Genomic DNA, 57671 nt, shown 5'->3' on the forward strand with positions numbered 1-57671 from the left:
GGTTAGGGGTGGGAGTGGGGAGTTGCACCTACTGTCCAGAGAAGACCGCAGGCGCAGCGTGACGCTTCTAATCGTTTTCAGAATCCTCAGCTTCAACCTTTCGCGGCGGCTTGGGCCGAGGCGGCGTGCTGGTGTGAATCAACATCGTGGCCTTTTCCATTTCGCCAGCCAACAGGTCCGGCACCGCCTTGAGCGCACGGGCAATGCTGTCCTCGATCGCCGTGCGATGTTCCTGTGAAGGCTTTTTCAGAACCCAGTTGATGACTTCGGACTTCACGCCCGGGTGGCCCACGCCGATGCGCAGGCGCCAGTAGTCGCCGGTGCCAAGCTGGGCATGGATGTCGCGCAGTCCATTATGGCCGGCGTGGCTGCCGCCGAACTTGAGCTTGGCCTGGCCGGGCACGATGTCGAGTTCGTCGTGGGCCACCAGGATTTCTTCAGGGGCGATCTTGAAAAAACGCGCCAGGGCGGCCACCGACTTGCCTGAGAGGTTCATGAAGGTCAGGGGTTCGAGCACCCAGACGGTTTGACCCTTGATGGTGGTGCGGGCGACGCGGCCGTGGTAGTTTTTGTCCAGTGCCAATGTCAGCTTGAGCTCGCGCGCCAGCGCTTCGGTCCACCAGAAACCGGCGTTGTGGCGGGTTGCCTCGTATTCAGGGCCGGGGTTTCCCAAGCCTACAAAAAGTTTGATCATGCTTTGTGATGAGAGGAGAAAAGCGGTCTGCAGGTGGGAGCCTGCCACCGGATTATGGGTGCAGTGAGACCATCCCCAAAGAAAAACGGCCCTTGGCCTCCGTGGAGGACAAGGGCCGCTGGCCTTTTCAGGCCGATGCCACTGGCTGCGAATTACTTCTTGGCAGCGGGTTTGGCAGCATCGGCTTTGGCGCCGGCCTTGGCTTCCTTGGCGGCAGCAGCCTTGGCTGCCTTGGGATCCACAGGTACCGCAGCGGCAGCTGCAGCGGCTGCATCGGCCTCGGCTTCTTCCGAGACAGCCGACACGGATACCAGCACTGGATTGTCCTGGCCGCCCTTGGCCACAAACTTCACGCCCTTGGGCAGGGTGATGTCCTTGACGTGCAGCGAGGTACCTTTTTTCAGGCCGGTCAAATCAACGGCGATGAACTCAGGCAGGTCTTTCGGCAGGCAGGAGATGCTCAGCTCGGTCAGCACATGGTTGACCAGGCAGTTTTCAGCCTTGACCGCTGGGGATTCCTCTTCGCCGCTGTAGTGCAGAGGCACCTTCATGGTCAGGCGGGTCTTCGCGTCAACGCGCTGGAAGTCGATGTGCAGGACCAGCTGCTTGAAAGGATGCATCTGCAGATCGCGCAGCAAAACCTTCTGGGTCTTGCCACCCAGTTCCATCTCGAGGACGGAAGCGTGGAAAGCTTCTTTCTTGATGGCGTGCCACAGTGCGTTGTGATCGAGCTCGATCAACGACGGTTCACCGGTGCCACCGTAAACGATACCGGGCGTACGGCCCGTGATGCGGAGACGGCGGCTCGCACCCGTGCCCTGCTTGGCGCGCTCAAAAGCGACGAATTTCATAATATTCTCCAAAAGAGGTGGGCCGCGACCAGCTCACCCCGACATGGAAAGTCCCATAAATCCCGTCTTTGGGCGCATGGCGGCGTTGCGCGGTGCTCGGAATCCTCATGCACTGAAGTGCATTCCGGTGTCCTGCGCTCCGGGCGCCTTGCCCTGCATCCCAATAACGGAATTTCTGAAATTTTCCTAAAAAAGCTGCAACGGCGTTGTGCCGCGGCAGCCACCTTTCGCCTCGGATCAGAACAAATTGTCCTGGTCCGAGAACAAACTCATGACCGACTCACCGTTGGCGATGCGCTGGATTGTTTCGGCAATCAGCGGAGCCACGGAGAGCTGGCGAATTTTCTTGCAGTCCTGGGCCGCCTGGCTCAGGGGAATGGTGTTGGTAATCACCACCTCGTCCAGGGCCTCGCCCTGGGCGATGCGTTCGATGGCTGGACCCGAAAAAATCGGGTGCGTGCAATACGCATAAACCTTTTTGGCGCCGCGCTCTTTCAGCACTTCAGCGGCTTTGACCAGGGTGCCGGCCGTGTCGATCATGTCGTCCATGATCACGCAGTTGCGGCCGTCGATGTCGCCAATCACATGCATGACTTCCGACACATTGGCCTTGGGCCGGCGCTTGTCGATGATGGCCATGTCGCAGCCGAGCTGCTTGGCCAGCGCCCGGGCGCGCACCACGCCGCCAACGTCGGGCGAGACCACCATCAGGTCGTTGTAGTTCTTCTGCCGCAAGTCGCCCAACAGCACCGGCGAGGCATAGATGTTGTCGACCGGGATGTCGAAGAAGCCCTGGATCTGGTCGGCATGCAGGTCCATGGTCAGCACGCGCGAGACTCCGACGGCCTGCAGCATGTTGGCCACCACCTTGGCGCTGATCGGCACGCGTGCCGAGCGCGGGCGGCGGTCCTGGCGGGCGTAGCCGAAATAGGGAATCACAGCGGAAATGCGCTCGGCCGAGGCGCGTTTGAGCGCGTCGACCATGATCAGCAATTCCATGATGTTTTCGTTGGTCGGTGCGCAGGTTGACTGCACTACGAACACGTCGCGGGCGCGTACGTTTTGCTGGATTTCAACCGTTACTTCACCGTCCGAAAAGCGGCCCACATGGGCGGCTCCCAATGAAATACCCAAGTGCTGCGCAATTTCCGAGGCCATGCTCGGATTGGCATTGCCGGTGAAAAGCATGAAGTCGGAGTGGTGCGGTTGCATGTGTGGCCCAGCGGATGTCTAGAGGGAAACGTTGCCGAATGGATAAAAGCAATAAACGCACTGAAAACACGGACGCCCTGTGTCCGTTCCATGTCAATGCGGTTTCACGTTTCCTTGCCCGAACCCGGATTTTCCGGATTACACGGGCAGGGTCTCGAACCGGAGACACTCAACAGTCAGCGAGCACGGGCCCCTTAACGGGGCCTAAAAACACGGGCCCCACATGGGACCCGAAAATTTTGGCAGGGGTGGAAGGATTCGAACCTGCGAATGCCGGAATCAAAATCCGGTGCCTTAACCAGCTTGGCGACACCCCTACACAGGTAGATTGTCAAACCCGAAAAGTGTCAAAAATGACAATTTGCAGGTGACCGACAACCAACCCTTTAATCGTTGTTCTGGAAACAAATTCCTTGGCCGTTATTTTACCAACCGGCCAGAGGATGTGTATCCAGGTTGCTGCACTTGCGGACCTGCCAGTCGCCTGGGGCGACTGCGAGTTCCATCTCATGCGGCATATGCGCAAAAACTGCACTTCCCGAGCCAGTCATTCGGCCCTTCAAGTGCTGCCTGGAGAGCCAGTCGAGTGACTGGCCAACCTGCGGACACAAGGCTTGCGCGACTGGCTGCAAGTCGTTGTGGCCGAATCCGTAAACCGGGCCGTCAGTGTTTGCAGCAAAGCCTTGGATTGTAGCAGTTTCTGTGTCGCGTTTGAGCCCCGGCGCGCGGAAAATGGCCTCTGTGGGCACTCCCGCGGCCGGCTTGACCACCACAAAACGGGCCGAGGGGAGGGCCAAGGGGGTGATTTTTTCGCCTATGCCTTCTACCCAGGCATGGCCGCCACTGAGAAAAAACGGGACGTCGGCACCCAGACTGAGCGCCACGGCCTGCAGTTGATCGGGCGGCAACCGGACGCCCCACAGGCGTTGCAGCGCCAGAAGGCAGCTGGCGGCGTCAGAAGATCCTCCACCCATGCCAGCCTGCGACGGTATGCGTTTTTCCAGCCCGATGTGCACGCCCAATGTTGTGCCTGAAGCGCTTTGGAGGGCGCGCGCGGCGCGCACCACCAGGTCTTCGGCCGGCAGCGCTTCGCCGTCATGGGAGAGCAAGTCTGTGCGGGTGATCTGGCCGTCTGTGCGCAACTCGAAATGCAGGGTATCGCACCAGTCGATGAGCATGAACACCGACTGAAGCAGATGGTAGCCATCCGGCCGGCGCCCGTTGATGTGTAAAAACAGGTTGAGTTTGGCTGGCGCCGGAACGTCGTAAAGGGCCTTCAACGGCTTGCCCGTGGCAGCGCCTGACAGTCCGGCCAGCATCAGGGGGTGGCGAGCACGATGCGCAGGTCCGTGCGCGGTTGTGGGCTTGAACGGCTGGCCGAAATTCGCCCGTCGGCTTGCTGCGAGAGATCGGCGCTCCAGCCGTCGGCGGCCGTATTCTTGCCGCGAAGCCAGTCAAACAGGGCAGGCAACGGAACCGCCGCGCCGGTGGCTTTTTGAATCAACTCATCGACGCTCGCAAAACGCTGGATCTGGTTGCCCGAGTCGAGGATGGCTTCCTGAGGCGACCAGCGCAGGACGGCGAGGCTGTTGCCGAGCGGACTATTGAGCGTCAGTTCACCCTGCACGGGGCTACCCTTGAGTTCGAAGCCGGCAAAAAAAGACTGCGGCGGCTCACTTTGAACCTGCAGGCTGATACGGCCTGTCCAGAATGAAATAGCATCATCATTTTGCCGCTCAGCCCTTATCGGGGCTGCGCAACCAGCTATAAAAAATGTAGCAAAAAAAAGGCCTGCCAACAGGGTGACGCGTCCGCGCGCCGGGGCGAGGGGGAGTGTCATCGATGTCACAGCCGGACGCGAAGGCGCTTGAGGGTTTCGAGCAGGGTTTCGTTGTCCGCGTTGAGAAGCTTGCCTTCTTTCCAGATGACCATGGCCTTGTCGCGTTGACCCATGCTCCACAAGACTTCACCGAAATGGGCGGCGATTTCCGCGTCAGGTTTGGCCTTGTAGGCGGCTTCGAAGATCTTCAGGGCCTCGGCCTTGTTGCCCAGGCGAAATTCGACCCAACCAAGGCTGTCCCTGATGAATGGGTCTTCCGGTGCGTAGGTCAACGCCTTCTGAATCAACTCTTTGGCTTCAGGCAGGCGCACATTGCGATCGGCGAGCGAGTATCCCAGCGCGTTGTAAGCATGGTGATAGTCGGGTTTGCGCTGCACCACCTGGCGCAACATGCGCTCCATCTCCGGCAGCAGGTCGAGTTTTTCCGCGAGCATGGCCTGGTCATAGAGAAGCTCAGGTTCGTCCGGAAATTGCGTGACGGCTTGAGCGAGCAGGTCGTAGGCACTGCGATAGTCCTTTTGCTCGCGCAGCAGGTTGACTTCGGCCAGCAATTTGATGCGTTTGTCTTCCGGGTTGCGCTCAGGCAACTGGCGAATCAGCTGGCGGGCTTCAGTCAGCTTGCCCTGTTTGGCCAACAGGGAGGCGCGCCTGGTCTGGGCCTGAACCAGTTCCTGCGCGTCAGGTATCTTGTTGAGCCAGCTTTCTGCTGCGGCAAAATCCTTGCGCTTTTCGGCGACCTGCGCCAGAGAAAGGTAGGCCTGGGACAGGCCGCGGCTGGTTTGCGTCTGCTCCTCATCGCGTCCGGCCAGCTCAACATAGCGCAGCAAGGAGGTCTGTGCCATGGCCAGCTGATTGTCCTGAAGCTGGAGCGACCCCAGTACGAGCCAACCTTCGGGGTAGTCAGGTTTGTCCCGCGTGACCGCTTGCAGCTGGACGCTGGCTTCGGTGTAACGCTGGGCATCGAGCAGGGCGCGGGCGTACGCCATGCGGAATTCCGGCCGGGCCACGGCGTTGCCCTGCAGGTATTTCTGGGCCAGGCTTTCGGCGCGTGGCAATTTGGGGTCCATGAGTTCCAGCGCCAGCAAGGCAGGCGCTTCGGCGCGTGGGTCCAGCGCCTGCGCGCGCTCTATGGCCTCCAGCGCGCCGGGTAATTCCCCAGCTGCCACGCGCATGCGTCCGACCGCCGTCCAGGCGGCTGCACTGGTGGCCGGCGCCTTGAGGTCGTCGGCCAGCGCGGTTTCAAGCACGCCTGCCGCGAGTTTTTTGTCGCTGGCACGGGCAAAAAAGCGGGGGAGGTTGGTGATCACCATCAGTTGCTCGGCTACGGGAGTGAGCCGAACTTCGGTTCTGAGCGGTTCCGTGGTTTCAGTGATCTTGTTGAGGGCGACCAGAATCTGCAGTACGTACCGGTTGGCCTCGCGCGAGGTCGGCTGGGCCTGTCGCCATGCCCGTGCCGCCTGAAGCGCTGCGTCGCCCGAACGCGACTGAAGGGCGATATCTGCTGCCCGTTGGTAAAGCTGCGCATCGTTGGTCTGGCGGGCAGCGTTCAGCATCAGGGAAAAGCCGGTAGGGGCGTCGCCCTGACGTGCGGTGATCTCGCCGATCAGCACTTGGTAAAAAAGCTCGGCGTCCAGGTCGGATGAGGGCGGAGCGACCACTTGGGCAGCGGCTGGGGCTTGCGGAAGGGCTGCCGGTGGCAAGGCCGGTGCAGGCTGGGCCGTTTGCGCCAACGCTGCCGGCAGGCTCAGGCAGAGCGCTCCGAAAACACATAGGAATTGTTTCATCGGGCCATGATAATTCAAGCACATGTGCCCATGTGAGGCGCCTCGAAGATTGTTGCAAGCCCATGCCTGAATTGCCCGAAGTTGAAGTTACGCGCTTGAGTTTTGCCAGCCGCATTGCGGGAGCGACCATTCTGGCGCTTCAGATGGGGAAACCGTTGCGATGGCCCCTGGGGTGCGACACGGCGCGTTTGAATGGACACACCGTACTCGAGGTGCGCAGGCGCGGCAAATATCTGTTGCTCGACACCACCGGTGGCCTGCTTTTGATCCATCTCGGGATGTCCGGAAGCCTGGGGTTTGGCAACGGCTTGCCGCCACCGGGCAAACATGATCATTTTGAACTGCGAACCACGGCAGGTACATTGCGCCTGCATGACCCCCGGCGCTTCGGTGCCGTGGTCTATGCGCCGGCCGAGCAGGATGCGATTGCGCAAAAGCTGCTGGGGAGACTGGGCGTTGAGCCGCTGACAGACGCTTTTGACGCGATGGTTTTTTACCGTGCGCTGCAAACCCGTCAGACGGCGATCAAGCAGGTCTTGCTGGCGGGCGAATTGGTCGTCGGCGTTGGCAACATTTATGCGTCGGAAGCGCTGTTCATCGCCGGCATCCGGCCGACGGTACGGGCCGCCCGGTTAAGCAAGCCCCGCGCTGCCAGGCTGCATGCGGCGATTCGGACGGTGTTGTCGCAAGCGGTCAAAAAAGGCGGCAGTACCCTGAAAGACTTCTCCAACACCATGGGGGAGAGCGGTTATTTCCAGCTTGAGGCCATGGTTTACGATCGGGCCGGCTTGCCCTGCAAGGTGTGCGGAACGCCCGTTCGCACCCTCCGGCAAGGGCAGCGCTCCACTTTTTTCTGTGTCAACTGCCAGAAACCCTGAAGGTCTGGACGGCTCCGGGCTGACCGTTTCCGGTGGTCAATGCTATATTGATTGACCTATGTCCCCGGCGCACCATGTCCTTTAACGAACAATTTGACCAGCACGGCACGTGGAGGCGCGAGTTTGCCTTGCGGCTCAAACTTTTATCCGAATGGATGAAAGACCACGATCTGCTCAACGCCGCAGTGGAGGAGCGCCTGCTTCGCCTCGAATCGCAGGTGCGTTCGGACAAGGTCATGGTGGCCTTTGTTGCAGAGTTTTCCCGCGGCAAGTCGGAACTGATCAACGCCATCTTTTTTGCCGGCTACGGCCGACGCATCATGCCGGCCAGCGCGGGGCGCACCACCATGTGCCCGACCGAGCTGGGTTATGACGCCGACGTGCCGCCCTGCCTGCGTCTGTTGCCTATTGAAACCCGGCTCAAGCCCCAGGCCCTGATGGAATGGCGCATGGTCCCGGAAAAATGGACGCGGGTTGACCTCGACGTCAACGATCCGGTGCAACTTGCGAAAGCCCTGGAAAAAGTGGCCGAGGTCCGCCGTGTCACGCAGGAAGAAGCGCGAGCCCTGGGTTTCTGGCATGACGACGTGCCGGAAGACAATCCCCGGATAGATGCCGATGGCATGGTCGAGGTGCCCAAATGGCGCCACGCCCTGATCAATATCGCCCATCCGCTGCTCAAGCAGGGCTTGGTCATTCTTGATACGCCGGGCCTTAATGCGATTGGTGCCGAGCCTGAACTGACCGTCAGCCTGATCCCCCAGGCCCATGCGGTGGTGTTCATTCTGGCGGCCGACACGGGTGTCACCAAGTCCGACCTGGCGATCTGGCGGGAACACCTGATCACCGAGGGCGACGACAACGACGCCCGTCTCGTGGTGCTCAACAAGATCGATACCCTGTGGGATGCCTTGAGTTCTCCCGCGCAGATTCAGGCGCAGATTGATCGCCAGCGCGCCACTTCGGCAGAAATTCTCGGTTTGCCGATGGCGCAGGTTATTCCGGTTTCCGCTCAGAAAGGCCTGGTGGCCAAAGTCACCGGCGACGACGAGTTGCTGCGGGCCAGTTGCCTGCCTGGCCTGGAACTGGCTTTGGCGCAGGGCGTGATGGGGCAGCGGCAGAAAATCCTGCGGTCTGCGGTGGCTGCCGGCATTGTGGAGTTGCGTGCCGAAGCCGGACGCGTCATTCATATTCGCCGTCGCGATCTTGCCGAGCAGATGATTGAGCTGCGTGGCCTGCGCGGCAAGAACGATTCCGTGATCAAGCACATGCGCTCGCGCATTGAGCAGGAGCACAGCGAATTCAATACCAGCGGCGCCAAGATCCAGGCCGTGCGTTCCATTCATCTGAAGCTGCTGCGCGAAGTGTTTCATCTGCTCGGAACACCCACGCTCAAAACCGAGCTTGCCCAGCTGACCGAAACACTCAAGCAGCCTGGCATCAAGCTCGGGGTCAAAAAAGCCTATGGCCAGGCCTTCGCACGCCTGCGCGAAGGCCTTGAAAAAGCCCGCAGCACCAGCGCAGAAATCCAGAACATGCTGGGTGGATCATTCAAGCAGCTCAACTCCGAGTTCGGTTTCTCCCTGCAGGCGCCCAAAGAGCCCGACATGAGCCGTTTCATGGTGGATCTTGAGCAGATCGAGCGCAGCCACCTGCAATATTTGGGGGTGGCCAACATCCTCAAGTTGGCGCAGCCGGAGTTTTCGGAGCGCTTGGTGCGTGCCCTGGCCACGCGGCTGAGGGTGGTCTACGAGACGGCGCTTGGCGAAGTCGAGCTATGGAACAAATCAGCGGCCTCGCAGCTGGATGCGCAGCTCAAGGAGCGCCGTAAAAACTTCGGTCGCCGCATCGAGGCGATAGAACGCATCCAGCAGGCCGCCTCCGGCCTGGACGAACGCATCGGGGAAATAGATGCCCACGAGCGCGAGCTGGACCAGCTGGATGGCAAGCTTGATGAGCTGACGGCCCAGTTGGTCAACGCGCCAGCGAGCCCGCACGAGCCCGTCGCAGTCACTGCACCCATGCCTTTGCCCCAAGTCGCCTGAGCGGCCCATGGCCCGGGTTTCCACGTTGTCGGGTACCCGCGTGCCTGCCGGGCCGCGTGAGAATGCTGTAGTTGGCATCCCCAGCCTTGCCGGAGCGAGCTTTTCCAACCGTATCGTGCGCTGGCAGGAAAGCCATGGCCGCAACAGCCTGCCCTGGCAGAACACCCGCGATCCTTACCGCGTCTGGCTGTCTGAAATCATGCTTCAGCAGACCCAGGTGGCGACGGTGCTGGATTACTACACACGGTTTCTGCAGCGTTTCCCGGCAGTGGCAGACCTGGCCGCTGCGGAGCCCGACGAAGTGCTGGGGTTGTGGAGCGGCTTGGGCTACTACAGCCGGGCCCGCAACCTGCACCGCTGCGCGCAGGACGTGGTGCGTCTGCATGGGGGCGAGTTTCCGCGCACCGCCGCGTTGCTGCAGACCCTGCCCGGCATCGGTCCTTCAACAGCAGCAGCGATTGCATCTTTTTGCTTTTCCGAGCGGGTGGCGATTCTGGATGGCAATGTCAAACGGGTGCTGACACGGGTTACCGCGTTTGCGGGCGATCTGTCGTCGAGCGCGCAGGAGCGCGCGCTTTGGGAAGTCGCTACTTCGCTCTTGCCGCGCCGTAACCTGGCTGAGGCCATGCCGCGCTACACCCAGGGGGTGATGGACCTGGGCGCCACGATTTGCACGACACGCCAGCCGTCGTGTCTCCTGTGCCCGGTGCAGGGCATGTGCCGCGGCCTGGCCGGTGGCGCGCCGGAAATTTACCCCGTCAAGACTCGCAAGCTCAAGCGCAGTGCGCAGTCGCTGTCCTTGCTGTGGGCGGAAAAGGCTGACGGTTCGGTGTGGCTGGAGCGCCGGCCATCGCCCGGCATCTGGGGTGGCCTTTACTGCTTTCCTGTGTTCAGCAGTGAAGACGCGCTGCTGGACATGTTGCCCATGCCATGGCGGGCACGTTTGACGGCTGTCCAGCCCTTTGTGCACGTGCTGACCCACAAGGACTTGCGCTTGTCGCCCATGGTGTTGGCCTTGTCGGCCAGGGAGGCCAAATCGAAGGGCTTGCCAGGCGAGGGTGCCTGGTTTTCGCCTGCTGAATGGCAAGGCTTGGGGCTGCCGGCCCCGATCAGAAGGCTGCTGGAACAGCGTTTGGGCTGATTTTCAGCTTTTTATGATTGAAAAGTGCCGCTAGCCCTTTAAATACGGGCGTAAGCAGCTATTAAAACAATAGCGAATCGAATGACGAGCTGACCCCTGACGGGGGAGGGCTACAACGCGCCGTCAAGCTCCCGGTGGCGCTTGAGCGTGACCCAGTGCGGATTGAAAGCCCGAGCCAGCTGTTCAACCAGATAGACCGAGCGGTGCTGGCCGCCCGTGCAGCCGATGGCCACGGTTACATAGCTGCGGTGGTCACGAGCAAGTGCCTGCAGCCAATGGGCAATGAACTGTTCGATATGGCGGAACATGTCGCCAACTTCTGGATGGCTTTGCAGGTAGCTCACCACCGCTTCGTCCTTGCCCGTCAGGTTGCGCAACGCCGGCTCGTAGTGCGGGTTGGGCAGCATGCGCACGTCAAACACGTAGTCGGCATCGACCGGTACGCCGCGCTTGAAGGCGAAGGATTCGAACACCAGCGTCAGCTGGGTGGCGGGCGAGGAAATCAGGGCCTTCACATAACCCTGCAACTGGGATGCGCGAATCATGCTGGTATCGATGACATGGGCATGTTCGCGCATGTCGCCGAGCAGTTCGCGCTCTTCGTCAATGGCATCGACCAGCGCACGCTGCTGGTCGGAGTCGTCGCGCCGCGACAGCGGGTGCAGGCGGCGGGTTTCCGAGAAACGCCTCACCAGCGTGTCGTTGCTGGCGTCAAGGAAGATGGACTGCACGGCCACCCCTTGCTCCCGCATCTGCGCGAGCTGAAGCGGCACCAGTGGCAGCGAGGTGGCGCTGCGCACATCCATGGCAATGGCCACTTTGCTGGCGCCGTGCTGTTTTTCCAGAGCAACAAAAGGCAGCAGCAATTCCGGCGGGAGGTTGTCAACGCAGTAGTAGCCCGCGTCTTCCAGCGCATGCAGCGCAACAGACTTGCCCGAACCGGACATGCCGGTGATGAGCACCATGTCCAGGTCGGGCGCGGGATCGGCCGTTGCGCTCATTGCCCTAGCATTTCCTTGGCGTGGGCCAGTGTGGTGCCGGAAAGCTTCTCACCGCCCAGCATGCGGGCGACCTCGGCAACCCGTTGCTCGCTGTGAACCAGCTCGACCGTGCTGACGGTCTGGCCCTTGTCGGCCCGTTTGGCAACCATCAGGTGATGGTCAGCGCATGCGGCAACCTGGGGCAGGTGGGTGACCGCCATGACTTGCCTGTCTTTGCCGAGCTGCTTCATCAGGCGGCCTACGGTTTCGGCGACGGCGCCACCAACGCCCGAGTCCACCTCGTCAAAAATAAGCGTCTGCGCCTGCCCGAGCTGGCTGGTGGTGACGGCAATGGCCAGTGCAATGCGCGACAGCTCGCCACCCGAAGCCACCTTGCCGACAGGGCGCGGTGTGCTACCGCTGTGGCCGGCCACCAGAAACTCCGCCTGCTCCAGCCCGTGTTGTGCGGGCTGCTCAAGCTTGGCAAGTACCACTTCAAATTTGCCGCCTTGCATGCCCAAGCCCTGCATGGCCTGGGTGATGGCCTTGGCCAGCAGCGGCGCCGCCTTGGCGCGGGCTTTGGAGACGATTTTTGCTTCTTCCAGGTAGGCCGCTTTGGCGAGTTGTTCGGTTTTTTCCAGGCCCACCAGGTCGGCCGCGGCATCCAGCTTTTGCAGCTCGCTGCGCCATGAAGCGAGCAGCTCCGGCAGCTCGGCCGGCGTGCGTTTGTAGCGGCGCGCCAGGCTGACCCACAGCGAGAGGCGCTCATCCAGCTCGGCCAGCCGCTGCGGCTCAAGCTCGGCATGCCGGGCATAGCCGTGCAGCGAGTGCACCGCGTCTTCAATCTGCGCCAGCGCGCTGCTCAAAACCTCGGTCAGCCCTTTGAATTCGGGTTCAATGTGCTCCTGATTTTGTAGCGCGGTGAGCGCGCGGCCCAGCAGCGCGGCGGCGTTGTCGTCGGACTCCTGCAGCGCATCCACCGCGGTCTGCACCGCGTCACGCAGGGACTGCACGTTGGAGAGCCGGCTGTGTTGGGTATTGAGCTCGTCCCACTCGTGGTCGCCAGGAGCCAGCTTGTCCAGTTCGCCGATCTGCCAGACCAGGCGCTCACGTTCACGCTGCAGGCTGTCCTGCGCATCACGTGCGTCAAGCAAAGCCTTATGTGCGCTGCGCCAGGCTTGCCACGAGGGTGTCAGGGGCTGCTCCGGCACGCCGGCATAGGCGTCCAGCAACCCACGCACTGCATCGGGACGCGTCAGGCTTTGCCAGGCGTGCTGGCCGTGGATGTCCACCAACAAATCAGCAATTTCCCGCAGCTGTGTGGCGGTGGCCGGGCTGCCGTTGATCCAGGCTCGGCTTTTCCCTTGCGCATCAATGGTTCGGCGCAGCAGCAAATCGTCTTCAGAGGCAAAGCCAGCCTGGTCCAGCCAGCCAGCCAATTGGGCCGGCGCATCGAAGGTGACGCTGATCTCGCAACGTTGGGCGCCTTCGCGCACCACGCCGGCATCAGCACGGGCACCCAGTGCCAGTTGCAACGCATCAATCAGTATAGATTTACCGGCGCCGGTTTCACCGGTGAGCACGGTGAAACCACTTTCCAGGTCCAGCGCCAGCTCGCGCACGATGACAAAGTCGCGCAGGGCGATGCTTTTAAGACTCATGCCACACCTTCATTCCAGTGAAGTTTTTTCCTCAGGGTATCAAAGTAGCTCCAGCCTTTGGGATGCAAAAACCGCATCTGGTACTCCGAACGCCGCACCGTGATGCGGTCGCCGTGCAACAGGCTGGCCAGCGACTGCATGTCGAAATTGGCGCTGGCATCGCGGCCTGAGACAATTTCCACGGTGATCTCACCGGTGTCAGGCAGCACGATGGGCCGGTTCGACAGCGTGTGGGGAGCAATAGGCACCATCACCCAACCCGAAATGGAAGGATGCAAGAGCGGCCCGCCCGCCGACAGCGCATAGGCGGTGGATCCTGTGGGTGTGGCGATGATCAGGCCGTCGGCGCGCTGGTTGGCCACAAAGCGGCCATCAACTTCCACCCGGAGTTCGACCATGCCCGCCGATGCGCCGCGGTTGACCACCACGTCGTTCATGGCGGTGGCGCTGAAGACGCAGCGGCCGTCGCGCACCACTTCGGCCTGAATCATCCAGCGCCGGTCTTCCTCGTATTCACCACGCAGCATGGGCCCGAGAGCCGTCTGGAAATCCTCGAAAGCGATGTCGGTGATGAAGCCCAGGCGCCCCTGGTTGACGCCCACCAGCGGCACACCGAACTGGGCCAGCTGCCGGCCAATGCCCAGCATGGTCCCGTCACCCCCGACCACCAGCGCCAGGTCGCAATGCGCACCGACGGCGGCCACGTCAAGCACCGGGTATTGCGTCAGGCCGGTGTTGCTGGCGGTGTCTCTTTCGAGCGCGACCTCGCAACCCTGCGTATGCAAAAACTGCGCAATTTCCTCCAGCGCCGAGCGGGATCCCTGCGCGTGGTACTTCCCGATCAGGGCGACGTGACGAAATTGCGACTTCATCGTCAAATTACATCACAACATCCGTGACAAGCTTCGTAGAATGGCTTCATGCTTGATGAACGCGCCCGACTGTTGTTAAAAGCGCTTGTAGAGCGCTACATCGCCGACGGTCAGCCGGTCGGCTCGCGCACCCTGTCCAAAGCATCCGGGTTGGACCTGTCTCCTGCGACCATACGCAACGTCATGAGCGACCTGGAAGACCTGGGCCTGATCGTCAGTCCGCACACGTCGGCCGGGCGCATACCCACCGCCCGGGGTTACCGCCTGTTCGTCGACACCATGCTGACCATGCAGAAAGACCAGTATTCGGCCTTGGGTGCCATGGGTGCCCCGCGTCTGGCGCCGGACCAGCCGCAGAAGGTTTTCAGCAACGCAGCCAATATCCTGTCAAACCTGTCGCAGTTTGTCGGCGTTGTCATGGCCCCGCGCCGCACGTCGGTGTTTCGCCACATTGAATTCCTGCGACTGTCCGAGAAACGCATCCTCGTCATCATTGTTTCGCCCGACGGCGACGTGCAGAACCGGGTCATCTTCACCGAGACCGACTACACCCAGAGCCAGCTCATTGAGGCAGCGAATTTTCTCAATTCGCACTATGCGGGCATGGCGATAGAGGAAGTGCGGGAGCGCTTGCAAAACGAAGTCGAAGCACTGCGCGGGGAGATTGCCAGTCTGATGCAGGCGGCGGTGCAGGTGAGTTCGGAAGCGATTGAAGCGCGTGACGAGGTGGTGATTTCCGGCGAACGTAATCTCCTGACGGTGAGCGACTTTTCCAGTGACATGGGTAATCTGCGCAAACTGTTCGACCTGTTCGAGCAGAAAGCCCAGCTCATGCGCCTGCTTGACGTGTCCAGCCGCGCCGAAGGCGTGCGCATCTATATCGGCGGTGAAAGCCAGGTGGTGCCCTACCAGGAACTGTCCATCGTGACCGCGCCCTACGAGGTGGATGGCAAAGTGGTGGGCACCCTCGGCGTGATCGGCCCCATGCGCATGCCCTACGAAAAGATGATCCAGATCGTCGACATCACCGCCAAGATGGTCAGCAGCGCGCTCAGCCACAGCAAGTAGCGACGCCTTACAATCTGCGCTGGCGACGTGGGGCGTTAGCTCAGTTGGTTAGAGCAGAGGACTCATAATCCTTTGGTCCACAGTTCAAGTCTGTGACGCCCTACCACCTTGTACGTGCGCCCCAGACCCAGCGTTGGGTCTGGGGCGTTTCTACGATGGTTCATCACGTTTTTGTAGATACGCTGACCGCAGGCGGACCTTCAGAGTAAATACGCATCTGGGCTTCTCATACTGTTCTTGAACTCTGACACCAGCCAAGACGATTGCATGCAAACTGAGCTCTTAAGAGGTTTTAGCGGTCGAAGGCCTCGGCAGATGGTGTACTGATCGTGAATTCGAGGGTGATTGGACGAAAAATACATTTCGGAGGGATTGCGTGAAAAATAAGTTTTTCTTCAAGATGACAGGCGGTTTTCTGTCAGTCATTCTGATGTGTTCAGCGCCATCAGATAGCTCGGGGCAATCTGCTCGTATCCGTCCCACCGTCGAACTTACATCACCTGATTCGACAAGCAATTTTTTATCGAATTGTAAAATCCGTAAAGACGAACTCGAACGATGGATCGGGAGTTGCGACTATGGCGTTAATCCCTATAAAGCGCCTCCCAAGACCTTCATTCAAACTTCGCCTTTCACCATTGATTTCAACTGGGTTCTCAAAGACGACTCAGGTCGGATACTCAAAGATGGTGAGGGGAATGTCACTAAAGACCTATTTGCCACAGGCTATTCGACTGTGGTCGAGCGTGGGATAGGGCGTGTCCGTGGTGAGCTTCGTCCTGCTATCGACTCGTACGGAAATGTGGCATTCAACACAAAATCCGTGACAGCAGATTTGGTACTCAGAGATCCCCTTGACGCCAGGAAGCCAAGAGTCGTTCTTGCCAGTCAAGAAATCGCACTAAGCATAAATTGGCCGGATAGAGATACCTATAACAGGGAAATCGAAGTTAAAACTCGTGAGCCATCCACAGTCCTGAAGCACGCTGTGGAGTTGATCGATTCAGATCGGCGTGAGCAAGTTGATGCTGCAAAAAGTCTTTTAGAGCGATTGCTTTTGAAAGACCCTAAATTTGCCGCAGCATACTTGGAGTTGGCCCGCATCGCGATGAAAACGAACTGGGGACCTGAAGGCTTCCGCCAAGCAGAGAGACTAATTTCTTCCACGCTGCAACTTCAACCGGGCAGCTTGAATGCGCTGGTGCTTCAAGGATACGTTTATTCCCATCAGGGACGGTTTAAAGAAGCGGAGACTGCCTTTCGTGAGGCGAATAAGCCGGAGTTAAAAAATCTCTGGCTTTGGTCAAATTGGGGAGAGATGTTGGTTAAGCAAGGAAAAGTTGATGCTGCTATTCCTATGTACAGGAAAGCAATTGAACACCCACCCACGAATGACACTTATGACCGAGCTCGCATTGACGCGTATGACAATCTGCTTTCGATATTAGGGTCGCGCAAAGATATCGATGGAATGGAAGGGCTTCATAAGCGTAGAGCAAAGGAGTACGGGGTTAATACTTGTTATGGTGCCGACTATGCTCTTTTTAGGCTCATGTTTAGAGGTGAAACGGCAGATGCTATTTCTTTAGCTGAAGAGTCGATCCAAGCTGGATGTAACGAGAAAGTAGCGAACAGAGTACTTGCGTATGCTTTTTACACCGCTTGGGGACTAAGCAAAGGCAAAGAGCGAAATGATCTCCTGAATCGTGCCCAAGTTTATTTACCAGCGGACGCTGGTGTTCTGTATGGTTTGTCGACAAGCGAGCACACTTTGGCGGCCGTGAAAAAGCTGATTGGTATTGGCGAGCCGGTGGATCAACTTGATAACCGCAACATGAATGCATTGGCTTACGCGCTTGATGGTCGTGACCACAATGCGGCGACCAGACTAATGCGGCTCGGAGCCAAGCCTGAAACGACGGTCGGCAATCAAGGCATCCCGGTAGCACTTATTCCCTTACTTTCAAAAGACTATGAGGGTATTCGATTGCTGAGAAAGCTCGGTGTTGATTATTCGAGAATCCAGTTCCAGGGCGCCACTGCTGTTGAAATTGCCAGAAGAATTGGGGATCCAAAACTTGTAGAAGCTCTTAATATTAAGGAGTCACGGGTTTGATTGTTCGGCGCACAAGCGCAATGGCCTAGCTGACTGCCAAAGTCGCGCTTTCACGATCAGTCCCCCGTCTGCCGCCGCAAAGTAAAAAGCAGGTCCACAGTTCAAGTCTGTGACGCCCTACCACCCACCAAAATAGGCTATAATTTAAGGCTTAGCGGCTGTAGCTCAGTTGGATAGAGTACTTGGCTACGAACCAAGGGGTCGTGGGTTCAATTCCTGCCAGCCGCACCAAACGTCAAGCCCTGGAACTGCAAGGTTCCAGGGCTTTTTCGTTACGATGTCCCGATCTGGAACACGTTGGACTGCCCCAAGCTCCCATGAGCAAAGCCTTCACCAAAGAAACCGACGCTGACGACGATGAAGACCTCGCGCTTCCACCGTTGCCTGCGGGCGGCAAAAACTACATCACGCCTGCAGGATATGCCCGGCTTAAATCCGAGTTGCTGGACTTGATCGACAACGAGCGGCCCAAGGTGGTGGAAGTGGTTCACTGGGCTGCCAGCAATGGTGACCGCTCCGAAAACGGCGACTACCACTACGGAAAAAAGCGCCTGCGTGAAATTGATCGGCGAATCCGTTTTTTGACCAAGCGTCTTGAAATTGCCGAAATTTCAGACCCTGCCGTACACCATGGGAACGACCAGGTTTTTTTTGGCGCGACGGTGACCTACGCCGATGAAAGTGGCGCGGCCCAGACCGTGACCATTCTTGGCATCGATGAAGCCGACAGTGGGTTGAACCAGGTAAGCTGGATTTCGCCGATCGCCCGCGCCTTGCTTAAAGCCAGGGTGGGGGATGAGGTGAAACTTGCAACGCCCGGCGGTCTCAAGGACATTGAGATCATGGAGGTCAGTTACCCGCCTCCGGCAAGCGCCTAAACGCCTGGCTTGGCGCGCTGCACCCGCAAGACCGGCGTGGTGCGCTTGACGCTGCGCATGACGGCTGCCAGATGGATGCGGTCACGCACCAGCACATCGAAGCGCAAATCAGTGGCATCCTGCGCCGGGTCCTGCCCCATGTCCACATGCGTGATGTCTGCCTCTGCACTTGCCAGGGCAGAAGCAACTTTGGCCAGCACACCTTTGGCGTTGGACACGGTGACCAGCAAGCCAGCTTCAAAGGTTCGCGTGGGTTCGTCCGACCAGTCGACCGCAATAAACCGCTCACTGTCGCGTTGCTGCAGTTTTTTGGCAACGGTACAGTCTTCGGCGTGTACCACCAGGCCTTCGCCGCGGCCCAGGTAGCCGACGATGCTGTCGCCGGGAATGGGGCGGCAGCAGGTCGCGAACTTCACCGAGGCGCCTTCGCTGCCGTCCAGCACCAGAGCTCCCTGGGAAATCGATTCGTGCGCCGTGTAGCGCTCGCGGCTCATGAGCAGCGGGTCCGGTTTTTTGCCGGTTTCAGCGAGCAGGGTGACGATGCGTTTGGCGACCATGCTGGCAATGCGCTTGCCAAGCCCGATGTCGGTCAGCAGGTCCGCTCTTGAGCGATTGCCTGAAAAACGCAATATTCTTTCCCAGGTTGCGTGGTTCAGGCTGTCGTCGTCGGGCAGGCGCTCTATGCCTTCTGCCCTGAGGGCCTGCGCCAGCATCTTTTCACCAAGCTCCTGGGATTCGGTCAGCGCCATGGTCTTGAGGTGATGGCGTATTTTTGATCGGGCTTTGCCGGTGCGGACAAAACCAAGCCAGGCTGGGTTGGGGCTGGATACAGACGCGGTAATGATTTCGATCACGTCTCCATTGCGCAGTTCAGAACGCAGGGGAACCTGCTCGCCGTTGACTTTGGCGGCCACGGCACGGTGCCCCACGTCACTGTGGATGGCATAGGCAAAGTCGACGATGGTGGCGCCCCGCGGCATGGCCATGATCTGGCTCTTCGGCGTGAACACGTAAACAGCGTCCGGGAACAGGTCGATCTTGACGTGGTCCCAGAATTCGGCGGCATCGCGGGTTTCGTGCTGGATGTCCAACAGGGATTGCAGCCACTGCGTGCCCAAGCGCTGTGATGCGTCACTTTCAGGGGCGGTGGCTTTGTAAAGCCAGTGTGCGGCAACCCCCGATTCGGCGACGATGTGCATCGCCTCGGTGCGCATCTGGAACTCGATGTTGGTCCCAAAAGGGCCGACCAGGGTTGTATGCAGCGACTGATAGCCGTTGATTTTGGGAATGGCGATGTAGTCCTTGAACTTTCCCGGCAGGGGTTTGTAGAGCTGGTGCAAAACACCCATCGCGGTGTAACACCCGGTGACGCTTGCCACCAGGATGCGAAAGCCGTAGATATCTGTCACCTGCGCAAATGACAAGTGCTTTTCGTCCATCTTGCGGTAGATGGAGTACAGCGCTTTTTCGCGTCCGTAGATATGGACCTGGATGCCGGCGCTCGCAAAAGCGGTCTCCACTTCAGTCTGAACGCGCTTGATCACGTCGCGTCTGCGGCCGCGGGCCCTTGCCAGGGCTTTGGTTAGCGTGAGATAGCGCCACGGATACAGGTGCTGGAACGCAAGATCCTGCAACTCGCGGTAGGTTGCGTTCAGGCCAAGGCGGTGCGCAATAGGCGCATAAATGTCCAGGGTTTCGCGCGAAATGCGCGTCCATTTGTTGCGCGGAACGTCGCCGAGGGTGCGCATGTTGTGGCTGCGGTCTGCCAGCTTGATCAGGATGACACGAACATCACGCGCCATCGCCAGCAGCATCTTGCGAAACGATTCCGCCTGGTTTTCCTCGCGCGTGTTGAACTCCAGCTTTTCAAGCTTGGTCAGCCCATCAACCAGTTCGGCCACGGGCGCGCCGAAGCGCTCAATCAGCTCGGGCTTGGTGACACCGCAGTCTTCTATCGCATCGTGCAGCAGCGCGGCCATCAAGGCCTGGGCATCAAGCTTCCATTCGGCGCATTGCTGGGCCACGGCAATGGGGTGAGTGATGTAGGGCAGGCCGCCGTTGCGTATCTGGCCCAGGTGCGCCTCGTCGGCAAACCGGTAGGCCCGCCGGACATTGTCGACATCCTCCACGCTCATGTAGTCCAGCTTGGCGGTGAGCGCAGCAAAACTCGCCGCGGCAGCGTTGGCGGCCGCGGGGGTTGACTTGGCGTTTGCGATGGGAAAATCCAGGGCGCTCATGCCTTAAATGTATCGCGGTGCCGGTAAAACATGCAAAAAGCGGTCTTTAGGACGGTTTTTACCAACAAAAAAGCACCGCGTGCGGTGCTTTTTTATGAGCTGGCCGGTGACTCAGCCGGGGACTTTTTTGAGCATTTCCAGGCCGATTTTGCCTTCAGCAATTTCACGCAGGGCGGTTACGCCTGGCTTGTTTTTGCTTTCGATCTTAGGCGCGTGACCCTGGCTGAGCATGCGAGCGCGATAGGTTGCAGCCAGAACGAGCTGAAACCGGTTGGGGATTTTTTCCAGGCAGTCTTCAACAGTAATGCGGGCCATGATGATCTCCGGGTTAGAAGGTAGGGGAACGATGCAGCGGGTTAGGCAATATGCAGAGCCTTGAAGGTCTCGGCACGGGCACGTCGTTGGGCTGCAAACTTGAGCCGCTGGGCGTGAACAATGGTTTTGAGGTCAAAAACCGCCCGCTCAAATAACTCGTTGATTATAACGAAGTCGAATTCCTGAGCCTGGGCCATCTCTATGGCGGCATTTTTCAACCTTAATTCGATGATTTCCGGGGCGTCCTCGCCACGGCGCTCCAGCCGCGAGCGGAGTTCTTCCCAGCTGGGGGGCAGGATGAAAATCAACACCGCGTTGCTGAAAATGCGCTTGATATTGATGGCCCCTTGAAAGTCGATCTCCAGAATCACGTCGGCGCCGGTCGCCACCCGCTCCTCAATGGTCTGGCGCGAAGTGCCATAACGCTGGCCGTGCACATGAGCCCATTCCAGGAAGGAGTCGCGCAAGACCATGCCGTCGAACTCTTCGGGTGAAATGAAGAAGTATTCACGGCCGTGCTTTTCCTGCCCGCGGGGGGGGCGTGTGGTGTGCGAAACCGCGGGCTGGACCCGCGCATCAAGCTCCATCAAGGCCTTGACCAGGCTTGATTTTCCGGCTCCGCTGGGTGCGGCAACAACAAACAGGTTTCCGGGGTAGTCCATGGCGGCAGGTTCTTGAGGGTTGGGGTTGATTCGTGGGCCGACAGGGTCTACTCGATGTTCTGAACCTGTTCGCGGATTTGCTCGATCAGCACTTTCATGTCCACCGAGACATGGGTAAGTTCCAGCGAACCCGATTTGGATCCCAGTGTGTTGGCCTCGCGGTGCAGTTCCTGGATCAGGAAATCCAGCCGTTTGCCCAATTCACCGCCGCCAGCCAGCAAGCGGTCGATCTCGTCCAGATGCGAGGAAAGCCGCGTGATTTCTTCGGCTACATCAATACGTATCGCAAAAGAGGTGGCTTCCGTCAGCGCCCGGTCTTGCGCCGCTTCGGGCAGGGTACTGCCCCCTCCCAACGCCATGGCTTCCTTCCAGCGCTCCATGAAGCGGACTTTTTGCTGCTCAACCAGCTTGGGCACCATCGGCACGGCCGAGGCTGCCAACGTGCGCAGTTGGGCCGTACGGTCGAGCAGCATTTGCGCCAGTCTTTCGCCTTCGCGTTCCCGCGCGGCCATCAGCTCTTTCAGGGCCTTTTTTGCAAGCTTCAAGAGCTCATCGCTGTAGTCGTGCACCGTTTTGTCTTCTCCTGCCGCCATGCGCAGAATGTCGGCCACGCTGAGCGCGGTTGCCCCTGGAAGCCAGGACCTGACGGTGTCTTCCATGGACCCCAGCCGCTGCAGCGTGGACGTGGCCGGTGCGCGCAGGTTGCTGCCAATGTTGCTTTCCAGCGAAACGCGCATTTCAATCTTGCCGCGCTTGAGCTTGCCCGTCAGCAACTCCCGGAGTGCTGGCTCTGTCTGGCGCAGTTCATCGGGCAGCCGGAAGGTCAGATCCAGAAAACGGCTGTTGACCGAGCGTATTTCCACCCCCAGTCGGGCGTTGGCGTCCGTGCCGGTATCCGTTTCCTGAGTATTTCGCACAGGTGTGGATTGAACGGCTGCATAGCCAGTCATGCTGTAAACTGACATTTAGTTATACGCTTTTCGTAGAGAAACAGGACTTGGTGATCCCGTCACCTTGCTTAATCCCAAATTATGTCAAAGGTCAAGCCCGCACCGCTTCCACCCGATACCGTCATTGGCGGCTATCGCGTGGTGCGCAAGCTGTCGGCTGGCGGGTTTGGGGTAGTTTACTTGGCTGTTGACAACGAGGGCCAGCAGGTTGCCATCAAGGAATACCTGCCGTCCTCTCTGGCCAGCCGCCCACCGGGTGAATTGCTGCCCCAGGTGCAGCCCGAAAAGCTCTCCCTTTACCGTCTTGGCCTGAAGAGTTTCTTCGAGGAGGGCCGTTCGCTGGCCCAGATCTCGCACGCGTCCGTGGTGAGTGTGCTGAACTTCTTCCGCGAAAACGAAACCGTCTACATGGTGATGAACTACCTGGAGGGCGGCACCCTGCAGGACTTCATCATCACCGCACGGGAGCTCAAAAAGCAGAAAGTGTTCCGCGAGTCGACCATCCGTTCGCTGTTTGACGAAATCCTGCGCGGTTTGCGCATCGTGCACCAGCACAAAATGCTGCACCTGGACATCAAGCCCGCCAACATTTTTGTGACCGACGACAACAAGGCCGTGATGATCGACTTTGGCGCCGCTCGCGAGGTGCTGAGCAAAGAGGGCAACTTCATCCGCCCCATGTACACCCCCGGGTTTGCCGCGCCGGAAATGTACCGCCGGGATTCGTCGATGGGCCCGTGGACCGACATCTATGCAATCGGTGCCTGCATTTACGCGACCATGCAGGGTTATCCGCCCAATGATGCGCCGCAGCGCCTTGAAAAAGACCGTCTGTCGCTTGCACTCTCCCGCTTACGCGGCGTGTATTCGGACAACCTCATTGAAGTGGTTGAATGGTGCATGTCGCTCGATCCGCTGTCGCGGCCGCAGTCGGTCTTTGCCTTGCAGAAAGAACTCAGCCGCGAGGGTGAGCGGCGGTATACCAAACTGACCGTCGGCGAAAAAATGCGGCTGCAGTTTGACAACATGGTGTCAGACACCAAGAAAACCGCGCGCAAGGCCACCGGCTTCGCGACAAAATTCAAATGAAATTCTCAGTCTTCCAGGTCAGCCGCAAGGGGGGCCGCGAAAAAAACGAAGACCGCATGGGGTATTCCTACACCCGTGAATCAGGCCTGTTTGTGTTGGCCGACGGCATGGGTGGCCACCCCGAAGGCGAGGTGGCGGCCCAGCTGGCATTGCAGACTATTTCGGCGCTTTATCAAAAGGAAGCGCGTCCTCTGGTGCGGGACACGACCGAATTCCTCTCGTCCTCCCTGATGGCGGCACACCACCAGATCATCCGTTATGCCAGTGAAAAAGGCATGCTCGACACACCACGCACCACGCTGGTAGCTGCCATATTGCAAGGCACGGGTGCGACCTGGGTTCACTGCGGCGACTCGCGCCTCTATGTAGTGCGCGACGGCGAACTGCTGACCCGCACACGCGATCACTCCTACCTGGAGCAGCAAAACGCCGGCATCATCAAGCTGGAGCGCCTGAACCGCAACATCCTGTTCACCTGCCTGGGCTCCCCTTCCAAGCCGGTGTTTGACATCACCGGCCCGGTGGTTTTGCAACAGGGCGACAAATTGATGCTTTGCTCCGACGGCTTGTGGGGCTCCCTGACCGACGCCGAAATTGTTCGGCACATGTCCGGTAGCGGCGTGTCCGACGCCGTGCCTGACATGGTCGAGCATGCGTTGCGCAACGGCGGTGAGCACAGCGACAACGTCACCGTGTTGGCCATGGAGTGGGAAACGCCCGATGCTTTCGAGTCAACGCGCGGCATTTCTACCGACAGCATCATGGACGGTGGTTTTGCATCAACCATCCAGGCCGGCGTGCTTGACTCCGGCATCGAAGACCTTGACGACGCGGCGATTGAGCGCTCCATTGCCGAGATCAACGAGGCGATTCGCCGTTCCGCTGCAAAAAAGGCCTGAGTTCCGGGCAAGCCCTGGCTGCAGGCGTGCCTGACTCCTGACACTTCCACTTTCCGTTATTTCTCGCATCCTCCGGCGTGCCATCGCCAGAAAGCCCCAACCATGAGTTTCTCCAGAACCAGCGCCCGCGCGGCCGATCAATTGCGTCCGGTGCGCATCACCCGCGCCTATACCGCGTACGCCGAAGGCTCTGTACTGATCGAGTTCGGCGCAACGAAGGTACTGTGTACCGCCTCCGTGGAAGAAAAAGTCCCCGGCCATAAAAAAGGCAGCGGCGAGGGCTGGGTCACGGCCGAATACGGCATGCTGCCGCGTGCCACCCACACCCGCAGCGACCGCGAGGCGGCACGCGGCAAGCAGAGCGGGCGCACGCAAGAAATCCAGCGGCTGATTGGCCGGTCAATGCGTGCGGTGTTTGACCTGAAAAAACTGGGGGAACGCACCATTCACCTTGACTGCGATGTGATTCAGGCTGACGGCGGCACGCGCACGGCCAGCATCACTGGCGCTTTCGTTGCGGCGCAGGACGCTGTGAACAAGCTGCTCGCTGAAGGAAAGCTCAAAGAGACCCCGATCACCGGTCACGTGGCCGCTATTTCGGTTGGCATTGTCCAGGGCACGCCTTTGCTGGACCTCGAATACATCGAAGATGTGAGCTGCGACACCGACATGAATGTCGTGATGACCGGAGCGGGCCACTATGTCGAAGTGCAGGGAACGGCTGAAGGCGCTGCATTTTCCCGCAAGGAAATGGACGCCTTGCTGCTACTGGCCGAAAAAGGCATCAGCGAACTGGTCGCCCTGCAGCAGCATTCGCTCCTGAATTAATAGCTACTTGCGCCCGTATTCATTGGGCTAGAGGCACTTTTTGCTCATGAAAATCGTTCTGGCGTCGAATAATCCCGGCAAACTGGCCGAGCTGCAGGCCATGCTGGCTCCCTTGGATGTGGTGCTGGTGAATCAGGCCGCGCTGGGCATTCCTGAAGCCGAAGAGCCCTTCCGCACCTTTGTCGAAAACGCCCTGGCCAAGGCGCGTCATGCGTCAAGGCTGAGTGGTTTGCCGGCGCTGGCCGACGATGCCGGTTTGTGTGTGGATGCCTTTGGCGGCCTGCCGGGCGTGGACACGGCTTTCTACGCCACGCAGTTTGGCTACGCCAAAGGCGACGACAACAATGTTCGGGCGCTGCTCGAACAGATGGCCGACGTCGACCAGCGCCGTGCCGCGATGGTCAGTACGCTGGTGGCTGTGCGTTCTGCCGACGACCCCGAGCCCCTGATTTCCGTAGGTCGTGTGACAGGCGAGATTGCCCGTGAACCGGCCGGCAGTAATGGTTTCGGTTTTGATCCGGTCATGTTCATTCCGGCCTTTGGCAAGACTTTTGCGCAGTTGCCGGTTGTGGTCAAAAACGCCAACAGCCACCGCGGCATGGCGACGCGGCAGATGATGGACCTGATGCGCGAGCGCTGGTTGTGAGTCTGAAATGACTTTCCCGATTCCCGTCGTTAGCTCGTCGCCGGAGCAGGGCGCTCCGATCAGGGACGTCCAGCACTACATGCGGGACGGCACGCTCCAACTGAGCGCCTTGCCCCCCTTGTCGCTTTACGTGCACCTACCCTGGTGCCTCAAGAAATGCCCGTACTGCGACTTCAACTCGCATGAGGCGCACGGCGAGCTGCCCGAGCAGCGCTACCTTGACGCGTTGATGGCCGACCTGGAAGCCTCGCTGCCGCTGATCTGGGGCCGGACGGTGCACAGCATTTTTATTGGCGGCGGCACACCCAGCCTGTTCTCACCCCAGGCCATTGACCGTTTGCTGGGCGACATCCGCGCGCGCTTGCGGCTGGAGCCCGATTGCGAAATCACGCTCGAGGCGAATCCGGGTACGTTTGAGAAAGACCGTTTCAAGGCCTTTCGTAGCGCCGGCGTTACGCGCCTTTCGATCGGGGTGCAAAGTTTTGACGACCAGCATCTCAAGGCGCTCGGCCGCGTGCACGACCGCGCCCAAGCCATTGCGGCGGTGGAAGAAGCCGCGCAGGCTTTCGACACTTTCAATCTCGACATCATGTATGCGCTGCCGGGCCAGACGCTGGACAACCTGGAGCACGACATGCGCCAGGCGCTTGCCTTTCAGCCGCCGCACATCTCGATTTATCACCTGACCGTGGAGCCCAACACCTACTTCGCCAAGTACCCGCCGGTTTTGCCGGAAGACGACGACGCTTATGCCATGCTGGACCGAATCACCGAACTAACCGGCCTTGCGGGCATGGACCGCTACGAAATTTCGGCCTACGCCAAACCCGGTCACCGCTGCCAGCACAACCTCAACTACTGGAAGTTTGGAGACTACCTGGGCATAGGCGCTGGAGCCCACAGCAAGCTCAGTTTTGCGCACCGCGTGGTGCGGCAGGTGCGTTTTCGTGAGCCGAAGCTGTACATGGACAAAGCCCTGGCCGGTACCCCGGTGGCGCAAGACAACGAGGTCAGCCGTGCCGACCTGCCTTTTGAATTCATGCTCAACGCCCTGCGCTTGCGCGAGGGCTTCAAGCTGCAGGACTTTTCAGAAAAAACCGGACTGCCCATCACAGCGATCCAGGCCGGCCTGGACGAGGCCGAGCGCAAGGGCCTGATCGAGCGTGACTTTGCCCACGTCAGGCCGACGGAGCGCGGCTTTGATTTTCTGAACGATCTGCAGGCGCTGTTTCTTGCTGGTTGAAGCGCCGAAATGCGTTGAGAAAGGTGCAGCTGTGGGCAGGAGCCTCTCCAGGCCAATATCACTTAGCCGCAGACCTCGATCGAAACGTAACAAGGTGTTAACATGCTCGAATATCTAAATAAGAGCAGCAAAGCTGCAAGATTGCCGAAGGGGGAAATCCGATGAAGTCTTGCTACGTCATTTTGGGGGTGCCTGGTAACGCCAGCGATGAGGAGATAGATGAGGCCTTCAAAAAGGCATCGGCTCATTACTCCAAAGAGCGCCTGGTCGAAGATCCTGAGGCTGCCAAGCGCCTTGGAGCTATCCGGGACGCGTACAAAATCTTGTCCAATGCTGAGATGCGCGAAGCTCATGACCGCAAATTGAGCGCTGCCAGCAAGCCGTTGGCGCCTCGGCCCCGTGTCGTGATTGAAGCCGAGCCTTCACGCACAAATACGCTGTTCGTTGTTCTGGCACTTGTTGTTGTCGCGATGTTTGCCATCGGCGGATATATGAGCTATTCGCGGGACCAAACCCGTAAAGCGCTCGCTGCGCAAGAACTGGCCCAGAAGAAGCTGGAAGCAGAAGAAGCTGCCCAGGCTCAGGCCCTGCAGGCAACGCAGGACGCTGCCCGGCTACGAGCCCAGGCGGATGCCGAGAGACAGGATCGACAGTTCAGGGCCGAGGCGACTAATAGCGTCAGAGTTGCTGCCAATGCTGACATGCAGCAGCAGGCCCTGACAGCACGACTTCAGGACAATGAAAGAAGAGAGAAGGACCGGGCCGAAGCTGCTGCGCAACGTTCTGAGCAGCAGAAGGTCAATGAGTCACGGCAACGAGTGGCCAGAGATAAACAGGCTATTCGGGATCTTTGTCAAATGCAATATGGCAGATCGAACTGCTAGCCTTTCCTCGGTTTGAATCGCCGACTGGCATGCGCTACTTCGCAGACACATTCCTCGAATGCTGCTTGATAGCGTGATTGCGCCCGTGTCAGGCCGACAGAGCGCGGCTTTGATTTTCTGAACGATTTGCAGACCCTGTTTCTGCCCGAATAACGGGCCAGGAGCCGCTCAGGGTTTGCGTTTGGCCTCGTAGACTGCAATAGCCTTTTTCAGGTCGGTGTGCTCTTCGCAGGGCAGAAAGCACAGCTTGTCCAGTGCAGCCAGGTGCTGTTTTGCCTTGGGCAGGTCACCCACCATCAGGTAGGCCTCGCCCACATACTCATGCGCGCCGCGATGCTTGGGGTTGATCCGCAGCGCTTCGCCATAGTGCTTGAACACCAGCGCCATGTTCGGGTTCGCGCCCTTGCGGATGGAATAGGCGTAGAGGTTGTGGTAGTCGGCATTTTGCGGCGCGCCAAGCAGTGCCTTCTGCAGACCGGCCTGCGCGCCCGCCCAGTCCTTGCGCCCAAACGCAGCCTGCGTAGACGCAAGCACCGGATCGTCCGAAGGGCCGCCATACCCCGAGTCGCTGACATCGCCCGCAGCAAACGCTGCGGCAGATGCAGCTAGGCAGGTAACGACCAGCAGGTGAGAGAAGTGATTCATGGCCGGAACTCTTTTTTGAAAGGGGACAGCTCGGGATGGCGCACAAATCGTACTGCGTTCAGTGAGGCAGGTGAATCAGGGTTTCCAGCCTGAGAATTTGCGTTCAGGCATAAAAAAGCCACCGAGAGCATGGGCTGTCGGTGGCGAATGTATTGGCGGAAGCGGTGAGATTCGAACTCACGAAAGGTTTCCCTTTGCCGGTTTTCAAGACCGGTGCAATCGACCACTCTGCCACGCTTCCAAGGCCGATATCTTAACCGCTACGCGGATTGCTCGGCGTTGTGGCATTACTCCTGGGAAGTTGATGAACAAGAGGACTTCAAAAAAGATCCTCTCGCTCGGGCTTCCTCGTTCCCCCGAGCAGGGGCGGAGGGGGGCTGGTGGTGCCACAAGAAAAAACCGGACTGGCCCAGTGTCACTGTATTAAAGATTCTCTACAAATGCCCCTCACACCGGGACGGGGATTTGTGGGGGATCCAGCGACCGCCGGGCCAAGCCGGCTTTTCAGACGGAGGCTAGGCGCTCGCAGCCGACGTGACACAAAGCGCAGCGACTGGCACCCAAGGATGCAGCCTGGCCGGGTTCAGCGCGCAGGCTGTAGCACTAACGCTTTCTCTCCCCTAAAAATTGCTGCGAGAAACCAACATCTCGCCCGTTTGAGAGGGGCATTTGCAGATTCAACTGCTACGCTGAGACCAATCCTGCAACTACTCACCGACAACGTTAGAAGACCCATGCACTACCTGCTATTTATCGGCGCCTTCCTCTTCTTTGCATTTATTGCACCCCTGAAGGTGACGCTCGCAACTTGCGCCATGCTGCTCATCGTCACAGCCGTCATTCGCTTTACTACGCGAGCGGTTGCAGGAGTTGAGTCCTCATACGGAGAAGCAGCAAAGGCAATGGGGCTGTCGTTTTTCTTTGTCGTGATCGCATTTTTTGTGTTGCTGAGCTTCTCCACAGGTACAGGCGTCACCCAGTTCACCGGCCTGGCCGGCTACCTGGTGTTCGTCGCATTCCTTCTGTCCTATGTTCTGGGATTCAAGTTAAGTCTTGGGTTGTCACTTGGAGTAAGCGCCATCGTCGCAGTAATATCAACCGTCGCTTCCACTGCGCTCTTTCTTGCCTTTAGAAGCTTGGCCTGAACTTCCCTGGTGCCACAAAAAAAGCGGGCTGGCCCGGTGTCGCTGTATGGAAGATCCCCCCACAAGTGCCCCTCACACCGAGACGGGGTCTTGTGGGGGATCCAGCGACCGGCGGGCCGGGCCGGTTTTTTCAAACGGTAGGCCGGGCGCCCGCAGCCGACGTGCCACAAAGCGCAGCGACTGGCACCCAAGGGCCCAGCCTGGCCGGGTTCGTAGACACGGCGGTAATCAACTGAATCTGTTGCCTCGCGATCTACTCTATTTAGAGGATGCACATTGAGGAGCTTCGTCCTAGAGTCAGTTGCGGGTTTGTCGGATTTTTATATCTGTATAAATATCTGGTCACGCCTCAATGAACTCAATGCAGACAAAACCTGCTCAGGAATTGATGTCCAGATTAAACCGCCGGCGCCAAGTTAAATCGCTGGTTCTTTGGTCTAAATTACATTAGGCGCGTAATTGGAAGCCCTTCATGTCTTTGGCCGCTGACTTCGATTTACTGAAAACCTTCGGGCAGATTGCAGCGCCCGCGGGATTGGCCATCGTGGTGTTTTTATATCTCGGTCGAGACATAGTCGCGAAGAACATCTTCCCCACGCTCACACAGCAGCATGCCTATCACGTTGTCATCGCGCTCGCGTTTATGGCTGGGATAGTGGCCTTGGCCGGTATAACGGCTTGGGTGTACGTTTCTACACATGTAAAGGCGGAGTCGAATCCACCGACAGCGAGCGCGAAGCTTCCTTTATTGCCCGGAGATACGGGCTGGATATTCGCGGGCTACTCTAACATCGCAAGGGGGACATTTGTCGAAGGACCGTACGTGTCTGTTCAAGGAACCACAACCCGGGCGGTGCGACGCTTCGTCGAAATTGGCGACACAATTGGGCTCAAGGTTTCACGCGACGTTCACATCGTCGATTTTAAGAAGATTGGCGTATCAAGCAAGCTCGTATCACCTATTACCAAAGGGATCATCGACGAGTACGACAAAACAGGCATCACCCTCCCTGCTGGAACGGAGCTCGTTGTTCGCGACGTCAGCGAAGGAAGATGGTCGGACAGTCCCAATGCAGCACTTTGGCTGAGAATCGTCTATGTACCGCGGTAACCTCTCTATTTAGAGGATGTCGCCTCAGGCCTTGACCTCTAGAATCAACCGCGAGGTTTGTCGGATTTTATACCTGTATAAATATCGGGCTCTACCTCAATAAGCTCAATGCAGACAATGACCTAATGACAATTTGATGCCCAGATTGAACCGTAGCCCCAAAGTTATATCGCAGATATTGCGATCTAAATTACGTTAGGCAGCGCTATGGCGGCTGCGCCCAATCAAGGCGACTACACGCGGAGCCTCTACGATTCCGAGCTGGCGAGCATGGAGCGTCTGCTCCAGGCCTCGATGGGCGTATCGCAGGCTGTCGGGGGCATTCAGACCGCCAACCGCTTCATTCGCGCTACCCAGCTCTTTACGCGTCTCACAGTTGGCAGCTACACCTTTGTTCGGTTGCTGCCTTCAAACACGCTAACTCATGATCGAGTCGAGTTTTGGGATTGGCCTTCCATAGCGTGCGTCGCCCGAAACATCGTTGAGACGTACCACACGTTCTACTATCTGATAGACCCGTCACTGTCGGTGGGCGAGGTGGAAATGCGTATGGACTTGATGCACCTACATCTGAACAGCGAGAAGTACAGACTGTACAGAGAGTTGAAACCTGATGCAGAAATTCTGAGGGAATTTGAAATTGGCTTGCCTAAGGACAAAGAGAGGTTGAAGAAGAATGCGATCTTCCACAAGCTGAGCGAAGGGCGACAGTCGGAGTTGCTGAAAGGGCGTGCGGCGATGCATCTGACGCACGCTGAGATTGGTGAATCCCTTCCATTTATTGACAGGTACTTCCGTCCGATATACAGGCTCTTCTCAATCCATGTCCATTCGACGCCGATGTCCTTCCAGGCACAGTCCAACGAACGAGGTAGAGGCGACGAAAATGAAGCAGAGCGTTTCTACGTCACCCTAGCGATCCAGATCATCCTGAAGTACTTGTCAGCGGCTGTCATGGACATGGCAAGAATCTTCCCGGATGTGGTCGCGCGTGCGTGCCCCGACGCATTAGCAGTGGCTCGCGAAGTACATGACGCGACTGTCGCATGAAGGCCGTTAGCGCAGTAGCGTCGAGCGTGGCGCCGCCTAAAATGGCAGTTGATCCAGACGTCCCGCGGCACACTTTCTCGTGCATATGGTCCGCCGGTCACTTCTACGTTAAATCGTGCAATGCGCAAGGGATCTGCTTTGACGGAGGTGGCGCTCATCGCAGCGTTATCGCAAACTCGAATGCCCAGGCTTAAGAATGCGATAAATCGACCGCTTCACGCTCGACGGGTGAACATTAAAAATCGCCGCCAGAGAATCCATCGTGTACTGATTGGACTTCCACAGTCGAACAATTTCTTGTTCGTCGTTCGGTGAAATTGATCTCGGCCTGCCACAATGAATACCACGCATCATCGCTGCGGTCTGTTCGGCAATAGACCACTCCCGAATAATGCCGCGCTCGAACTCTGCAAATGCTTCCAGCATGTGCGTCATCATGCGCTCGGCCGAGGTGCTGGTATCCACTGGCACGGTGAGACTTTGAAAGATGCACCGGCCTTCTGAATTGTGTCCAGGATCGATAGCAGATACATCAGGGAGCGTGTCAGGCGGTCAATCTTGTAGACCTTGAGCGTGTCGGAAACCAATACGTGAGGCGGTACCCTGTCATTTTTGACAGGGCCGAATGTCCTCTCTCTAATTTCAAGTAGCGGCAGCCGGTTCTATTACAGCTATTACAGGCGGCAACATCGACTGCGCGTCGTGGTGCTAAGGTCAAAACATGGTCCAGGCGGGAAGCGCATCAACTGATGCGCCGAAGGTGTCGGGACCTGTCTGCGATACCTCCCCGCCTTTGGGGAGGCTCTCTGGCGTAAGCCACGCGAGCAACCCCCACAACCCAGCAATCAGGAGAAATTAATCAATGCAACGACGTGAATTTGCACAGGCAGCAGTTGCCGCTGCCACTCTGGGCAACCTCCGCTTGGGCGCTGTCGTGGCGCTAGGTGTGCAGGCGGCTCCGTCGGCCCTGGCTGCTGTTGGCACCACGCCTGCAGGCACCAATCTTTCTGGCATGGAGTGGGCCAAGCCGGGGTTGCGTATTGGTACCAGCACGGCTCCCAATTTGCATTTCACGGTACCGCGCGCTGCGGACGTTGTCTATCTGGCCGCTTGCGGCTTCAACAAAAACCGCTTGCCTGTGCAGTGGGAACTGTTGCAACCCATGCTGCACGACACAGTGGCCAATGCCGCGGCCAAGGCTGCCATTGGCAGCCCTGGTGCTTTTCATGCGGGCTATGAGTCTTACATCACGGGGGTGCTGGACGCTCACGCGGCTGCGGGCACGAAGTGCATCATCGACAACCACAACTACTGCCGGTACCAGGACTTCAGGTTTCAGGCAGACGGTTCGGTGATCGGGCTGAAGGCTTCCGCTGATCCTCTTCTTCGCGCGTACACCACTGATACGGTGCAGGTGCAAGTACGTATTTTTGCCCTGGCCGCCGGCGCAACTTTAAAGCAGTCGCACTTTGCTGATTTCTGGACGCGCGCTGCGACGAAATGGAAGAACCACCCGGGTTTTGGCGGCTATGGCCTGATGAACGAACCGCATGACATGCCCAAGCCTGGCGGGATCATTGCTTCGAATGAAGAGGTGGTGAAGGGCGGGGAAGACCTGACCATCTGGCCGGCGTTTGCACAGGCGGCGATCAATGCAATCCGTGCGGTTGACACCGTCAACCCGATTTACGTTTCCGGGAATCAATACGGCTCGGCCATGGTGATAGGTACCAAGAACCCCGGCTTCCCTTTGACAGGGGCCAACCTCATCTATGACGTTCACATGTATCTGGACGCTTTCAGCAACGGCGCGGTCTTTGATTACGACACGGAGGTGGCCAAAAACTACAGCGCCGGGTTTGGCGCGGGGCCGATCAAACCGTCAACAGGCATGGACCGCATCAAGATAGCCACGGACTGGGCCAGTGCCAAGGGCGTCAAGCTGGCCTTGACAGAAGTTGGCATGCCCATCGATGACGTGCGGTGGCAGACGATGTTTGCGCAAGCTGCCAACTATGCCCATCAGGCAGGCTGCGAAATCTACACGTGGATGGGCGGCAACCACTGGCCCATTCACAACTACGCCATCAACCATGTGCCGGGCTGGCACCAGAATCGCACGCTGGAGCCCTCGGTCGCCGGGCCGCTAAAGGCGGCTGTGGGAATTGTGCAGGCAAGCCTGTTCGACGATGGGCCGGGTTATGCACTTGCCGGCACACCCTTGACCATCACCGTTTATGTCCGCGGCAATCTGGCCGCGCCGGTTGCGCTCACGGTGGCGTCCAATAACGGCGGGACGCTGAGCAAGTCGGCGCTGCTCATTCCAGCGGGGCCGAACGGGCAGGACACGTTTACCTATACGCCGGCGTCCAACCGGGTGGCCACGTTGACCTACACCAGCGGTGGTCAGCTTTCGGGGCAGGTTCCGCCGCCGCGCAAGATATTTTCACTAAGCGACCCGGTGGCCTACGCGGCCACCAGCCTGCCGGACGCCGCGCGGGCCATCATGGCGAAATACAGCGCTTGCAAATGGGAGCTCTCCGATGGCTACACCGACTACCTGCAGGGTGCTCCCGCCGTAGCAGGCCAGCCGGTCCGCGCCATTTCGGACTCGGGATACGGCTCCAGCCCGGGGAATGCCATGGAAATGATCAACTGGGTCAACAAGGCGAATGGCGGCATGGGCACGATGTCTGTGCCCGTCATGCGAGTCACCAACGGCAAGAAGAACTCTGACCACACGGTGCAGGACACCTGGGGTTTCTGGTGCAAAAAGTCGGTGAGCAAGGCGGGTGTTCAACCCAATCCGCGCAACAAGGTGCCCTACAACATCACGGATCCCCACTTTGCGTTGGTGGCAGCCAGCGTGCCCGGTCTGTACAACGCCGGGGTGCTGTTTCAGGCGTCGCAGACCGAGCAGTCTTACACGTCGGAATTGAACTTCACCAACGGTTTCCCCGGGGTCAAGTGGGTGGACGCGGGCGGCCAGAAAGTGGAATTGGTCAGCCCCACCAAGCTGGTGGCCAACACACCGGCGGTACTGGCCTTCACTTCCGCACCGGGCGCACAGAAGCTGCGCATCAATTCCGCCGTGGTTGCCAGCGCAGCTGCAACCTTTGCTCCCAGTGTGTACAACCAGTTGCTGATTGGCTGGGGTTACCTCGGCTACTACCCGCGCGGTGGATTCAAGGGGCACATCTACGCCGCTATTACCGGCAAAGGAGCCCCTTCTGCGGCTGAGCTTGCCGTGCTGGAGAAGTACCTGGGTTCTACGGCGGGCATCACCTTGCCTTAGGGAAGCGCTGAACAAGTCCCCTGCGGCGCACGATCAGCCGGGCTCGGGCGGTCTGCTGCGTTGAATTTCTTGCCAATAGCCAGCTATTGCCTGCAAAATCCGCCTTGCATCCCATCCCGATCCGGCTGCCGCGCATCCGCAAGGACTTATTCAGCGCTTCCTTAGCGGCGCAAGCTGCCAAGAGCGGCCTTGCCTTTGGCCCAGGCCTCAATCTGCGACCAGCATCCCCTTGGTTTCAATAAACGCAATGACTTCAGCCAGGCCGGCCTGGGTTTTGAGGTTGGTCATGACAAAGGGCTTGAGGCCCTTGGACGTGGTGCGCATGCGGATGGTGTCGGCTTCCATCACGCCCAGATCGGCGCCTACATAGGGCGCCAGGTCGGTTTTGTTGATGACGAACAAGTCGCTTTTGGTGATGCCGGGGCCACCTTTGCGCGGAATCTTTTCGCCAGCAGCCACGTCAATCACGTAAATGGTCAGGTCGCTGAGTTCGGGGCTGAAGGTGGCCGCCAGATTGTCTCCACCCGATTCGATGAACACCACGTCGGCATCGGGAAAGTCCACCAGCATGCGATCGATGGCTTCGAGGTTGATAGAAGCGTCTTCGCGGATGGCCGTGTGCGGGCAACCGCCGGTTTCCACACCCATGATGCGTTCAGCTGCCAGCGCACCGCTGACGGTCAAGAGGCGCTGGTCTTCCTTGGTGTAAATGTCATTGGTGATGGCGACCAGGTCGTACTTGGTCTTCATCGCTTTGCAGAGCATTTCGAGCAAAGTGGTTTTGCCGGAACCGACGGGGCCACCGATTCCGACGCGCAAGGGTGGAAGTTTTTTGGTGCGATTGGCGATGTGATGCATGCTCATGAGCGGAACAGTCTGGAGTATTGGGTTTCGTGTTGGGAAGAAAGAATGGCCAGCATGGGCGAAAACGCCTGGCGTTCATGGTCTTGAAGCGCCATCGCTTCTTCAACAGCAGCCGGAATGTTTGCTGCCAGCCGCGCCAGTATGCGCTGGCCGGCGCTTTGGCCCAGCGGAACCGATTTGAGTGCGGCCTGCATCATGTTTTCAGCCCAACCAAAGGCATAGGCGGCCAGACAGTCCGATACGCCTGCCGCCAATGGTGAAGCTGCCAGCGCGAATGCAATCGGGTAGGTCGGCGGCAGTTGCGCGCATGCATCCATGTGGGCTGCACTGACGCTGTGGTGGTTGCGCAGCCACTCAAGCAGGGAGCGGCCCATCTGTTCGGCCTGCGCGCGCAGTTCGCTGGTCTCCCGGGTCTGCAGCACCCAGTCATTCAGCGCCTTGACCTTCTCGAGGTTCCCATTGCGCCAGGCCGGAATGGCCTGCGCGATCACCGCCAGATCACCACGCGCCAGACTCAGCTGGAGTTGATCGAAAAGCCAGTCAGACGCTATGTTTTCAGTAGCTACTCCCGCCCGGTCTACGCCGGCTTCAAGGCCTTCTGAGTAAGAAAAGCCGCCCACAGGCAAGGCTGGAGAGGCGAGCCAGATGAGTTGCAGCAGGCTGCCGACCGGCAGGGGCGTCGCGTTGGACATCGCTTAGTGGCTGTGCGGCTTGTGCTTGTGAATCTGGATAGCCACTGGCTGTGCCTCTTCGTGCGCATGATCGTGGCCATGATTGCAATCCGGGCCATGCACGTGGGCAGGCGCTGTTGCCGCCGGTGCATGGGCATGAGAGTGCCCAGCGTCGTGCGAATGGCCGCCGGCGCTATAGGCCCCGCCTTCCGGCTCAAATGTTTCGTTGACTTCGTTCACGATCAAATGCATGGACCGCAGCATGTCGGCCAGCACGTGGTCGGGCTCGATTTTCAGATGATCCGGTTTGAGCTCGATGGGCACATGCCGGTTGCCCAGGTGATAGGCCGCACGCGTCAGATCAAACGGCGAGCCGTGCGAGCTGCATGCGGTGATGCGAAGCACGGCTTGCTGCGCGGCGACAACTTTGACCATGGAGCCGTCTTCAGCCACCAGCACGTCACCGCCGCGCACCAGTGTGCCGCGCGGCAGAAAGATGCCGAGCTGGCGCCCGAGGGAATCGGTTGCCTCGAAGCGGCTTTTCTGGCGAATGTCCCAATCGAGTTCGATGGTCGATGCGCGTTTGAGGAGCACGGGTGCAAGGCCTTTGCCGCCCGCAATGATTTTGGAAACCTGGATCACGTTGAACCTTAAAAAAAACAGTATGCCAGCGCCGCAAGCCGCGCGCTCCTGCTGGTCCACGGGAGCTCAGAACAGGAAATAGCGCTGCGTCATCGGCAGGCTCACGGCAGGCTCGCAGGTCAGCAGCTGGCCATCGGCGCGAACGGCGTAAGTCTGGGCATCGACTTCCATTGCCGGTGCGTAGTTGTTGTGGATCATGTGGCGCTTCTGCACCCCGCGAATGTTCTTCACGGCAGCCAGCGTTTTGGCGAGACCGAAACGTTCCTTGACGCCACCTGCCAGGCCAGCCTGCGAGACAAAGGTCAACGAACCGCGCGCAATGGCGCCGCCGAAACCGCCGAACATCGGGCGGTAGTGCACCGGCTGGGGCGTCGGGATGGAGGCGTTCGGGTCGCCCATGGCGGCCATGGCGATGAAGCCGCCCTTGAGGATCAGCGCCGGCTTGATGCCGAAGAAGGCGGGTTTCCAGACCACGAGATCTGCCCACTTGCCCTGCTCGATGGAGCCGACTTCATGTGAGATGCCGTGAGCAATCGCAGGGTTGATGGTGTATTTGCTGATGTAGCGCTTGGTGCGGAAGTTGTCATTGCGTTCGGTGTCGCCCGGAAGCTTGCCGCGCTGCGTCTTCATTTTGTGTGCCGTCTGCCAGGTGCGGATGATGACCTCGCCGACACGCCCCATGGCCTGGCTGTCGCTGCTCATCATGCTGATCGCGCCCAGGTCGTGCAGCACGTCTTCGGCGGCAATGGTTTCCTTGCGGATGCGGCTTTCGGCAAAGGCAAGGTCCTCGGCAATCGCCGGGTCCAGGTGGTGGCAGACCATCAGCATGTCGACGTGTTCGTCCAGCGTGTTGACGGTGTAAGGCATGGTTGGGTTGGTGGAGGACGGCAGGAAGTTCTGCTCGCCCACCACCCGCAAAATGTCCGGCGCATGGCCACCGCCCGCGCCTTCGGTGTGGAAGGCGCACAGCGTGCGGCCCTTGGTGGCGGCAATCGTGTTCTCGACAAAACCGCTTTCATTGAGCGTGTCGCTGTGGATGGCAACCTGCGTGTCGGTTTCTTCGGCCACATCCAGGCAGTTGCTGATGGCCGCGGGTGTGGTGCCCCAGTCTTCGTGCAGCTTCAGGCCAATCACGCCGGCGTTGATCTGTTCGTGCAGAGCAGCAGGCAGGCTCGCATTGCCCTTGCCGAGAAAACCCAGGTTCATCGGAAAGGCATCGGCCGCCTGCAGCATGCGTTCAATGTTCCAGGGGCCGGGTGTGCAGGTGGTGGCAAAGGTGCCGGTGGCCGGGCCGGTGCCGCCGCCCAGCATGGTGGTAACGCCCGAGGTCAGCGCTTCTTCAATCTGCTGCGGGCAAATGAAATGGATATGCGAGTCAATGCCGCCGGCGGTGACGATCATGCCTTCGCAGCTGATGATCTCGGTGCCGGGGCCGATGATCATGTCCACGCCGGGCTGCGTGTCGGGGTTGCCGGCCTTGCCGATGGCAGCGATGCGCCCACCCTTGAGGCCGATGTCGGCCTTGACGATGCCCCAGTGGTCGATGATCAGCGCGTTGGTCATCACGCAGTCCATCGCGCCTTCGGCACGGGTTTTCTGCGACTGCGCCATGCCGTCGCGTATGGTTTTTCCGCCGCCGAACTTGACTTCTTCGCCGTAGCTACCCGCGCGCAGGGTGTAGTCGGCCTCGACTTCGATCAGGAGGTCGGTGTCTGCCAGGCGTATGCGGTCGCCGGTGGTGGGGCCGAACATTTCCGCGTAAGCGCGTCTTCCTATCGTTGCCATTTACAGAGCCCCTTGCGTCATGCCGCGAAAGCCGTAGATTTTTCGTTCGCCCGCAAAGTCCACCAACTCCACCGTGCGCTGCTGTCCCGGCTCGAAACGCACAGCCGTGCCCGAGGCGATGTTGAGCCGCATGCCTTGCGCCGCCGCGCGGTCGAAGCCCAGCGCGCCGTTGGTTTCAGCAAAGTGATAGTGCGAGCCCACCTGGATGGGCCGGTCGGCGGTGTTCTGAACCACCACGGTCAGGGTGCGGCGTCCCGTGTTGAGTGGGTGGTCGGGGCCGTTGGTGAGCAGTTCGCCTGGAATCATGGCTGGCTCACTTGTCTTTGTTGGACAGCCAGACCGCCAGGACAACCAGTCCACCCAGGGCGACAAAACCCCAAGCGTCAGAGGCATGCCAGTGGGCGCCTGCCAGCAGGTGACCTTCATGACCAAAAGAGGCTCCAGCCCAGGTGGTTATTGCGCAAGCAGCTATGGTTTTGAGAGCGGAATTTGGCTTCATGATGTGGACTTTTTGATGAGGTGGGTTGATCACACTGATCACACAATGGGTTGGTGCACGGTGACGAGCTTGGTGCCGTCGGGGAAGGTGGCTTCGACCTGGATGTCGGGAATCAATTCGGGAATGCCGTCCATCACGTCGGCGCGCGTGAGGATGGTTCGCCCTTCGCTCATCAGCTGGGCCACGGTTTTGCCGTCGCGCGCGCCTTCCATCACTGCGGCGCTGATCAGCGCCACAGCTTCGGGGTAGTTCAGTTTGAGGCCGCGCGCCTGGCGCCGCTCGGCCAGCAGGGCTGCCGTGAAGATCAGCAGCTTGTCTTTTTCTCGGGGGGTCAATTCCATGGTTTCTCCGGGGGAGGCCGCAGCAGTAGCGTGGGCCGGGGTGCAAGAATGGTGCCACAGGATGGGTGTCTGCAATACCCGCTTTGCCTCTCCTTTGTCCTCCTGTGGCATGGAAACTGCACTTGAGCCAGCCTTCCCCACATGACGTATTGACAAGCCTTGTCCATGAATGCCACGGTCAAACCGCCTCCACTGCCAGCATCCGCTGCCCCTGCCTGGGCGCCTGCGGCATTGGTGCCGGACGGGTCCGAGGCGCCCGTGCAGCGCATCATCAAGGTTCGGCGCGACTACAACAGCTGGGTTGCCAGCGAAACCATGGAAGACTACGCGCTGCGCTTCACGCCGCAGCGTTTTCGGCGCTGGTCGGAGTGGCGGGTAGCCAACACCGCGTTTGGCGCTGCGTCGTTCTTGATTCTGGAGGCCGTGGGGGCGACCCTGCTGGTCCAGTATGGCTTTACCAATGCCTTCTGGGCCATTGTTGCCACCGGCTTGATCATCTTCATGGCTGGCCTGCCGATCAGTATTTACGCCGCCCGTTACGGCGTGGACATGGATTTGCTGACGCGCGGCGCCGGTTTCGGCTACATCGGCTCCACGCTGACTTCGCTGATCTACGCCTCATTCACCTTCATCTTTTTTGCGCTGGAAGCAGCGGTGATGGCCTATGCGCTGGAACTGGCGCTGGGCATTCCGCCTAGCTGGGGCTACCTGATTTGTGCACTGGTGGTTATTCCGCTGGTCACGCATGGTGTTTCTGCCATCAGCCGGCTGCAGGTCTGGACCCAGCCGTTGTGGCTGGTCATGCTGGTGGTTCCCTTTGCCTACGTTCTGGTGCGTGACCCGGGCGCTTTTGCGGGTATTACGCACTACAAAGGTGAAAGAGGCACAAATGCAGGCTTCGATTTGCACCTGTTTGGTGCTGCATTGACGGTTGGTATTGCGTTGATTACCCAAATGGGGGAGCAGGCCGACTATTTGCGCTTCATGCCCGTGCAGACGGCCACCAACCGGCGGCGCTGGTGGGCCGGGGTGCTGGCCGGCGGGCCGGGCTGGGTATTGCTCGGTGTGGTCAAAATGCTGGGTGGCGCTTTTCTGGCCTATCTGGCCATCCAGCACATGGTGCCGCTGGACCGGGCGGTGGACCCGAACCAGATGTACCTGGCCGCTTATGAGTATGTGTTTCCGAACTACGGCTGGGCCGTGGCCGCGACTGCGCTTTTCGTGGTGATCTCGCAGCTGAAGATCAATGTCACCAATGCGTATGCAGGGTCCCTCGCCTGGTCCAACTTCTTCTCGCGCCTGACGCACAGCCATCCGGGCCGCGTGGTGTGGGTGGTGTTCAACACCCTGATTGCCTTCATGTTGATGGAGATGAATGTGTTCCAGGCCCTGGGCGACGTGCTCGGCCTGTATTCCAACATCGCGATTGCCTGGATGATGGCCGTGGTGGCCGACCTGGTTATCAACAAACCGCTGGGCCTGTCACCCAAAGGCATCGAATTCAAGCGCGCGCACCTGTATGACATCAACCCGGTGGGTGTGGGGGCTATGGCGCTCGCGTCGCTGTTGTCGGTGAGTGCGCACCTCGGCCTGTTTGGTCCCCTGGCTCAGGCTTTTTCTGCATTGATCGCGCTGGGAACAGCGTTCGTCGCTTCGCCACTGATCGCCTGGGCAACCAAGGGGCGTTACTACATTGCCCGCCACGGGGAGGCCCCCGAGACCGACGCCCAAGGCAACTACAAACCCTATGCACTCAAGCGCTGCGTGATCTGCGAGCGCGACTATGAAGGCCCGGACATGGCGCATTGCCCGGCTTACCAGGGGCCGATCTGTTCGCTGTGTTGCACGCTGGACGCGCGTTGCGGTGATTTGTGCAAACCGCAGGCCAGTTTGTCGGCACAGTGGTCGGCCACCCTGCGCTGGTTGCTTCCGCGCCGTATCTGGCCCTATCTGGACACGGGGTTGGGTCACTTCCTGTTGTTGATGCTGGTCATCGTCCCCTTGCTGGCCAGTGTGTTTGGATTGCTTTACCACCAGGAAATGCGGGCGCTGCTTGATTTGCAGGCCGCCTCTGAGACAACGCTGCGCTCCGGCTTCCTGAAGGCCTACATGGCTTTGCTGGTCATCGCCGGGCTGGTGGCCTGGTGGCTGGTGCTGGCGCACAAGAGCCGGCAGGTTGCGCAGGAAGAGTCCAATCGGCAGACCCATTTGCTGATGAAAGAAATCGAGTCGCATCGGCAGACCGATGAAGCGCTGCAGCAGGCCAAGCGTGTGGCCGATCTGGCGAACCAGGCCAAGAGCCGCTACATCAGCGCCATCAGCCACGAGCTTCGTACGCCACTCAACAGCATTCTTGGGTACGCCCAGTTGATGGGGGAAGACCATTCGATACCCGCACATCGGCAACAGGCTGTGGGTGTGATCAAGCGCGGCGGCGAACACCTGCTTTCGTTGATCGAGGGAACACTGGACATTGCCCGCATTGAAAGCGGCAAGCTCACGCTCAATGTCAAACCGATGTACTTTGCCGACCTGGTGCAGGAGATGGCCGGCATGTTCGAGCTGGAAGCGCAGGCGAAGGGGCTGGCTTTTCATTTCGAATCCGAAGGCGTGGTGCCAGCGGTGGTCCGCGCCGACGAAAAACGCGTACGCCAGATCCTGATCAACCTGCTGGGCAATGCCATCAAATTCACGTCGCGTGGACGAATTGCGCTGCGCCTGCGCTACGCGCGCGAGATGGCCAGCATCGAGATTGAAGACACCGGGCCGGGTTTGTCGGCGCAGGAAATCGAGCGCATCTTCGAACCGTTTACGCGTGCCGCCACCCCCGGTCCGGCCGCACCCGGTGCCGGACTGGGACTGACCATTGCCAAGATGCTGACCGACCTGATGGGCGGCGAGTTGACGGTCTCAAGCACGCCGGATGTCGGCTCTGTATTTCGCGTCAAGCTGTTTTTGCCGGAGGTTCACCAGGCACCTGGCGCCATGCAGTCAAGGCCTTCGCGCGGGCACAAGTCTCGCCACGGATACGCGGGTCAGCGCAGGCGTGTGCTGGTGGTCGACAACGAGGAAGCCGATCGCGAATTGCTGGTCAATGTGCTGCAGCCGCTCGGGTTCGAGCTGCGTACCGCAGCCAGCGGCCATGATTGCCTGGACCTGCTCGCTACCGGCTATCAACCCGATGTGATTCTCATGGATCTCGCCATGCCCGGTATCGACGGCTGGGAAACCATACGGCGCTTGCGGCGGCTGGAGGACGGGCGAACAGGGGAAGCCTGCATTGCCATTGTCTCCGCCAACGCTTTTGACAAGGGGCTGGACAACGACGTTGGCATTTTGCTGGAAGACTTCATTCTCAAGCCGGTGCGTCACAGCGAGTTGCTGGACTGGCTGGAGCGGCGCCTGTCGCTGGTGTGGCTGGATGCGCCTGTACAGTCCGAGGCGCCATCCGCACCGGTGGTGCCGCGGGTGTACCCGGCCGCGGCGCGACTTGAGGCGCTGCGTGAAGTCGTCAGTCTGGGGTATTACCGCGGCATCATGAACACACTCGACGAGATTGAAAAAGAGCAGCCGCAAAGCGCTGGTTTTGCCGCTGAAATGCGCGCCCTGGCCCGACAGTTCCAGTTTGAGGCCATGAGCCAGCAGCTTGGCCAGGTGGTGCCATGAGCGCGCGCCCGCTGGAACAGACACTGGACCGCGCCAACAGCGACGTGGTGTTGATCGTCGACGATGTGCCGGACAACCTCTCTGTGTTGCACGATGCGCTTGACGAGTCTGGTTTTACCGTGCTGGTGGCCACCTCCGGTGAGGCGGCCCTGCAACGCGCAGCCCAGGCCTTGCCCGATATTGTTTTGCTTGACGCGATGATGCCGGGCATGGACGGCTTTGAGGTGGCCAAACGCCTCAAAGCCGACGCCAGAACCGCGCACATTCCCATTATTTTCATGACAGGGCTGACCGAGACCGAGTACCTTGTTGCCGCGCTGGAGTCCGGCGGCGTCGACTACGTCACCAAACCGATCAAACCCAAAGAAGTGTTGGCCCGCATCGGGGTGCATCTGCAAAGCGCGCGTGAAAAAAGCCAGGCCCGCAATGCGCTTGACGCGTTTGGCTACGCGACCATTACCGTGCGGGTCAGCGACGGCAAGCTGATGTGGCAGACCCCGCTTGCGCGTGACCTGCTGTTGCAGTACTACGGCAGCAGCGCGCCGCAGACGCCCCAGGCGGTTCTGGACTGGTTGCGCCGCCATCTGGCTGACGCAGAGCGCCAGATAGAGCCGCCGCGCCTGAGTTGCCCCAGCCCGGCACCGGGGTCGCGGCGGCTGACTTTCCGGCTGCACCAGCAAACCGGGGACGACGACTGGCTGATCATCATGCGCGAGGAGTCGGACGAGACTGTCATTCAGGCCATGAGCCTGTCTTTCAAGCTCACCGCACGCGAAGCCGAGGTGCTTTACTGGGTGGTTAAAGGCAAGATCAACCGCGACATCGGCGACATTCTGGGGACCAGCCCGATGACCGTTAAAAAGCACCTGGAGCGCGTGTTTGCCAAGCTCGGCGTGGAAACCCGTACCGCGGCAGCCGGCATGGCCATGAGCCGCATCAGGCTGTTGCACCCCCAGTTTGAAGACTGAGGGCCGTCAACGGGGCCCCCACGGTCGTTCACTGCGTGTAACTCCCGAGGCCTTGCAGGCCGCGGCTCGCGAGACGCTTCGCCTCTGTCGCCTGTCCAAAGCTGCTCAAGCAGCTTTGGAGCCGCAGGCTCCAGCCCATCGGGGGCCACTGCGCCTGCGGACTGGCGAAGCCAGATCCGCGGCCCCTGCTTGTAAATGCGGGGACAAGTCGTGCGTTGTACCGGGCTTTGTGCAGGCTTTCGTGGTAACGGTTACAATAAGAGCTTCGGTAAAGCATCAGCTTTTTACATCGAAGCCCCCTTACCAAGCGGCTTCCTTCTCAATTGCGGCGCTTCCAAGAGCCCGAATTCACAGCGTTTTCAGTGCCCCAACGGCCCTGAACCCTCTCAAGCGCTGTTCCATTTCCCGTCGAGCACTTTCCCAACGGTGCCCACGCAAGGCTCAACAGCTCAGCCCCTGGCAAAGGCGTGGCGGTCAGAAACCGAACACCGTTGGCTTGCTTGCAGGCCGTTTATTTCCCTATTTATCAAGCCGGGACACATACCCGGCACAGAGTTTATGAATATCGACAACACCCATATCGCGGTGGGCAAGTACCTTGTCTCACCGCTGGCCAAACCGCAAGGCGAAGGCCTTTACGCGGCCTCGGTCTCTATCCGCTCCGGCCAAGGCAGCGCCACGCATGACCGCGTGATGCGTTTCAGCGGACTTTTTGACAGCGCGGCTGCGGCCGTGCACTACGCGACCGAGCATGCGCTCGGCTGGATCCAAGAGCGGTCTTGCCCGGCTTGCGCCTGAGCGACCACGTCCGACAACTATTCAAATTCCAAGGAGTTTTCATCATGGCTAAAGAAGAACTGATTGAGATGCACGGACTGGTCAACGAGGTGCTGCCTGATTCGCGCTTTCGCGTGACGCTGGACAACGGCCACAAGCTGGTGGCCTACACCTCCGGCAAGATGCGCAAGAACCACATCCGTATCCTGGCCGGTGACCAGGTGTCGCTGGAGCTGTCGCCCTACGACCTGAGCAAGGGCCGTATCACGTTCCGCCACATTGCAGGCCGCGGCCCCGGACCATCGCGCACTCATTAAGCGGACATTTCAAAGGCTTTTTGGCCTCCAGCCACTGTCTAACGGGCGCGGCTAGCTATCTAATTGATAGCTAGCCGCGCCTTTTCACTTCAAGGCTGGGGCGCGTTGCCGGCTTGCCCGGGCGGGCGCGCCATCCAGGCAAACATTGAAGCGCGCATGGCCTCCTCGACCGACATCGCAATTGGTTGCACCCATTCGACGGGTACAAAAACCGTATAACCGCCAATCATGTAACCCATAGGCAGGTATACCGCCACCCGCTCCCCGGGTAGAAAACCTTGCGGCATGTCTGCAAAGCTGCGGCGCGTGATCAGTCCGACGATTTCCATGGCGTGGCCGGGCATGCGCAGGATCACCACACTTTGCTCGCCCTGTTTGCCTGCGGGCGAGAAAAAATCGGCAAAACTCTTGAGCGACGAGTAAATGCTTTTGACCACCGGCAGGTTGGTAAAGGGCAGCTCGACAAACGACAGTGCCTTGCGAACGCGCTGCTTGGACATCATGTACCCGATTACCACGATGCCTGCGACGCCGACCAGCAGTCCCATGCCCGGCACATAAAAGCTGCCGAACAAGGGGCGCAGGATCCAGAGGGTCAGTGTCTCCATCCACGCCAGAAAAATATACAGAACGTAAACCGTCAGGGCCAGAGGCATGACCGTGATCAACCCGCGAAAAAAATATTTGTAGAGCTGTTTCATGGTGGGTGAGCAAGGAGGAAGTCTGCCGGGCGATATGGCCGGGCTATGCCCCAATATACAGAAGCTGATTGACGCCGGGTGTCTGTCACCTGGCCGGTGTAGGCCTGTCCCTACCCTTTTTTTCGACTGTTTCCGGCAACCGGGGCGCCGCCGCCTGTTTATCTTTGATTTCTTGCTATCAAAGAGAACTCATATGCCCATCATTGCCTGGTTACTTGGTGTTCCGATCAGCGTCATCATCCTTTTGATGTTGTTTGGCGTCTTTTAAGGAGCTGGGGCACATCCATGCTTCGAAAACGCATTATTTTTGCCGCTACCAACAGTCCGTGAAACAGCGCGGGTGATCCAGGTTGGGAGATGACTTTCGGAACGATCTTCGGATCGCGACGGCAAGGCCACGGGCCGGGGTTTCCCATGCGCAATCGTTTTAGCGAACGCGAGCGAAGGGGCCGAAACAGGCCTTGAGTGATGCGTTCTGGCAGACCAGCATCTTGTCGGCAAGAGGGCTGAACTGGATGAACCGCGTACTCTCTTCTCCCGGGCCACCCAGCAGGGCGCCGGAGCAGTCCTTCTTGTCATTTTGCCGAACCACTGTTTCCACCAGTTTATAGAAGCCACCCGCATCCGGCACTTTGGTCACTTCATAGGTTTTCTCGGCAACTTCCTGGCCACTGGTCGCCAGCACTGTGCGGTCACTTCTGTAGTGCCACGTTTCCGCGCAGGAGCCGCCGAATAACGCCCATGTCCAGGTTCCCACCAAAGGATGGGATGCAGCAGCGGCGGGCTCGCCAGCGGCATGCAGCATAGGTGTACAGAGCGCGATGCAGGCAGTGAAGAGCAGGTGTTTCAAGTTGGAAGATCCTTGTGTGGAAATAGGGGTGCGGGCCATGCTGCAATGCTACCCGCTGTGGGGTGACCGTGAAGCATCTGCACATCTGGTAACCACCTTCACTTTGCCGGATGCATTTAAACACCGTGCCTACATCGCTTGACGCTTCAATGACCGGGCAGCTTTCACAAAAGCTGAGCTGTGCCCGACGCGGGTTCGCCTGCCGGGCAATCCGGAAAGTATCCAAATCACGGAGAAACTCATGTTGAAAAAATCACTGATCCTGCTCGGAACGGTCGCTATTCTGGGCGGCTGCGTGGCAGTACCTTATGCGGTCGAACCGCCGCCTCGCTCTCACGGAGGGTATGGCTACGGCGACCGTGATCACGATGGTGTGTCCAACCGCGCAGACCGTGATCGGGATGGCGATGGGGTGCCCAATCGTCATGATCGCCGTCCAGACAATCCGCGCAGGTATTAAGGCCGGAGGAGCTGGCGTGGCTATAGTGGGGGCCACTCACCTTGAAGGATGCTCCCATGAAAAAAATCCCGCTGTTTCTCCTGTTGTTGTTGGCCATGTGGACGCAGGCGCGTGCCGAGAGCATTGGCGAGGTGGACACGGTTTTCAAATTCATCGGACCGGATCACAAAATCGTTGTTGATGCGCATGACGATCCCAAGGTCAAGGGAATTACCTGTTATGTTTCGCGCGCCAAGACCGGGGGTATCAAGGGAGCCGTGGGGCTGGCTGAGGACAGGTCGGAAGCTTCCATTGACTGCCGCCAGGTGGGACCGGTGTCTTTTCTGAAACCGCTGCCAGTGCAGGAAGAGGTTTTCAGCGAAAGGATTTCCCTCATTTTCAAGAAAATACGCATTGTGCGGATGGTGGACGCCACCCGCAATACGCTGGTCTACCTGACCTACTCCGACCGGATCATTGAAGGTTCCCCGCAGAACAGTGTGGCGGCTGTGCCGGTTGACCGCGCCATGAAAATTCCGTTGCAGCCTTGACCGGCGCGAAGGGGCAGCGCGCCCGCAGGGCACTCCCCCCATGGTTTTGGGGATGGCGGCTGACCTGCAACACGGAATTATCCCTATGTCAAATATTGACAGGGAGCCCACACTTTCTATCTAGTAGGTTCATTCACCGTGCACAATATGCTCAACCCTTGTAACCAAGGCAAAGGAACCGGCAAGGAATGACGCAGTCTCTCCCTGGTGTATCCGTAGGCACTTGTGCCGCCGTCAGGCGGGCAGCTACGTCTGCTCGCCTTCCGCATTTCTGCGGTGACCAAAGGACGTTCAGGTGAAGAGCAAGGACGATCTGACCGAGGAAAACCGGCGGCTGAAGGCCCGGCTGGCCGAGCTTGAAGGCACCCAAAAAACACTGGATGCGGAGCTGGCTGAACAAGCCGCAGAGCTCGAAGTCCTCAAAAACAGCGTGCGCGGCCTGCGTGACCTGGCCACTCTGTCTGCCGACTGGTATTGGGAGCAGGATGCCGACCTCCGCTTCGTCCGGTTCACCGGCGAGCAGGCGGCTGTCGTGCTGGACATAGAACGGGATAGCAACATTGGCAAGCGCCGGTGGGAGCTTCCTGGCGCCATCCCGCTCAGCGGTTCCTGGGACGCTCACCGTGCGGTGCTTGACGCGCACCAGCCTTTTCGCAATTTCGAATACATGCGCAAGTTGGGCGACGACTTGCCCCATTATTTGTCGGTCAGCGGTGTCCCCGTGTTTGACAACCAGAACCGCTTCGTGGGTTACCGTGGAACGGTTCACGACATTACCGCGATCAAGCGTTCGGAAGAGTCGCAGCGCCAGGCGTCGCTTTTTCTTGACGAGGTTGTCGACAATATCCCGATTGCCTTTCATTTGAAATCGGTCCAGCAGGGCCACCGGATTGTGGCCTGGAACAAGGCTGCCGAGGCGCTTTACGGCATTTCGCGCGAGGAGACCATCGGCCGAACCATGCACGACCTGTGGCCCAAGGCGATTGCAGACAACATGCTTGCGGCCGACCTTGAACTCGCTGCCGGCGGTGTTCCGCAGGATTTTCCGGACCGTATTGCTTACACCAGGCATCGCGGCACCATCCATGTTCACATGCGCAAGGTGCCTCTTAAAGACGCCGACGGTGCCGTCACGCATATTCTGATTGCCGCGGAAGACATTACCGCGACTCTGGAAGCCGAGGCCCGCCTGCTGCACAGCCAGGAGCGCTTTCGCAATCTCACCGAGCTTTCATCCGACTGGTACTGGGAGACCGACGACCAGTTCCGATTTACCGTGTTATCCGGCGGAGAGACGGAAGAGGCCAGACGCAAGATTGGCGAGCATCTAGGCAAAACCCGATGGGAAATTGACCCCAGTGCGGCCAATAAGGTGCTCTGGGAAAACCACCGTGCTCTGCTCGAACGGTATGAAACCTTTCGCAACTTCGAATACGAGCGCAGGGACCCGGATGGCAGCAGGGCTGTTTTATCCATTAGCGGCGAGCCGTTCTTTGACGCCAAGGGCCGGTTCTGCGGTTATCGCGGCGTGGGCAGCGACATCACGGAGCGACTGGTTGCCCAGGAAAATCTGCGCCGAAGCGAGGAGCGTTTTCGAAGCCTGACCGGTCTTTCTTCGGACTGGTACTGGGAGCAGGACAAAGAGTTCCGCAATATTTTTGTCTCCAATGACCTCGCACGATCAGGCAAGGCGAGCCAAACCATTGGGGAAGGGCAATGCCGATGGGAACTTCCAAACTCCGCGCCGCTTGTCGGCAACTGGGAAGAGCACAAGGCAGTTCTTGCCGCACATTTGCCGTTTAGAAATTTCGAATACCAACTCACGGCTGATGACGGCAGCGTGCTTTTCCGCAGTGTCAGTGGAGAGCCGGTATTTGGCGCAGACGGTTCCTTTGAAGGTTACCGCGGCGTGGGGGCTGACATCACCGCGCGCAAGCAGGCGGAACTGGCGTTGCGGGCCGGGGAGGCGCGTTTTCGCACCGTTGTTGCGGCCCTGGCGGAGGGTGTCGTGCTGCGCGATGCGGAAGGGCGCATCGTCGATTGCAATGCCAGCGCGGAGCGCATTCTCGGCAAGACCCTGGCCCAGATGGAAGGGCAGACCGTTGCCGGACCCGAGTGGGAGATGCTCCGTGAAGATGGCTCGTTGATGCCCGAGGAGGACCACCCCAACCTGGTCGCCAAGCGGACCGGTTTACCCCAGTCGAACGTCGTGGTTTGTTACCGCAAACCCGATGGAAGCATCCTGTGGGGGCTGCTTAATGTGCAACCCCTGTTCAATGAATCGAGCCCGACGCCCAGTGGTTTTGTCACCACCATTACCGACATCAGCAACCGCAAGCGCGCCGAGACGGAAATCGTCAGGCTCAATGTCGATCTCGAAAATCGTGTTTTGCGCCGTACCGCCCAGCTGGAATCAGCCAACAAGGAGCTGGAAGCATTCTCCTACTCTGTGGCGCATGACCTCCGGTCTCCCCTTAGTGCCATTGACGGCTACTGTGCACTGTTGCAAAAAACGGTGCCACCGGAGTCCGGTGAGCGCGCCGTTCACTACCTGACCCGTATACGCGAGGGCGTGCGCCGCATGGGCGAACTCACGGACGGCCTGCTGTCTCTGGCTCAACTCTCACGCACGAGCCTCAACTGGGACGTGTTTGACCTCAGTGCCGAGGCGGGCAAAGTCATAGGGCAACTGACCGAGGCCGATGCCGGGCGTGAGGTCAAGGCAAGCATAGAACCCGGCATGCTGGTCAAGGCAGATGCATCACTGCTGCGCCAGGTGCTGGAGAATCTGATTGCCAACGCGTGGAAGTTCACGTCTAAAAAAGCCCGGGCCGAGATAACGATTGGAAAGGAAACCGGACCCGATCATCAGTCTGTGTACTTTGTCCGTGACAACGGCGCCGGCTTTGACATGGCTTATGTGGACAAGCTGTTCGGTACTTTCCAGCGTCTGCATTCACCGGATGAATTTGCCGGCAGCGGCATTGGACTGGCCACGGTCAAGCGCATCATCAGCCGGCATGGCGGGCGCATCTGGGCCACCTCTGCACTCGGTGAAGGCAGCACGTTCTACTTCACCTTGGGAGGAGCTCAGAACGAGGCGCTGGGGGCGGAAAATGCTTCTGAAGAAGACTCCAGCATGGCTCTGGCTCTTCCGCGTTCGCGGCGTCTGTATGCAGGTTCTGCCAGTGAGCCCTTCGACGCTTCCTCACATCCCATCAGCAGTGACCACGATGCCGTTCCCGCGAGTGACCAGTTCAGCAATGCCTTTGAACACGCAGCGATCGGAATGGCGCTTATTGCCGTGGATTCCCGTCGCCTGCGTGTCAACAGCGCGTTCTGCCAGATGCTCGGTTATTCGGAAGCAGAGATGCTCGCGCGCACTGTCCAGGAGATCACCCATCCCGATGACGTCGAATGGGATGTGCTGCAGCGCAAGCGGGCGTTGGCGGGCGAAATTGAAACCTATAACTGGGAAAAGCGTTACCTGCACAAGACCGGGCGCATTGTGTGGGGGCACCTGACTTGCTCCCTGGTACGCGACGCCGACCGCAAGCCCTTGCACTTTATTTCGCAGGTGCAGGACATTACCGAGCGCAAAGAGTCCGAACGCATCTTGCGCGCGAGCGAGGAACGCTTCCGCGCGCTGACCGAGTTGTCGTCCGACTGGTTCTGGGAGCAGGACGAGAACTTCCGGTTTGTTCAAATTACCGGCGAAATTACACATGCACACCTGACCGCCAATTCACGCGAAAGGGCGCTCGGAAAAACGCGGTGGGAGCTGGACAATGTCAACATGGACGAAAGCGTCTGGGCCGCCCATAAGGCCCAGCTGGAGCGGCATGAGGTCTTCCGTGACTTTGAAATCACACGGCTCGATGCGCAGGGCCAGCTTCGTTATGTGGCCATCAGCGGTGTGCCCATTTTCGATGCTTCGGGGCGTTTTACGGGTTACAGGGGCACAGGCCGTGACACGACCGAAATGCACCGGTTCAGCGAAGCGCTACGGGCCAGCGAGTTGCAGTTGCGCCAGATCACGGATACCGTGCCGGCCCTGATTGCCTATGTGGATGCTGAGCAGCGTTTTCGCTTTCACAACCGCGCCTACGAAGAGGCCTTCGGACTCACCCGTGAGCAGATCGAAGGCAAAACGATGCTGGAGGTCATGGGCCCCGAGTTCTATGAGCGGGTACGGCCGCGGGTCGAAGAGGTCATGACAGGGTACCCGGTGGTGTACGAACGTACCCAAAAAACGGCCCGGGGCGACCAGCGAACTTTTGTTGTCAACTATTTCCCCAGATACGGGGAAGGCGATGAAGAGGGGCAGGTGGTTGGTTTTTATTCATTGGCCACCGACATCACGAACCAAAAAGAAGCCGAGCGGGTTCTGCAGGAGAGTGAAGAGCGCTTCCGGACGCTGACCGAGTTGTCCTCTGACTGGTTCTGGGAACAGGATGAGAATTTCCGCTTTGTTGAGGTCAAGGGCAAACATAAAACGGTAACCGCATCGCCCAATCCCCGAGCCCAGATTTATGGCAAGACGCCCTGGGAGCTCGACGCGAATATGGACCCAGCCATGGTGGCGGACCTCAAAGCCCGGCATGCGCGACATGAAGCTTTCCGCAATTTTGAGTTCGCCCGGCCTGGGTCCGATGGTGCGATGCGATATATGAGCGTTAGCGGCATGCCGATCTTCGATGCTGCCGGGCGTTTTACCGGTTACCGTTCGGTCGGTCGAGACATCACGGAAATACGCAAGTTCAGTGACGCGCTACGGGCCAGCGAACGCCAGCTTCGCGAGATCACGGACACTGTGCCCGCGTTGATTGCTTATGTGGACAAGGATCAGTGTTTCCGCTTTCATAACCGCGCCTACGAAGAGGCCTTCGGTTTGTCTTATGAACAGTTCGATGGGAAACATCTGCGTGATGTGATGGGCGAGGAATTTTATGAGAGGGTACGCCCTCGGGTCGAAGAAGTCCTGACGGGTTATCCGGTGGCGTATGAGCGCACGGGCAAGACTCCCCGGGGCGAAGTCCGGGACTATGTCGTCAATTATTTTCCGAGGTATGGCGATGGCGAGGAAGAAGGGGAGGTTATCGGTTTTTACTCCCTGGCCACCGACATCACCGAGCTCAAACGCATAGACCGCATGAAGAGCGAGTTTGTCTCCACGGTCAGCCATGAATTGCGCACACCACTCACCTCCATTCGCGGCTCGTTGGGCCTCATCTCCGGCGGTGTGGCCGGGCAGCTTCCCGATGCCGTCAAGACACTGGTGGGGATTGCCAAGAACAACTGTGAGCGCTTGATCCGGCTGATCAACGACATCCTGGACATCGAGAAAATAGAGTCGGGCAAGATGAGCCTTAATCTGGAGGTGGTGGAGCTCCGGCCTCTGATGGTGCAGGTGCTGGCCGCCAACGAGGGTTTCGGCACTGCGCAAAACGTCGGCCTGAGCCTGAACTTTCCGGACGACGAGATCAGGGTCAATGTTGACAGCGACCGCCTGGTCCAGGTTGTGACCAACCTGCTGTCCAACGCCATGAAATTTTCACCGCCGGGCAGTGTTGTGGAAGTGCATGTGCTGCATGTGGGCGCAGGTGTGCGGGTAGAAGTCCGGGACCACGGGCCGGGCATTCCTGAAGAGTTTCGCAACCGGATTTTCCAGAAGTTTTCGCAGGCCGACTCGTCCGACACGCGCCAGAAGGGTGGAACCGGGCTGGGATTGAATATCTCGCGGGCGATCATTGAGCGGCTGGGCGGCAGCATCGGGTTTTCCACCGAACCGGGCGTGGGCACCACGTTTTTCTTTGAGCTTCCAGAGTGGAAGGAATTGCCGGCGGCGGTGATATCTCCCGAATCACACGGCCCCGCCCGTCCGCGCATTCTGATCTGCGAAGACGATCGCGATATCGCCCGCCTGATCGGCATGATGCTGGACAAAGGCGGTTTCGATTCCGACATGGTGTTCAGCGCTGCGCAGGCGCTGGCACTCCTTGAGAAAAATCGCTACGCCGCCATGACGGTTGACCTGAAGCTGCCCGACCAGGACGGTATTGCGTTGATTCGCCAGTTGCGCAAGCAGGAAAACACCCGCGACTTGCCCATTGTTGTGGTGTCGGCCATGGCCGGTGAAGGGCAGATCGCCTTCAACAACCAGCCGCTGACCGTGTCTGACTGGCTGGACAAACCGATCGACGAAAACCTGCTGGTGCTGGGGATGCGCCGTGCGATTGACGGCATGGCCGCAGGCAAACCACGGATCCTCCATGTCGAGGATGACCTGGATATCCAGCGCATTACCGCCGCGATTGTTCAGGACTTTGCCACCTTTGAATTTGCGGCAACCCTCGAGGAAGCCCGGACGCGCTTGCTCGGGCAGCGCTTTGACCTGGTGCTGCTGGACCTCACCTTGCCAGGTGGTTCGGGCTGGGATTTGGTGGCCGACATCGAAGCGTTGGACCACCCGCCCCCGGTGGTTGTTTTCTCGGCCAGTGAAGTCAGGCGGAGTGACAGGGGTCGCGCTGCAGCCGTGCTGATCAAGGCGCAGACCTCGAATGAGGAGCTGCTGCAGACCCTTCAGCGCGTGCTGGCCCAGGACCGTGCGTCCGGGTTTGCGCCAATGATCTGAGCACGAGTGCGAATGGCAGGGTTGTGAGTCGGCAAGGAGCGCAAATCGAGGCAAAAATCGGGCTTGGGCCCTTTTGCAACGGGTGCAAATAGCTATTATTTTGATAGCTAATTACGTGGCAGGCGTTTCCATCATCGCGGTGTAACGGCGCTGCATTTCTTCGGGCGCCACGTCCTCGATGCTGTGGCCCACACTCCAGCGATGGCCGCTCGGATCGCGGAAACTGCCCGAACGTTCGCCATAGAAATGATCTTGCGCGGCCATCTCCAGCGTGGCGCCCGCCTGCAGCGCCCGGGCGATCACTTCATCGCAGTTGTCAACGTGCAGGTGCAGCGTGACCGCAGTGGGCACACCAGCCTTGGGCCCCAAAATCCCGTACTCGGCAAACTCCTCGGAGATCATCAGTGTGGTGCCTGCGAAGTCCAGCTCGGCATGGCCCAGGCGGCCGCCGGGTTCGACCAGCCGGAATTTTTCGGTGGCACCAAACACCGAACTGTAGAACGCGATGGCTTCGCCCGCGTCGCGGACATGGAGATAGGCAAACAGTTCATGGATGGCCATGGTCGCTCCTGATTCAGGTTGGAGAAAGACGCAGTCTATCGACAGGCGCGTATCAGGTCTTGAAGAAAATTGACACGCGAACGAATCAGTCGAATGGATCAGTCGAATGAATCAGTATTTCGGGGATGAGCGTGCGCCGGACACAGGCACATGATTGGGTGATACCACCGGCGCCCGGCGGTACAACTCCGGGGTGAGACCGGAGAATTCACGGAAATCGCGGTTGAAGTGAGGTTGGTCGTTGTAGCCGGCTTCCATGGCGACATCTGCCAGCTCCATCCATGTCCCGGTGCCGGTGCGCTGCATCAATTCCAGTGCATGCTGAAAACGCCGCACCCGGCTGTAGAGCTTGGGAGACAGGCCGACCGTTTCGGAAAACAGCCTGATGAACTGCCGGTGGCTGTAGCCACTGTGTGCCGCGACTTGCCGTACGCTGATGCCTGCCTTGAGCTGGGCTACCGCACGTTTCACCATGAACAGCGTGCTTGAAGCTGGCGCCGGTTGCAGCCGCGCAAGCAGCAGTGTTTGCAGGCGCAGCATTTTTTGCGCCGGTGACGATGCTTCGAGCAGCTGCTCCCGCATCAACCCGGCGCTGGCGCCCCACAAGTCGTCCAAACGGACGTGTTGTTCGCATAACTCGTCGGCCGGCAAGCCCAGCAGCACCTGCGCCGCGCCGGGCAGCAACTGCACACCCGCTGACTCCGAGCTGGCGACTGCCTTGACGTAGTGGCGTGTTCGCGCGCCGCTGGCAAGGGCATGGCCCAGGCTCTGGGTGGCGTCAGCGTGCCCGTCTCGAAAAATGCGGACAGCAGGACCGGACAGGCGAAAGACAACATGCATTTCGCCAGTCGGAAGCATATGTTCACGTGGGTGGCTGGCTTCACCCGGCATGCCCAGCCAGACGGACTTGACCAGGCCGGCGAGTGCTGGGAGGGGCGCCTGCTGCATCAAGGGCGCTGGGCTACATTCGCCCCAGGTCCTGGATGGCGTCAACAATCATGCTGGAGCCTATGGCAATCAGCAGGATGTCACCGGCGACGCGCACATATTTGTGTCCGGAAGGCGGCGCACCGAGCTGCACGACCACTGCATGCGGAACCGGATAAAACACGACGTCGCGTGGCAGCGGTTGGCCGATGGCCCATTTTTTGGCCTGGCCCGGAGGCATGCAGCCGTTGTTCTTTTTTGCCAGGCCGGGAGGACAGCGGCCCGCACTGTATTGCTTACCGTAGTACTCGCGTACCACCACACGTTGCTGGTCACCGAAGTAGCCGCCCACTTTGACATCTACCTGTGCCGGCTTGACCTGCTGACTGCCTTTGCTCGCCTTGCCAACCGGGCCGGGCCGGTTACCGCTATCGCCGCTATTACCTTGATCGCCGTCACGGGCCTTTTGCTCGTGTTTACCGCCTTTGCCCTGGCCTGCCCACTCTGGTTTCTGGGCAAAAGCCATGCTGGAAGCGAGGACCGCCATCATGACGACGGGGAGAAGGCGCTTGCTTGAAAAAAGGTGCAGGTTCATGGTGGTTACCTCTGAAGGGTTATGGTTTCAGCGGGCGGTTACACCGAGCTGGCCTTGGTTGCCTATTTATAACGTTCCCGCAGGCTTGGGGTTGGCTCCGGCAAGCGCGCAGATAGCGTTTTGCGGCCTTGTCCTACAAAAGTATGCATTTTTGGCAAACCGGCACGGACCTCCCGCAAGAAAAGCCGTTGCGGCCGCGGGTCACCGCTTACAGCTTGCCCCAGTCCGAATAACTCACCAAGGCTGGCCGGGGCGCGTCCCCCAGCAGCGCGTGCAGCGAGACACACAGCTCGCTGAGGTCATTGGCCTTGCTGATGACAAGCGCCGCGCCTTCTTCCCGGGCTTTGGCTGTGAGGGCGGGGTCCATGTAACCGGAAATCAGGATGACGGGCAAGTCGGGATTGAGCAGCTTGACCTGTCTGAGCAGATCAAGGCCGGAGGAACCCTGCAGACGGTAGTCGGTGACCACAGCGTCGTAGCCGGAAGGGTTGGCCTGCAGCGCGGCCAGCGCTGCCTGGGCACTTTCGTGGCAGCTTACGCGAAAACCCGCGTCAGGCAAGGTGTCGCTGACCAGCACTCGCATGGGCTCATAGTCATCAACATAAAGAACGTTGCGGGATCCGCTGGCGCCCGAGTCGATAAATGCCGGTGCCTCCAGCGGCACCGCCGTCGGCAGGTAAATGTCGAAAGCCGTTCCCTGACCCGGCTCCGCCGATACATGCACCATGCCATGGTGCTGCGCGATGATGCCGCGCACTTCTACCAGGGAAAGCCGGTGTGCGCTGACCGCCTGGCCGGCCGTCGGGGCCGGTGCGGGAATCAACTTGTGGAATGTGCCGACCGGCGCACGGTTGCTGTTGCTGA

General features: G+C 59.3%; 50 protein-coding genes, 4 tRNA genes and 1 pseudogene (1 of these 55 running past the window's edge). 25 read left to right on the forward strand and 30 right to left on the reverse strand.

Annotation, left to right across the window (positions count from 1 at the left end; translation table 11 throughout):
- Positions 1-67 precede the first annotated feature (67 nt).
- From pth to B0B52_RS07105, 7 genes are all read right to left on the reverse strand, one after another.
- A complete protein-coding gene (pth, locus tag B0B52_RS07075) occupies positions 68-694 on the reverse strand; it encodes an aminoacyl-tRNA hydrolase (protein ID WP_077592931.1) in 627 nt (208 codons plus the stop codon).
- 152 nt (positions 695-846) lie between these two features.
- Entirely contained in the window at positions 847-1545 is a 699-nt protein-coding gene (locus B0B52_RS07080; RefSeq protein ID WP_077592932.1) for a 50S ribosomal protein L25/general stress protein Ctc, read from the reverse strand.
- 237 nt (positions 1546-1782) lie between these two features.
- Entirely contained in the window at positions 1783-2757 is a 975-nt protein-coding gene (locus B0B52_RS07085; RefSeq protein WP_077592933.1) for a ribose-phosphate pyrophosphokinase, read from the reverse strand.
- A 240-nt stretch (positions 2758-2997) separates the two neighbouring features.
- A tRNA-Gln gene (locus B0B52_RS07090) sits at positions 2998-3074 on the reverse strand.
- Positions 3075-3182: 108 nt separating this feature from the next.
- Entirely contained in the window at positions 3183-4037 is an 855-nt protein-coding gene (gene ispE / locus B0B52_RS07095) for a 4-(cytidine 5'-diphospho)-2-C-methyl-D-erythritol kinase (RefSeq protein WP_077593005.1), read from the reverse strand.
- Positions 4038-4075: 38 nt separating this feature from the next.
- The gene (locus tag B0B52_RS07100; protein WP_077592934.1) at positions 4076-4597 is read right to left on the reverse strand and encodes an outer membrane lipoprotein LolB; all 522 of its coding nucleotides are present in this window, start codon (positions 4595-4597) and stop codon (positions 4076-4078) included.
- Positions 4598-4602: 5 nt separating this feature from the next.
- Positions 4603-6381: a tetratricopeptide repeat protein gene (locus tag B0B52_RS07105; RefSeq protein WP_077592935.1), complete on the reverse strand. Its 1779-nt coding sequence runs from the start codon at positions 6379-6381 to the stop codon at positions 4603-4605.
- Positions 6382-6443: 62 nt separating this feature from the next.
- Here B0B52_RS07105 and mutM point away from each other — a divergent pair, with 62 nt between their 5' ends.
- The 3 genes from mutM to mutY all read left to right on the forward strand — a co-directional run bounded on the left by mutM (position 6444) and on the right by mutY (position 10445).
- The gene (gene mutM / locus B0B52_RS07110) at positions 6444-7259 is read left to right on the forward strand and encodes a bifunctional DNA-formamidopyrimidine glycosylase/DNA-(apurinic or apyrimidinic site) lyase (protein WP_077592936.1); all 816 of its coding nucleotides are present in this window, start codon (positions 6444-6446) and stop codon (positions 7257-7259) included.
- Positions 7260-7333: 74 nt separating this feature from the next.
- The gene (locus B0B52_RS07115; protein WP_077592937.1) at positions 7334-9304 is read left to right on the forward strand and encodes a dynamin family protein; all 1971 of its coding nucleotides are present in this window, start codon (positions 7334-7336) and stop codon (positions 9302-9304) included.
- A 7-nt stretch (positions 9305-9311) separates the two neighbouring features.
- Entirely contained in the window at positions 9312-10445 is a 1134-nt protein-coding gene (mutY, locus tag B0B52_RS07120; protein WP_077592938.1) for an A/G-specific adenine glycosylase, read from the forward strand.
- A 110-nt stretch (positions 10446-10555) separates the two neighbouring features.
- Here the strand turns inward: mutY and rapZ are convergent, their stop codons facing one another.
- Genes rapZ through B0B52_RS07135 form a run of 3 tightly spaced genes read right to left on the reverse strand, consistent with a single transcriptional unit; the run spans position 10556 to position 13958 of the window.
- Positions 10556-11446: an RNase adapter RapZ gene (gene rapZ, locus B0B52_RS07125; protein ID WP_077592939.1), complete on the reverse strand. Its 891-nt coding sequence runs from the start codon at positions 11444-11446 to the stop codon at positions 10556-10558.
- Positions 11443-13086 (reverse strand): DNA repair protein RecN, encoded by a 1644-nt coding sequence (gene recN, locus B0B52_RS07130; RefSeq protein WP_077592940.1) that lies wholly within the window; start codon positions 13084-13086, stop codon positions 11443-11445. Before recN ends, rapZ begins: the two co-directional genes overlap by 4 nt.
- Positions 13083-13958, reverse strand: a complete 876-nt coding sequence (locus B0B52_RS07135) for an NAD kinase (protein WP_077592941.1) — start codon at positions 13956-13958, stop codon at positions 13083-13085. Before B0B52_RS07135 ends, recN begins: the two co-directional genes overlap by 4 nt.
- 48 nt (positions 13959-14006) lie before the next feature.
- On the opposite strand from B0B52_RS07135, the gene hrcA reads away from it, so the two are divergent.
- The 5 genes from hrcA (at position 14007) to greB (ending at position 18020) form a co-directional block, all read left to right on the forward strand.
- Positions 14007-15026, forward strand: coding sequence for a heat-inducible transcriptional repressor HrcA (gene hrcA / locus B0B52_RS07140; protein ID WP_077592942.1), 1020 nt, complete (start codon positions 14007-14009; stop codon positions 15024-15026).
- 29 nt (positions 15027-15055) lie between these two features.
- Positions 15056-15132 (forward strand) — tRNA-Ile (locus B0B52_RS07145).
- Between the two features lie 270 nt (positions 15133-15402).
- Positions 15403-17142: a tetratricopeptide repeat protein gene (locus tag B0B52_RS07150; RefSeq protein ID WP_077592943.1), complete on the forward strand. Its 1740-nt coding sequence runs from the start codon at positions 15403-15405 to the stop codon at positions 17140-17142.
- A gap of 154 nt (positions 17143-17296) precedes the next feature.
- Positions 17297-17373 (forward strand) — tRNA-Arg (locus B0B52_RS07155).
- A gap of 86 nt (positions 17374-17459) precedes the next feature.
- Positions 17460-18020 (forward strand): transcription elongation factor GreB, encoded by a 561-nt coding sequence (gene greB / locus B0B52_RS07160; protein ID WP_077592944.1) that lies wholly within the window; start codon positions 17460-17462, stop codon positions 18018-18020.
- Here the strand turns inward: greB and B0B52_RS07165 are convergent.
- The 4 genes from B0B52_RS07165 to B0B52_RS07180 form a co-directional block, all read right to left on the reverse strand.
- On the reverse strand, positions 18017-20257 hold the full coding sequence (locus tag B0B52_RS07165; RefSeq protein ID WP_077592945.1) for a bifunctional (p)ppGpp synthetase/guanosine-3',5'-bis(diphosphate) 3'-pyrophosphohydrolase: 2241 nt from the start codon (positions 20255-20257) through the stop codon (positions 18017-18019). The two genes, greB and B0B52_RS07165, sit on opposite strands and share 4 nt — an antisense overlap.
- Positions 20258-20368: 111 nt before the next feature.
- Complete coding sequence (gene rpoZ / locus B0B52_RS07170) at positions 20369-20572, reverse strand: DNA-directed RNA polymerase subunit omega (protein WP_077592946.1); 204 nt, start codon at positions 20570-20572, stop codon at positions 20369-20371.
- Between the two features lie 41 nt (positions 20573-20613).
- Positions 20614-21234: a guanylate kinase gene (gene gmk, locus B0B52_RS07175; RefSeq protein ID WP_077592947.1), complete on the reverse strand. Its 621-nt coding sequence runs from the start codon at positions 21232-21234 to the stop codon at positions 20614-20616.
- 47 nt (positions 21235-21281) lie between these two features.
- A complete protein-coding gene (locus B0B52_RS07180) occupies positions 21282-22199 on the reverse strand; it encodes a YicC/YloC family endoribonuclease (protein WP_077592948.1) in 918 nt (305 codons plus the stop codon).
- Between the two features lie 66 nt (positions 22200-22265).
- Between B0B52_RS07180 and B0B52_RS07185 the strand changes: the two genes are divergently transcribed.
- The 6 genes from B0B52_RS07185 to B0B52_RS07210 all read left to right on the forward strand — a co-directional run bounded on the left by B0B52_RS07185 (position 22266) and on the right by B0B52_RS07210 (position 27773).
- Positions 22266-23273 (forward strand): serine/threonine-protein kinase, encoded by a 1008-nt coding sequence (locus B0B52_RS07185; RefSeq protein WP_077592949.1) that lies wholly within the window; start codon positions 22266-22268, stop codon positions 23271-23273.
- A complete protein-coding gene (locus B0B52_RS07190; protein ID WP_077592950.1) occupies positions 23270-24172 on the forward strand; it encodes a PP2C family serine/threonine-protein phosphatase in 903 nt (300 codons plus the stop codon). Before B0B52_RS07185 ends, B0B52_RS07190 begins: the two co-directional genes overlap by 4 nt.
- 102 nt (positions 24173-24274) lie before the next feature.
- Complete coding sequence (gene rph, locus B0B52_RS07195; RefSeq protein WP_077592951.1) at positions 24275-25000, forward strand: ribonuclease PH; 726 nt, start codon at positions 24275-24277, stop codon at positions 24998-25000.
- 46 nt (positions 25001-25046) lie between these two features.
- Entirely contained in the window at positions 25047-25646 is a 600-nt protein-coding gene (gene rdgB, locus B0B52_RS07200) for an RdgB/HAM1 family non-canonical purine NTP pyrophosphatase (RefSeq protein WP_077592952.1), read from the forward strand.
- Between the two features lie 7 nt (positions 25647-25653).
- Entirely contained in the window at positions 25654-26889 is a 1236-nt protein-coding gene (gene hemW / locus B0B52_RS07205; RefSeq protein WP_077592953.1) for a radical SAM family heme chaperone HemW, read from the forward strand.
- 161 nt (positions 26890-27050) lie between these two features.
- A complete protein-coding gene (locus B0B52_RS07210) occupies positions 27051-27773 on the forward strand; it encodes a DnaJ domain-containing protein (RefSeq protein WP_077592954.1) in 723 nt (240 codons plus the stop codon).
- A gap of 168 nt (positions 27774-27941) precedes the next feature.
- Here the strand turns inward: B0B52_RS07210 and B0B52_RS07215 are convergent, their stop codons facing one another.
- Both B0B52_RS07215 and B0B52_RS07220 read right to left on the reverse strand, forming a co-directional pair.
- Positions 27942-28418, reverse strand: a complete 477-nt coding sequence (locus tag B0B52_RS07215) for a hypothetical protein (RefSeq protein ID WP_077592955.1) — start codon at positions 28416-28418, stop codon at positions 27942-27944.
- 153 nt (positions 28419-28571) lie between these two features.
- Positions 28572-28659, reverse strand: a tRNA-Ser gene (locus B0B52_RS07220).
- 493 nt (positions 28660-29152) lie between these two features.
- Here B0B52_RS07220 and B0B52_RS07225 point away from each other — a divergent pair.
- From B0B52_RS07225 to B0B52_RS07235, 3 genes are all read left to right on the forward strand, one after another.
- Entirely contained in the window at positions 29153-29563 is a 411-nt protein-coding gene (locus tag B0B52_RS07225) for a hypothetical protein (protein ID WP_077592956.1), read from the forward strand.
- 472 nt (positions 29564-30035) lie between these two features.
- Entirely contained in the window at positions 30036-30674 is a 639-nt protein-coding gene (locus B0B52_RS07230) for a hypothetical protein (protein ID WP_077592957.1), read from the forward strand.
- Between the two features lie 207 nt (positions 30675-30881).
- The gene (locus tag B0B52_RS07235; RefSeq protein WP_077592958.1) at positions 30882-31724 is read left to right on the forward strand and encodes a DUF5677 domain-containing protein; all 843 of its coding nucleotides are present in this window, start codon (positions 30882-30884) and stop codon (positions 31722-31724) included.
- Positions 31725-31889: 165 nt separating this feature from the next.
- Here B0B52_RS07235 and B0B52_RS07240 read toward each other — a convergent pair.
- Positions 31890-32257, reverse strand: a pseudogene (locus tag B0B52_RS07240) (recombinase family protein).
- 329 nt (positions 32258-32586) lie between these two features.
- On the opposite strand from B0B52_RS07240, the gene B0B52_RS07250 reads away from it, so the two are divergent.
- Positions 32587-35019 (forward strand): glycoside hydrolase family 5 protein, encoded by a 2433-nt coding sequence (locus B0B52_RS07250; RefSeq protein ID WP_077592961.1) that lies wholly within the window; start codon positions 32587-32589, stop codon positions 35017-35019.
- Between the two features lie 207 nt (positions 35020-35226).
- Here B0B52_RS07250 and ureG read toward each other — a convergent pair whose 3' ends face one another.
- The 7 genes from ureG to B0B52_RS07285 form a co-directional block, all read right to left on the reverse strand.
- Positions 35227-35883, reverse strand: a complete 657-nt coding sequence (gene ureG / locus B0B52_RS07255; protein ID WP_077592962.1) for an urease accessory protein UreG — start codon at positions 35881-35883, stop codon at positions 35227-35229.
- Positions 35880-36575, reverse strand: coding sequence for an urease accessory protein UreF (locus B0B52_RS07260; protein ID WP_077592963.1), 696 nt, complete (start codon positions 36573-36575; stop codon positions 35880-35882). The genes ureG and B0B52_RS07260 overlap by 4 nt, the downstream gene beginning before the upstream one ends.
- 3 nt (positions 36576-36578) lie before the next feature.
- Positions 36579-37196 carry an urease accessory protein UreE gene (ureE, locus tag B0B52_RS07265; protein WP_077593006.1) on the reverse strand — a complete coding sequence of 206 codons (618 nt, stop codon included), beginning with the start codon at positions 37194-37196 and terminating at the stop codon, positions 36579-36581.
- A 66-nt stretch (positions 37197-37262) separates the two neighbouring features.
- Positions 37263-38981 (reverse strand): urease subunit alpha, encoded by a 1719-nt coding sequence (gene ureC, locus B0B52_RS07270; RefSeq protein ID WP_077592964.1) that lies wholly within the window; start codon positions 38979-38981, stop codon positions 37263-37265.
- Entirely contained in the window at positions 38982-39287 is a 306-nt protein-coding gene (locus B0B52_RS07275) for an urease subunit beta (protein WP_077592965.1), read from the reverse strand.
- A gap of 7 nt (positions 39288-39294) precedes the next feature.
- A complete protein-coding gene (locus B0B52_RS07280; protein WP_077592966.1) occupies positions 39295-39480 on the reverse strand; it encodes a hypothetical protein in 186 nt (61 codons plus the stop codon).
- A gap of 38 nt (positions 39481-39518) precedes the next feature.
- Positions 39519-39821 (reverse strand): urease subunit gamma, encoded by a 303-nt coding sequence (locus B0B52_RS07285; protein WP_077592967.1) that lies wholly within the window; start codon positions 39819-39821, stop codon positions 39519-39521.
- A gap of 165 nt (positions 39822-39986) precedes the next feature.
- Between B0B52_RS07285 and B0B52_RS07290 the strand changes: the two genes are divergently transcribed.
- The 4 genes from B0B52_RS07290 (at position 39987) to infA (ending at position 45549) form a co-directional block, all read left to right on the forward strand.
- Positions 39987-43487, forward strand: a complete 3501-nt coding sequence (locus tag B0B52_RS07290; protein ID WP_077592968.1) for an ATP-binding protein — start codon at positions 39987-39989, stop codon at positions 43485-43487.
- Positions 43484-44455, forward strand: coding sequence for a response regulator (locus B0B52_RS07295; RefSeq protein WP_077592969.1), 972 nt, complete (start codon positions 43484-43486; stop codon positions 44453-44455). The genes B0B52_RS07290 and B0B52_RS07295 overlap by 4 nt, the downstream gene beginning before the upstream one ends.
- Positions 44456-45013: 558 nt before the next feature.
- Positions 45014-45253 carry a hypothetical protein gene (locus tag B0B52_RS07300; RefSeq protein ID WP_077592970.1) on the forward strand — a complete coding sequence of 80 codons (240 nt, stop codon included), beginning with the start codon at positions 45014-45016 and terminating at the stop codon, positions 45251-45253.
- A gap of 44 nt (positions 45254-45297) precedes the next feature.
- Positions 45298-45549, forward strand: coding sequence for a translation initiation factor IF-1 (gene infA / locus B0B52_RS07305; RefSeq protein ID WP_077592971.1), 252 nt, complete (start codon positions 45298-45300; stop codon positions 45547-45549).
- Positions 45550-45638: 89 nt separating this feature from the next.
- Here the strand turns inward: infA and B0B52_RS07310 are convergent, their stop codons facing one another.
- On the reverse strand, positions 45639-46250 hold the full coding sequence (locus B0B52_RS07310) for a DUF502 domain-containing protein (protein WP_077592972.1): 612 nt from the start codon (positions 46248-46250) through the stop codon (positions 45639-45641).
- 427 nt (positions 46251-46677) lie between these two features.
- Positions 46678-47100 carry a hypothetical protein gene (locus B0B52_RS22065; RefSeq protein ID WP_139351852.1) on the reverse strand — a complete coding sequence of 141 codons (423 nt, stop codon included), beginning with the start codon at positions 47098-47100 and terminating at the stop codon, positions 46678-46680.
- Between the two features lie 241 nt (positions 47101-47341).
- Between B0B52_RS22065 and B0B52_RS07325 the strand changes: the two genes are divergently transcribed.
- The 3 genes from B0B52_RS07325 to B0B52_RS22685 all read left to right on the forward strand — a co-directional run bounded on the left by B0B52_RS07325 (position 47342) and on the right by B0B52_RS22685 (position 54724).
- Complete coding sequence (locus tag B0B52_RS07325; RefSeq protein WP_077592975.1) at positions 47342-47560, forward strand: hypothetical protein; 219 nt, start codon at positions 47342-47344, stop codon at positions 47558-47560.
- A 56-nt stretch (positions 47561-47616) separates the two neighbouring features.
- Positions 47617-48090 carry a CreA family protein gene (locus tag B0B52_RS07330; RefSeq protein WP_077592976.1) on the forward strand — a complete coding sequence of 158 codons (474 nt, stop codon included), beginning with the start codon at positions 47617-47619 and terminating at the stop codon, positions 48088-48090.
- Between the two features lie 295 nt (positions 48091-48385).
- Complete coding sequence (locus tag B0B52_RS22685; RefSeq protein ID WP_077592977.1) at positions 48386-54724, forward strand: PAS domain S-box protein; 6339 nt, start codon at positions 48386-48388, stop codon at positions 54722-54724.
- A gap of 111 nt (positions 54725-54835) precedes the next feature.
- On the opposite strand, the gene B0B52_RS07340 is transcribed toward B0B52_RS22685, so the two are convergent.
- The 4 genes from B0B52_RS07340 to B0B52_RS07355 all read right to left on the reverse strand — a co-directional run.
- Complete coding sequence (locus B0B52_RS07340; protein ID WP_077592978.1) at positions 54836-55285, reverse strand: VOC family protein; 450 nt, start codon at positions 55283-55285, stop codon at positions 54836-54838.
- A 111-nt stretch (positions 55286-55396) separates the two neighbouring features.
- The gene (locus tag B0B52_RS07345) at positions 55397-56233 is read right to left on the reverse strand and encodes a helix-turn-helix transcriptional regulator (RefSeq protein ID WP_077592979.1); all 837 of its coding nucleotides are present in this window, start codon (positions 56231-56233) and stop codon (positions 55397-55399) included.
- 13 nt (positions 56234-56246) lie between these two features.
- Positions 56247-56807, reverse strand: coding sequence for an RcnB family protein (locus B0B52_RS07350; protein ID WP_077592980.1), 561 nt, complete (start codon positions 56805-56807; stop codon positions 56247-56249).
- A 208-nt stretch (positions 56808-57015) separates the two neighbouring features.
- On the reverse strand, positions 57016-57671 hold the 3' portion of the coding sequence (locus B0B52_RS07355) for a response regulator (protein WP_077592981.1). Its footprint extends 334 nt past the window's final position; the window shows 656 of its 990 coding nt (coding positions 335-990); its start codon lies beyond the right edge, outside the window — the gene reads right to left on this strand; it ends in the stop codon at positions 57016-57018.

It is taken from the genome of Polaromonas sp. A23, assembly GCF_002001015.1.
GTDB lineage: Bacteria > Pseudomonadota > Gammaproteobacteria > Burkholderiales > Burkholderiaceae_C > Polaromonas.

Coding starts and splice junctions, on each gene's coding strand:
- pth (WP_077592931.1), bottom strand. CDS start 694: ATGATCAAACTTTTTGTAGGCTTGGGAAACCCCGGCCCTGAATACGAG.
- B0B52_RS07080 (WP_077592932.1), bottom strand. CDS start 1,545: ATGAAATTCGTCGCTTTTGAGCGCGCCAAGCAGGGCACGGGTGCGAGC.
- B0B52_RS07085 (WP_077592933.1), bottom strand. CDS start 2,757: ATGCAACCGCACCACTCCGACTTCATGCTTTTCACCGGCAATGCCAAT.
- B0B52_RS07100 (WP_077592934.1), bottom strand. CDS start 4,597: ATGACACTCCCCCTCGCCCCGGCGCGCGGACGCGTCACCCTGTTGGCA.
- B0B52_RS07105 (WP_077592935.1), bottom strand. CDS start 6,381: ATGAAACAATTCCTATGTGTTTTCGGAGCGCTCTGCCTGAGCCTGCCG.
- mutM (WP_077592936.1), top strand. CDS start 6,444: ATGCCTGAATTGCCCGAAGTTGAAGTTACGCGCTTGAGTTTTGCCAGC.
- B0B52_RS07115 (WP_077592937.1), top strand. CDS start 7,334: ATGTCCTTTAACGAACAATTTGACCAGCACGGCACGTGGAGGCGCGAG.
- mutY (WP_077592938.1), top strand. CDS start 9,312: ATGGCCCGGGTTTCCACGTTGTCGGGTACCCGCGTGCCTGCCGGGCCG.
- rapZ (WP_077592939.1), bottom strand. CDS start 11,446: ATGAGCGCAACGGCCGATCCCGCGCCCGACCTGGACATGGTGCTCATC.
- recN (WP_077592940.1), bottom strand. CDS start 13,086: ATGAGTCTTAAAAGCATCGCCCTGCGCGACTTTGTCATCGTGCGCGAG.
- B0B52_RS07135 (WP_077592941.1), bottom strand. CDS start 13,958: ATGAAGTCGCAATTTCGTCACGTCGCCCTGATCGGGAAGTACCACGCG.
- hrcA (WP_077592942.1), top strand. CDS start 14,007: ATGCTTGATGAACGCGCCCGACTGTTGTTAAAAGCGCTTGTAGAGCGC.
- greB (WP_077592944.1), top strand. CDS start 17,460: ATGAGCAAAGCCTTCACCAAAGAAACCGACGCTGACGACGATGAAGAC.
- B0B52_RS07165 (WP_077592945.1), bottom strand. CDS start 20,257: ATGAGCGCCCTGGATTTTCCCATCGCAAACGCCAAGTCAACCCCCGCG.
- rpoZ (WP_077592946.1), bottom strand. CDS start 20,572: ATGGCCCGCATTACTGTTGAAGACTGCCTGGAAAAAATCCCCAACCGG.
- gmk (WP_077592947.1), bottom strand. CDS start 21,234: ATGGACTACCCCGGAAACCTGTTTGTTGTTGCCGCACCCAGCGGAGCC.
- B0B52_RS07180 (WP_077592948.1), bottom strand. CDS start 22,199: ATGTCAGTTTACAGCATGACTGGCTATGCAGCCGTTCAATCCACACCT.
- B0B52_RS07185 (WP_077592949.1), top strand. CDS start 22,266: ATGTCAAAGGTCAAGCCCGCACCGCTTCCACCCGATACCGTCATTGGC.
- B0B52_RS07190 (WP_077592950.1), top strand. CDS start 23,270: ATGAAATTCTCAGTCTTCCAGGTCAGCCGCAAGGGGGGCCGCGAAAAA.
- rph (WP_077592951.1), top strand. CDS start 24,275: ATGAGTTTCTCCAGAACCAGCGCCCGCGCGGCCGATCAATTGCGTCCG.
- rdgB (WP_077592952.1), top strand. CDS start 25,047: ATGAAAATCGTTCTGGCGTCGAATAATCCCGGCAAACTGGCCGAGCTG.
- hemW (WP_077592953.1), top strand. CDS start 25,654: ATGACTTTCCCGATTCCCGTCGTTAGCTCGTCGCCGGAGCAGGGCGCT.
- B0B52_RS07210 (WP_077592954.1), top strand. CDS start 27,051: ATGAAGTCTTGCTACGTCATTTTGGGGGTGCCTGGTAACGCCAGCGAT.
- B0B52_RS07215 (WP_077592955.1), bottom strand. CDS start 28,418: ATGAATCACTTCTCTCACCTGCTGGTCGTTACCTGCCTAGCTGCATCT.
- B0B52_RS07225 (WP_077592956.1), top strand. CDS start 29,153: ATGCACTACCTGCTATTTATCGGCGCCTTCCTCTTCTTTGCATTTATT.
- B0B52_RS07230 (WP_077592957.1), top strand. CDS start 30,036: ATGTCTTTGGCCGCTGACTTCGATTTACTGAAAACCTTCGGGCAGATT.
- B0B52_RS07235 (WP_077592958.1), top strand. CDS start 30,882: ATGGCGGCTGCGCCCAATCAAGGCGACTACACGCGGAGCCTCTACGAT.
- B0B52_RS07250 (WP_077592961.1), top strand. CDS start 32,587: ATGCAACGACGTGAATTTGCACAGGCAGCAGTTGCCGCTGCCACTCTG.
- ureG (WP_077592962.1), bottom strand. CDS start 35,883: ATGAGCATGCATCACATCGCCAATCGCACCAAAAAACTTCCACCCTTG.
- B0B52_RS07260 (WP_077592963.1), bottom strand. CDS start 36,575: ATGTCCAACGCGACGCCCCTGCCGGTCGGCAGCCTGCTGCAACTCATC.
- ureC (WP_077592964.1), bottom strand. CDS start 38,981: ATGGCAACGATAGGAAGACGCGCTTACGCGGAAATGTTCGGCCCCACC.
- B0B52_RS07275 (WP_077592965.1), bottom strand. CDS start 39,287: ATGATTCCAGGCGAACTGCTCACCAACGGCCCCGACCACCCACTCAAC.
- B0B52_RS07280 (WP_077592966.1), bottom strand. CDS start 39,480: ATGAAGCCAAATTCCGCTCTCAAAACCATAGCTGCTTGCGCAATAACC.
- B0B52_RS07285 (WP_077592967.1), bottom strand. CDS start 39,821: ATGGAATTGACCCCCCGAGAAAAAGACAAGCTGCTGATCTTCACGGCA.
- B0B52_RS07290 (WP_077592968.1), top strand. CDS start 39,987: ATGAATGCCACGGTCAAACCGCCTCCACTGCCAGCATCCGCTGCCCCT.
- B0B52_RS07295 (WP_077592969.1), top strand. CDS start 43,484: ATGAGCGCGCGCCCGCTGGAACAGACACTGGACCGCGCCAACAGCGAC.
- B0B52_RS07300 (WP_077592970.1), top strand. CDS start 45,014: ATGAATATCGACAACACCCATATCGCGGTGGGCAAGTACCTTGTCTCA.
- infA (WP_077592971.1), top strand. CDS start 45,298: ATGGCTAAAGAAGAACTGATTGAGATGCACGGACTGGTCAACGAGGTG.
- B0B52_RS07310 (WP_077592972.1), bottom strand. CDS start 46,250: ATGAAACAGCTCTACAAATATTTTTTTCGCGGGTTGATCACGGTCATG.
- B0B52_RS07325 (WP_077592975.1), top strand. CDS start 47,342: ATGTTGAAAAAATCACTGATCCTGCTCGGAACGGTCGCTATTCTGGGC.
- B0B52_RS07330 (WP_077592976.1), top strand. CDS start 47,617: ATGAAAAAAATCCCGCTGTTTCTCCTGTTGTTGTTGGCCATGTGGACG.
- B0B52_RS07340 (WP_077592978.1), bottom strand. CDS start 55,285: ATGGCCATCCATGAACTGTTTGCCTATCTCCATGTCCGCGACGCGGGC.
- B0B52_RS07345 (WP_077592979.1), bottom strand. CDS start 56,233: ATGCAGCAGGCGCCCCTCCCAGCACTCGCCGGCCTGGTCAAGTCCGTC.
- B0B52_RS07350 (WP_077592980.1), bottom strand. CDS start 56,807: ATGAACCTGCACCTTTTTTCAAGCAAGCGCCTTCTCCCCGTCGTCATG.